Here is a 57,132-nt window from a genome sequence, read left to right as displayed (position 1 = left end):
CTTCGAGGGTGTGGTCGGTATTCATGTCGATACCGAAGCGCATGCGCAGTACCTTGGCTTCACGGGCAGTGAGGCCGGACAGTACTTCGCGAGTCGCTTCTTTAAGGCTCTCAACGGTTGCAACATCGATTGGCGACTGCATGGTCGAGTCTTCGATGAAGTCACCCAAATGGGAGTCTTCGTCATCACCGATCGGGGTTTCCATGGAGATCGGCTCTTTAGCGATCTTCAATACCTTGCGGATCTTGTCCTCAGGCATTTCCATGCGTTCGCCCAGCTCTTCCGGGGTCGGTTCGCGACCCATTTCCTGCAGCATCTGCCGGGAAATGCGGTTGAGCTTGTTGATCGTCTCGATCATGTGCACCGGAATACGGATGGTGCGGGCCTGGTCGGCGATCGAGCGAGTGATCGCCTGACGAATCCACCAGGTGGCATAAGTCGAGAACTTGTAGCCGCGACGGTATTCGAACTTGTCTACCGCTTTCATCAAGCCGATGTTGCCTTCCTGGATCAGATCGAGGAACTGCAGGCCACGGTTGGTGTACTTCTTGGCGATCGAGATCACCAGACGCAAGTTGGCTTCAACCATCTCTTTCTTCGCGCGGCGGGCCTTGGCCTCACCGATCGACATGCGACGGTTGATGTCCTTGATCTCGGCGATGGTCAAACCGGTTTCGGTTTCCAGCGCGGTCAGCTTCTGCTGGCAACGGACGATGTCCGGCTGCAGGCGGCCAATGGCTTCAGCGTATTTGCTTTTGCCTTTGGCCAGGGCGTCACTCCAGCTTTCGTCGACTTCGTTGCCCGGGAACTGGCGCAGGAAGTCTGCACGCGGCATGCGTGCATCACGAACGCAGAGCTGCATGATTGCACGCTCTTGCTGACGCAGGCGATCCAGGGCGCTGCGAACACGCTCGACCAGGGCTTCGAATTGCTTCGGTACCAGTTTGATCGGCATGAACAGGTCGGCCAGGGCCAGCAACTCGGCAATCGCTGCCTTGTTGTGACGACCGTGCTTTTTCAGCGCCTTGCGGGTGATTTCCATCTGATCGGCCACGGCGCCAAAACGCTGGGCGGCGATGATCGGATCCGGACCGCTTTCGGCTTCTTCCTCGTCATCCGAGGCTTCACCGTCTTCGTCGTCGGTGTCGTCATCCGCCTTGACGGCTTTCGCGTCAATCGGTGGCGGCACTTCTGCCGCAGGCGGCGCGATGCCGTCGTCCGGGTCGATATAACCGCTCAGGACGTCGGACAGGCGGCCACCTTCGGTGGTGACGCGGGTGTACTCGGAGAGAATATGATCAACCGTGCCAGGGAAGTGCGCGATGGCGCTCATCACCTCACGGATGCCCTCTTCAATACGCTTGGCGATTTCAATTTCGCCTTCACGCGTGAGGAGCTCCACCGTACCCATTTCGCGCATGTACATGCGCACCGGGTCGGTAGTGCGACCAATGTCGGTCTCGACCGCAGCCAACGCTGCAGCGGCCTCTTCGGCTGCGGCTTCGTCGGTATCGGCGTCGGCCAGCATAAGGGAATCCTTATCTGGCGCAACCTCGAATACGTTGATCCCCATGTCATTGATCATGCGGATGATGTCTTCCACCTGTTCCGGATCTGAAATATCCTCCGGCAGGTGGTCGTTGACCTCCGCGTAAGTCAGGTAGCCCTGCTCACGACCAAGTGTGATCAACTCTTTGATACGAGACTGCTGTTGCGCTTTTCCGGACATAACACCCTATCCACTGAAGGTCTTGGCGGGCAAAAAACAAGCCGAGGATTATACCTGAGCTATGACCTCACGCGCCAGTTGAGGTCGGGTTTGATGCGGAAACATTGCGACTTAAAAGGTCGCGCAGTTGGTTTTTCTCTTCGGTGCTCAATTCACTTTGACGTGCTTTTCGAAGAAGTTGTTCCAGGTTTCGCTCGCGTTGGCGGGCTGACAAGCTAGTAATGGTGTCGAAAAACTGTTGTTCAAGGTTGTCTCCATCAATCAGCCATTCCTTTTCCGCCAGGGCCTTGAGCAAGCGGCCCTGCTCTGTGCCGTGCCAGCGGGCAATCAGCTGAATTGAGTTTAGCTTGGGATTCTTCTGCACGGCTTCGAGCAGCGCCACCAGCAATTGTGTGTTGGTGTGATCCTCGGCGGCGAAGTGCCCGGCATCCTCGACTTTCTCGGCCAGTTGCGGGTGATGCAGCAGCGTGCGCAAGGCGGCGAGGGTCGGCGGTTCTACGGCGGCGGGCACCCGTGGCGCGCGAGGTTGATCGCGATCACCGCCCCGTTTGCCATTCTTGTCCCACGGTTTCTTGTCCCATTTCTTGCCTCCTGCACCGGGCTTCTTTGGCGTCCATTCCTGCTGCGGCACATACATGTCCTGTGCCTGCGGCTGATGATAGTCGCTGTAGTCGGGCATTGCGTCGTAATCGATGCCCGGGTCGTAGGCCGGCGGTGCTTCCTGCGGGGCGCTTTGTGCCAGCTGGCTCACCGCTTCGCCGCTCAAGCCGGTGATTTCGCTCAGGCGCTGGCGCATCAGGGTGCGCAGGTTGGCGCCCGGGACTTTGTCGATCAGTGGTGCGGCGAGGGTGGCCATGTGTGCCTTGCCCTCGAGCGAGCGCGGGTCGGCTTCTTCCGTCAATTGCTGAAAGAAGTAATCGGCCAGGGGCTGTGCATGCTGGTTGATCCGTGCGCGGAAGGCATCTGTGCCTTCGGAGCGGACCAGGGTGTCCGGATCTTCGCCCTCGGGCAGGAACAGAAAACGTGCACGACGACCGTCCTGCAGACTCGAAAGTGTTGCCTCCAGTGCCCGCCATGCCGCATTGCGACCGGCCTGATCGCCGTCGAAGCAGAACAGCACGCTGGGCACGACGCGAAACAGCCGCTTGAGGTGCTCTTCGCTGGTGGCGGTACCCAGGGTCGCGACGGCATTGCGCAGGCCTTGCTGGGCCAGGGCAATGACGTCCATGTAGCCCTCGACGACGATGATCTCGTCGAGGTTGCGGTTGGTCTTGCGCGCTTCGTACAGGCCGTAGAGCTCCTGCCCTTTATGGAATACCGGGGTTTCCGGGGAGTTCAGGTACTTCGGCTTGTCGTCGCCCAATACCCGGCCGCCAAAGGCAATGACGCGCCCGCGGCTGTCGCGGATCGGGAACATCACCCGGTCGCGGAAGCGGTCGTAACGTTTGCCGCTTTCGGCGTTTTCGATCAGCAGGCCGGCATCGATCATGGCTTTTTGTTGCAGGGTATCGCTGCTCAAATGCTTGAACAGGTTGTCCCAGCCGGGCGGTGCAAAGCCCAGGCCGAAGTCCCGGGCGATTTCGCCGGTCAGCCCGCGACCTTTCAGGTAGTCCACGGCAGCCTTGCGTGATGGATGGCTCTTCAAGGCCTGGCGATAAAAGTCGGCGGCGGCGCTGAGCAACGGATACAGCGGCGAATCGGTCGGCTGCCGCGGCTTGTGCGGCCGCCCGCTTTCTTCGCGGGGGATTTCCATGCCGGCGGCTTTGGCCAGTTCTTCGACCGCCTGGACGAAATCCAGGTTGTCGTGGTCCATGATGAAGCCGAGGGCGTTGCCGCCAGCGCCGCAGCCGAAGCAGTAATAGAATTGTTTGTCGGGGCTGACGCTGAACGACGGAGTCTTTTCCTTATGGAACGGGCAGCAGGCGGTGTGGTTCTTGCCGGCCTTTTTCAATTGCAGGCGCGAGCTGACCACATCGACGATGTCGGTGCGGTTCAGAAGGTCGTCAATGAAGCTCTGGGGAATTAGCCCGGCCATGGCGTTCTCGTCATCTGCGCTGAAAGGAGCCCGAAACGTACGGCGACCGAACGCGGGCATTGATTGAAGCGCGCAAAGTGTGCGGCTCGACCAGTGTCGTCTGCGTAATCGCTGTCGGGAAGTGTATCTGCCGAAAATCCACTGACGTTAATGCCAATCAGTATTCGGCTGTTTGAATGTGTTGCGCTGAATCCGCTGCGGCCAAACACAGGCCTCGGATAGCTCATCATTCGGCACGCAAGCAGGTGCCTTGGGCTGATCGTCGTGAGAGGAATCAGTGGGTGTGCTCGTCAGTAGCCTTGAAAGGCTCGTCAGAAAAGACGTGCACTGCTGGCAAAAGAGCCAGGTCTGACGCGGTGAAGCAGATTTGTCTCGGTCGCGTCTGCGGCTTTGACAGTGAAGCATCAAGCGTTTTACGCAAATGCCATAAGCCCGGCTGAGGGCCGGGCTTGGCAGAAGCTTGCTACGGTCGTCTGTGTATTAGTACAGACGAACGGCGCGGCGCTGTTCGCGCTGAACTTTCTTGGCGTGACGCTTAACAGCAGCAGCTGCTTTGCGCTTACGCTCAGAAGTTGGCTTCTCGTAAAATTCGCGGCTACGAACTTCAGCCAGTACACCGGCTTTTTCGCAGGAGCGCTTGAAACGACGCAGAGCTACGTCGAAGGGTTCGTTCTCTTTTACTTTGACGGCTGGCATCCAGAGCTACCTTCATTCATTACCGGGGTCAACATCCTCGCGGCAAAAGAGCACTTGAAGACGTCGGTTTTTAAGGGTTGCGGATGTTAACCCCTCATCGCTCGGAATGCAAAGCCTCTGATCGAAAACCGCTGGTCGGGGCATCCCGCGACGACTATTATGCGCGCCTTCGAATTCAGCCTAAACAAGGCGCAAACCCATGCTAGTACTGGGATTAGAAACCTCCTGCGACGAAACCGGCGTCGCATTATATGACAGTGAGCGCGGGCTGTTGGCCGATGCGCTTTTCAGTCAGATCGACCTGCACCGCGCCTATGGTGGCGTGGTGCCGGAGCTGGCCTCGCGCGATCACGTCAAACGCATGCTGCCCTTGATTCGTCAGGTGTTGGCCGAGGCCGACTGCGTGCCGACCGAGATCGACGCCATCGCCTATACCGCGGGTCCTGGCCTGGTCGGTGCCTTGCTGGTGGGGGCTTCCTGCGCCCAGGCGCTGGCCTTTGCCTGGGGTATTCCGGCCCTCGGTGTACACCACATGGAAGGCCACTTGCTGGCACCGATGCTGGAGTCGCAACCGCCGGAATTCCCGTTCGTCGCTTTGTTGGTCTCCGGTGGTCATACGCAACTGGTTCAGGTCGACGGAATTGGTCAGTACACGCTCTTGGGCGAGACCCTGGATGATGCTGCCGGCGAAGCTTTCGACAAGACGGCCAAGATGATGGGGCTCAATTATCCGGGCGGACCGGAGATCGCTCGCCTTGCAGAGCAAGGAGTTGCGGGGCGTTTCGTCTTCCCGCGTCCGATGTGCGACCGACCGGGCCTGGATTTCAGCTTCAGTGGCCTGAAAACCTTTGCGTTGAATACCTGGCAACACTGCGTCAGTGCCGGGGACGACGGCGAGCAAGCCCAATGCGACATCGCACTGGCGTTCCAGCAGGCCGTGGTGGAGACTTTGACCATCAAATGCAAGCGTGCCCTTAAAGCCGCCGGCATGAAGCGCCTGGTGATCGCCGGGGGCGTCAGTGCCAACAAGGCGTTGCGCGCTTCTCTGGAGAAAATGCTCGGCGATATGAAGGGCGATGTGTTTTATGCCCGTCCGCAGTTCTGTACCGATAACGGCGCGATGATTGCCTTTGCCGGCTGCCAGCGCTTGCAGGCCGGTCAGCAGGAAAGCCTGGCGATCAGCGTGCAGGCACGCTGGCCGATGGAGCAGTTGTCGGCGTTGTGATGAGCGGCGCTCATGTCCGGCCGCTAGAAATGCCGTTCGCGCCCGGCAAACAGGTCGCGTAGATTGCTGCGATGGCGCCAGACGATCAGTCCGGTGAGCGTGCTCATGGGCAGCAGGGCCGCCGGTTCTTGCCAGGCCAGCAAAGGCAGGGTCAGCGGCGTGGCAATCAGGGCGGCCAGGGAGCTGGTGCGGGTCAGGTAGAACGTCAAGAGCCAGGCGCAAACCGCCAGAAGGGCGGCGGGCGGGTACAGCCCCAGCAGCATGCCGGCAGCGGTGGCGACACCCTTGCCGCCGCGAAAACGGAAGTACAGCGGAAACAGATGGCCGATGACGGCATAGACGCCGATCCAGGCTTGCTCCTGCTGCGAAAGACCCGCAAGGCGCGCTATCAGTACCGGCAGCAGGCCTTTGCAAAGGTCGCCGAGCAGGGTCAGGATGGCGAGTTTCTTGCCGGCCAGGCGCAACATGTTGGTGGCGCCGGCATTGCCCGAGCCACTCATTCGCGGATCGGGGTTACCGGTCAGGCGGCTGAGCAAAATGGCAAAGGACAGAGAGCCGAGCAGGTAGGCGAGGATCGCCAATAACCAAAACATGCTAACTATTCCGGGCGAGGAAGCCCTGATTCTAACGGCGCATTGCGCCCTTGTCGTGTAGCGGAGAGAAGTGCTTGGACAGAGTGTTTATCGAGGGCCTGGAAGTCGACACGGTGATTGGTGCCTACGACTGGGAACGAGGCATCCGACAGTGCTTGCGTCTTGACCTGAGCTTCGCCTGGGACAATCGCCCGGCCGCAGCCGGTGATGACCTGACCCTGGCGCTCGACTACGCCAGTGTTTCCTCGCGCATCCAGGCGTTTGCCGAGCAGGCGCAATACCAGCTGGTCGAGACCTTTGCCGAGCGTCTGGTTGAAGTGCTGATGAGTGAATTCAGGATCACCTGGATGCGCCTGAAGCTGACCAAGCCCGGCGCGGTCCCGGCTGCCACCGGTGGTGTGGGCGTGGAGATCGAGCGCGGATGTCGCTGACTCAGGTGTACCTCGGGCTCGGTAGCAATATCGAGCGTGAAACCCATTTGCGGGCGGGGCTCGATGCATTGGCGGCATTCCTTGTCGATATCCGCTGTTCGGCAGTGTTCGAAAGCCAGCCGGTGGGCATCAAGAGCGGGCCGTTCTTCAATTTCGTGGTGTCGGCGTATACCGATCTGCCGCTGATGGAGCTTGATCGTCGATTGAAGTTCATTGAGGCGGATAACGGTCGTTACGCACCGGATCGCCGAGGTTTGCCGCTGGATATCGACGTCTTGTTGTTCGGCGACCTGGTGGGCAACTTCGATGGCCTGATCTTGCCCCGGGCAGAAATCCTGAAAAATGCGTTCGTTCTGTGGCCGTTGTCGTTGATCGCGCCGGATCGCGTGCACCCTGGTGTCGGTAAAAGTTTCGCCAGATTGTGGGCCGAATCGCAGATTGATCAGGCACTGGCGCCAGTGGCGTTTGAGTGGCGTGGCGAGCAATTGACCCCGTCCAGTTTCCTTTAAAGCAAAAGATAGCAGCCTTCGGCAGCTCCAATTACAGGGAGACGCATATTCCTGTGTAGGAGCTGCCGAAGGCTGCGATCTTTTGATCTTGCTTAGGCTTGTTCCTTGTAGGCCTTCAACGCCTTGAGTCGCTCACGCTTGATCGCCTCACCCAACTCTGGTCCCTTGAAACCCTTCTCCAGCAACGGCTGAACCGCAACGGTTCGCGCCGCAGTCGCCGCCCCGCGCAGATAATCCGCCTGTGGATAACTTCTCTGCTCCAGTCCTTCGCGTCCGCGCGCATCCATTTCGCATGCCGCGATGAACTCCTCGAACCGCTGTGGTCGGCGGTAAACGTCGAAACTTTGCAACAATTCCAGCAATGTCGATGGCTTCAACTCCAGGGCGCGATGCCCATGGGTGTGGTACTCGCCTACCAGCATTGCCAGTTCCTGACAGTCTCTCGGCGCCTTGAAGCGTTCGTTGACCGCTTTGATCAGCTTCAGGCCCTTGAACTCGTGGGCAATGTGCTGTGGCCATTCCTGCTCTGGCGTCAGGCCCTTGCCCAGGTCGTGCAGCAGGCAGGCCCAGCGCACGGTCAGTGGTTGTTTGTGCAGTGCTGCTTGCTGCAACACACTCAAGGTATGTACGCCCGTATCGATTTCCGGGTGATGGGCCGGGGGCTGCGGGACGCCGAACAGTGCGTCGACCTCCGGCATCAGCACCTTGAGTGCGCCACATGCGCGCAACACCTCGATAAACACCTGTGGCTGATTTTCCATCAGGGCGCGGGAGATTTCCTTCCAGCTGCGCTCGGGAGTCAGCGCCTCAAGCTCGCCTGACTCGCTGAGTTGACGCATCAGTTCCAGGGTTTCCGGGGCGACGGTAAAACCCAGCGCGGCATATCGTGCGGCAAAGCGGGCAACGCGCAGGACCCTGAGCGGATCCTCGGCGAACGCCGGAGAAACATGGCGCAGCAGGCGCGCTTCGAGATCGCGCTGGCCGTGGTAGGGGTCGGTCAGGTTCTGCTGATCGTCTTCGGCCATGGCGTTGATGGTCAGGTCGCGACGGATCAGGTCTTCTTCAAGGGTGACTTCAGGACTGGCGTGAAAAGTGAACCCGCCGTAACCGCGCCCGCTTTTGCGCTCGGTGCGGGCGAGGGCGTATTCCTCACCGCTGTTTGGATGAAGGAACACCGGGAAATCCGCGCCCACCGGGCGAAAGCCCTTGGCGAGCATTTCTTCGGTGGTGGCGCCAACCACGACCCAGTCGATATCGGTGACCGGTTTGCCCAGCAGGCGATCACGTACCGCACCACCGACTTTATAAATACGCATAAAAAACCTCCGTTAGCTCGACAGGATAACCCTTGCATCGAGCTTTCGGAGGCGCAAAGCGGATCAAAGATGGATGACAGCCAGGTCCAGTCGACCGTAATCACCCTCGCTGTGCTCGTTGCGGGGTGGCACATGGTGGGTTTTCATCACGGTGTCCCCTTGCAGGGTTTCCAGGTGAATGTCGAAACCCCAAAGGCGGTGCAGGTGTTTGAGCACTTCTTCGGTCGAGTCGCCCAGCGGTTTGCGGTCGTGTTGCTGGTGGCGCAGGGTCAGGGAGCGGTCGCCACGCCGGTCGATGCTGTAGATCTGCACGTTAGGCTCGCGATTGCCCAGGTTGTACTGCGCGGCCAGGGTTTCGCGGATGATGCGGTAGCCACCTTCGTCGTGAATGGCGGGCACCAGCAGGTCGTCCTTCTGGTCGTCATCGAGAATGCTGAACAGCTTCAGGTCACGGATCACCTTGGGTGAGAGGTACTGCAGGATGAAGCTCTCATCCTTGAAGCTGCTCATGGCGAACTTGATGGCTGCCAGCCAGTCGGTACCGGCGATGTCAGGGAACCAGCGGCGATCTTCTTCCGTGGGCTCTTCGCACATGCGACGGATGTCGCGGTACATGGCAAACCCCAGGGCGTAAGGGTTGATGCCGCTGTAGTAGGGGCTGTCGAAGCCAGGCTGGAACACCACGCTGGTGTGGGACGTCAGGAACTCCATCATGAAGCCGTCGGTGACCAGGCCCTCGTCGTACAGATCGTTCATCAGGGTGTAGTGCCAGAAGGTGGCCCAACCTTCGTTCATCACCTGGGTCTGGCGCTGTGGATAAAAATACTGGGCGATCTTGCGCACGATGCGCACGATTTCCCGCTGCCAGGGTTCCAGCAGCGGCGCATGTTTTTCGATGAAATACAGGATGTTTTCCTGAGGTTCGGCGGGGAAGCGCGCATTGTCCTTGTCGCTGTACTTGTCCGCGCCCTTGGGAATGGTGCGCCACAGATCGTTGATCTGTTTCTGCAAGTGCTCCTCCCGGTCCTTTTGCCGGCGGCGTTCTTCTTCCGCGGAAATCGGATAAGGGCGTTTGTAGCGGTCGACGCCATAGTTCATCAGCGCATGGCAGGAGTCGAGCAGATCCTCGACCGCGTCGATGCCGTGGCGTTCCTCGCATTGCATGATGTACTGCTTGGCAAACACCAGGTAATCGATGATCGAGCTGGCGTCGGTCCAGGTGCGGAACAGGTAATTGCCTTTGAAAAAGCTGTTGTGCCCGTAGCAGGCATGGGCCACCACCAGCGCCTGCATGCAGATGGTGTTTTCTTCCATCAGGTAGGCGATGCACGGGTCGGAGTTGATCACGATCTCGTACGCCAGGCCCATCTGGCCGCGGGTGTAGGATTTTTCAGTGCTGAGGAAGTGCTTGCCGTAGGACCAGTGGTGATAACCCAGAGGCATGCCGACGGAGGCGTAGGCATCCATCATCTGCTCGGCGGTGATCACTTCGATCTGGTTCGGGTACGTATCGAGGGCGTAACCCGCCGCAATGCGACTGATTTCGCGGTCGTACGCCTGGATCAGCTCGAACGTCCATTCGGAGCCGGTGGAAATGGGTTGGCGCTTCTGCTCTTTGGCGGTCATGTCACTAACCTGCGCTGGAAGAGTTCACGGAAGACCGGATAGATATCCCCGGCCGAGACCAGTTGTTGCTGGGCAAACGTGTCGGAAAAGGCTTCGGCGATGCGCTCGTATTCGAACCAAAGGGCCTGGTGTTCGCGCGGGGTGATCTCAACGTAAGTGTAGTACTGCACGAATGGCATGATCTGGTTGATCAGGATGTCGCGGCAGATGGGAGAGTCGTCGTTCCAGTTGTCGCCATCGGAGGCCTGGGCGGCGTAGATGTTCCACTCGTTACTCGGGTAGCGCTCGGCCATGATCTCCTGCATCAGTTTCAGGGCGCTGGAGACTATGGTGCCGCCGGTTTCCCGGGAGTAGAAAAACTCTTCTTCATCCACTTCGCGGGCACTGGTGTGGTGGCGGATGAACACGACGTCGATCTTGTCGTAGTTACGCTTGAGAAACAGGTACAGCAGGATGAAGAAGCGCTTGGCGATGTCCTTGGTCGCCTGGGTCATCGAGCCGGACACGTCCATCAGGCAGAACATCACGGCCTTGGAGCTGGGGTTGGGTTGTTTGATGAGCAGGTTGTACTTGAGGTCGAACGTGTCGAGAAACGGCACGCGGTGAATGCGCGCGCTGAGTTTTTCGATTTCAGCTTCGATTTCCTGAATATCGCCGAAGTTGTCTGGCTCTTCCTGCTTGAGTCGCAGAAGTTCTTCCTTGGCCTCACGCAGTTTTGCCCGGCTGCTGCCGGACAGGGCGATCCGCCGGGCGTGGGCTGAGCGCAGGGTGCGGATGATGTTGATCCGCGACGGGTTGCCCTCGTTGCTGATCCCTGCCCTCACGGTCTTGAAGGTGTCGGTGCCGGTCAGGTTGCGTTTGACCAGGTTGGGCAGTTCGAGATCCTCGAACATGAATTCGAGGAACTCTTCCTGGGTGATCTGGAAGACGAATTCGTCCATCCCTTCGCCGGAATTGCCAGCCTTGCCGGGGCCTCGGCCGCCACCGCCTCCCGGTGGACGGGCGATATGTTCGCCACTGGTGAACTCCTTGTTGCCCGGGTGCACGACCGTCTGCTTGCCACCGCGACCGTGGTGAAGCACCGGCTCGTCGATGTCGCGGCCGGGAATGCTGATTTGTTCGCCGTGTTCCATATCGGTAATGGAGCGCCGGCTGACCGCCTCTTCGACAGCCTTTTTAATGTGATCACGGTAGCGCCGCAGAAACCGCTGGCGGTTCACCGTGCTCTTGTTCTTGCCATTGAGACGTCGGTCGATCACATAGCTCATAGGGAGCCCTCCGGGCAGCTACAAGATACAAGCTTCAAGCTACAAGCTCGAAGCTTTCAAAGCAAACAGGAGCCACCAACAGCCTCAAGCGCCCGTACGGTGTGCTTGAGGCTTGTAGCTTGCCGCTTGCAGCTGCCTTACTGCGATTTTCTGACCCGCAGGTACCACTCGGACAGCAGTCGTACCTGTTTGTCGGTGTAGCCCCGCTCGACCATTCGTGTGACGAAGTCGTTGTGTTTTTGCTGGTCCTCCTTGCTGGCCTTGGCGTTGAAGCTGATGACCGGTAGCAGGTCCTCGGTGTTGGAGAACATTTTCTTCTCGATGACCACCCGCAGTTTTTCGTAGCTGAGCCAGGTCGGGTTCTTGCCGTTGTTGTTGGCCCGGGCACGCAGGACGAAGTTGACGATTTCGTTGCGGAAATCCTTCGGATTGCTGATGCCGGCCGGTTTTTCGATTTTCTCCAGTTCTTCGTTCAGGGCTACGCGGTTGAGGATTTCACCGGTTTCCGGGTCGCGGTATTCCTGGTCCTGGATCCAGAAGTCGGCGTACAACACGTAGCGATCGAAGATGTTCTGGCCGTACTCGCTGTAGGATTCGAGGTAGGCAGTCTGGATCTCCTTGCCGATGAATTCGATGTAGCGCGGTGCCAGGTACTCCTTCAGGAAGCGCAGATAGCGTTCGCGGGTCTCGGCCTGGAATTGTTCCTGTTCGATCTGTTGTTCCAGCACATAGAGCAGATGTACCGGGTTGGCGGCAATTTCGTGCGGATCGAAGTTGAACACCTTCGACAGGATCTTGAACGCGAAGCGGGTCGACAGACCGTTCATGCCTTCGTCGACACCGGCGTTGTCGCGGTATTCCTGAATCGACTTGGCTTTAGGATCGGTGTCCTTGAGGTTCTCGCCGTCGTACACGCGCATCTTCGAATAGATGTTGGAGTTTTCCGGCTCTTTGAGGCGCGAGAGCACGGTGAACTGGGCCAGCATCTTCAGGGTGTCCGGCGCGCAATGCGCCTTGGCCAGCGAACTGTTGAACAGCAGCTTGTCGTAGATCTTCACTTCGTCGCTGACCCGCAGGCAGTACGGCACTTTGACGATGTAGATCCGGTCGATGAAGGCTTCGTTGTTCTTGTTGTTGCGGAAGGTGTGCCACTCCGATTCGTTGGAGTGCGCCAGCAGGATCCCGGTGAACGGAATCGCGCCAAGGCCTTCGGTACTGTTGTAGTTGCCTTCCTGGGTGGCAGTCAGCAACGGGTGCAGCACCTTGATCGGTGCCTTGAACATTTCGACGAATTCCATCAGGCCCTGGTTGGCCCGGCACAGGGCGCCCGAGTAGCTGTAGGCGTCGGCGTCGTTCTGCGGGAACTCCTCCAGTTTGCGGATATCGACCTTGCCCACCAGTGCCGAAATGTCCTGGTTGTTTTCGTCACCAGGCTCGGTCTTGGCCACGGCAATCTGGTTGAGGATCGACGGGTAGAGTTTCACCACGCGGAACTGGCTGATGTCGCCACCGAATTCGGCCAGGCGCTTGGTCGCCCATGGCGACATGATGGTGTTGAGGTAGCGCCGTGGAATGCCAAAGTCTTCCTCGAGGATCGCTCCATCTTCAGTGGAGTTGAACAGACCCAGGGGCGACTCGAATACCGGCGAGCCCTTGATCGCGTAGAAGGGCACTTTTTCCATCAGCTGCTTGAGCTTCTCGGCCAGGGACGATTTACCGCCACCGACAGGGCCGAGCAGGTACAGGATTTGTTTCTTCTCTTCCAGGCCTTGAGCGGCGTGACGGAAATACGACACGATCTGGTCGATGCATTCTTCCATCCCGTGGAAGTCTTCAAAGGCCGGATAGCGGCGGATGACCTTGTTGGAGAAGATGCGCGAAAGCCTCGAGTTGGTCGAGGTGTCGAGCAGTTCCGGTTCACCGATGGCCAGCAGTAGACGCTCGGCGGCGGAAACGTAGGCGCTGCGGTCTTTTTTGCACAGTTCAAGATACTCTTGCAGTGAGAGTTCTTCCTGGCGTGTGGACTCGAAGCGTTGTTGGAAGTGGCTAAAGATACTCATGACGTCACCTCGCTCGATACGTGGAGCCGACGCCGGATCACTCAGTCGATGCTGGCAGCAACCGAACAGGCGATTGCTGTTTACCCCCCAGAACTCTCCCGGAGCTGACGACTCCGAAAGCTACTCCCGATGACCCGTGCGCCGGTGTACCGGCTCTCCCCTGTTTTGGATGGCCTGGGCTTAAGGATAGTTGGGAATTCGGGAGGTAAAGGCGAGATACGTAATTAGTTGTGGCAGACCGTTCGTCTGCCACCGCGCTAGCCCGCGGGAGCCGGGGCCTGCAACGTTACAAAAAAATTATTCGGAAGTGCCTTGCGCCGTTTCCGTAGGATAGGTCGTACGCCACAACTCGAATCCACCATCCATGCTGTAGACGTCGGAGAAGCCCTGGCTGATCAGGTAGGCGGCCGCACCCTGGCTGGAATTACCGTGATAACAGACCACCACGGTCGGCGCGTCGAGGTCGGCGCCCTGGATGAAAGCGTGCAGGGAGTGATTGTCCAGATGCTTCGAGCCTGCGATATGCAGGGCGGCAAAAGTGGCCGGGTCGCGGACGTCGACCACCACTGCGCCTTTTTCGCGCAGGGCCTGGGCCTGTTCCGGGGGGATACGTTTGAATTCGCTCATGGCGGGCTCCTGTGGCTCGGCAGAATGGGCAGTCTAGCGCGGTGCGCTGGCTGGCGATGTTTGGGGAATGGATGAGGCGACTGGCGGCACGGCATGGCCGTGTTCGTCGCATTTGCAGGACAGGCGCTCAAAGCTGTCGACGTTCATCAGGGTCAGGGCTCCGCCCCAGACGCAGCCAGTGTCGAGGGCCGAGATGCCAGGCTCATTGATATTGCCTTCCAGTGCTGCCCAGTGACCGAAGATGATCTTCAGGCCCTTGGTCTTGCGTTCCTTGTGCTGGAACCAGGGTTTGTAGCCTGGTGGTGCGGTACCGAGGCCTTCCTTGCTCTTGAGGTCGAGTTTGCCTTCGGCGGTGCAAAAACGCATGCGGGTGAAATAATTGGTGATCACCCGCAGGCGCGTCACGCCTTTGAGGTCATTGTCCCATTTCGCCGGATCGTTGCCGTACATGCCATCGAGGTAGGGCGGCAGCAGGTTGTCGTCACGCAAGGCGGTCTCGACTTCGGCAGCACACTTCAAGGCTTTGCGCAGCGACCACTGGGGTGGAATGCCGGCATGGACCAGTGCCATGTTGCGTTGTTCGTCGTAGTGCATGAGCTTTTGCTGGCGCAGCCATTCGAGCAGCTCGGCGCTATCCGGCGCTTCAATGATCTCGTGCAGGGTGTCGGCCTTCTTCAGGCGTTCGATGTTGCGTCCGGCTGCCAGCAGGTGCAGGTCGTGGTTGCCGAGCACGCACACCAGCGATTCGCGGATGCTATAGAGGAAGCGCAGGGTTTCCAGCGACTGTGGGCCGCGGTTGACCAGGTCGCCCACCAGCCACAGGCGATCGCGTTGAGGGTCGAACGCCACTTGTTTGAGCAGGCATTGCAGGGCCTGAAGGCAGCCTTGCAGGTCGCCGACAGCGTAGGTTGCCATCAGTGCAGGGCTCCGGGCACCGCCAGGCGGAAGGGCGCGATGATGGCATCGAAATGTTTGCCGTCGTCGGAAAGCATCTGGTAGGTGCCTTGCATGGTGCCGACCTTGGTGGTCATCACGGTGCCGCTGCTGTAGGTGTGGCTCTTGCCCGGGTCGATCAGCGGTTGCTGGCCGACCACGCCTGCGCCGCGGACTTCTTCGACATGTCCGTCACCATCGGTGATGACCCAGTGCCGTGAAAGCAGTTTGGCGGGCATTTCGCCATTGTTTTGCACGGTGATGGTGTAGGCGAAGGCAAAGCGGTTGTGCTCGGGTTGCGATTGTTCTGCCAGATAGCGGGTGACGACGCTGACGTCGACCTGATAACGAGGATCGGACATGCAAGGGGCCTTAAAAACGAAGCGGGACGCGGGGCGTAGCTGATGGAGTTCAGTCTAGGCCAAGTATCGGGTAGTAGACCAGAGTGGCGTCCTACCCGATAGCGCTCATCGCCTGTCAGTCAGTGGCAGGCTTTTGTGGCGCTTGCTCGCTGAGCTTGTCAGCCAGGCGCACGAAGGCCGCCAGGTCGAGCTGCTCGGGACGCAGGCTGCCATCGACGCCGGCGGCTTCGATTTCGGCATTGCTCAGCAGCAGCTTGAGGGTGTTGCGCAGGGTTTTGCGGCGCTGGTTGAACGCTTCGCGCACGACGCGCTCGAGCAGGCGGTGATCCTTGGCCGGGTGCGGCAGTACTGCGTGGGGCACCAGGCGCACGATGGCCGAGTCGACTTTCGGTGGCGGGTTGAACGCGCCCGGGCCGACGTTGAACAGGTGCTCGACCCGGCAATGGTACTGAACCATGATCGACAGACGGCCCCAGTCACCACCACCCGGGCCGGCAGCCAGGCGCTCGACCACTTCCTTTTGCAGCATGAAGTGCATGTCGCGGATCAGGTGCGAGTTGTGCAGGAGGTGAAAAATCAGCGGCGTGGAGATGTTGTACGGCAGGTTGCCGACCACTCGCAGGCTGCCTGGCGCGGCATTCAGGCTGTTGAAATCGAACTTCAGCGCATCGCCCTGATGCAGGTTGAAGTTGCTCTTGCCGGCAAACTGCTGGTTGAGGATCGGGATCAGGTCCTTGTCCAGTTCCACCACGTCGAGTTGCGCGCCGCTGCTGAGCAGGCCTTGGGTCAGTGCGCCCTGGCCCGGGCCGATTTCCAGCAGGCGGTCTTCTGCCTTGGCATGAATGGAGCGCAGGATGCGGTCGATAACGCCGGCATCGTGCAGGAAGTTCTGGCCAAAGCGTTTGCGCGCCTTGTGTTGGTAGTGCTCGGTCATAAACGGGTCTCGGCCATCTGGTAGGCGGTTTCCAAGGCGACTTGCAGGCTGCCGGTGTCGATCTTGCCGCTACCGGCCAGATCCAGGGCGGTGCCATGGTCGACCGAGGTGCGGATGATCGGCAAGCCGAGGGTCACGTTGACTGCCGCGCCGAAGCCTTTGTACTTCAGCACCGGCAGGCCCTGGTCGTGGTACATCGCCAGCACCGCATCGCAGTGCTCCAGATATTTGGGGGTAAACAGAGTGTCGGCGGGCAGGGGGCCGCGAAGGTCCATGCCCTCGCCGCGCAGGCGCTCTAATGTGGGTTCGATGATATCGATTTCTTCATGGCCCAGGTGGCCGCCTTCACCGGCATGCGGGTTGAGTCCGCAGACCAGGATGCGCGGCCGGGCGATGCCGAACTTGTTTTGCAGGTCGGCGTGCAGGATTCGCGTGACGCGCTCCAGACGCTCCGACGTGATGGCATCGGCAATCTCGCGAAGGGGCAGGTGAGTGGTCACCAGGGCTACGCGCAAACCACGAGTGGCCAGCATCATCACCACTTGCGCGGTGTGGGTCAGGTCGGCAAGGAATTCCGTGTGCCCGGAAAAGGCGATGCCGGATTCGTTGATGACGCCTTTGTGCACCGGCGCGGTGATCATGCCGGCAAAATCCCCACTCAGGCAGCCCTGGCCGGCCCGGGTCAGGGTTTCCAGGACGAACGCAGCGTTGGCCTTGTCCAGTTGTCCGGCGGTGACCTTGGCGCTGAGCGGTGTGTCCCAGACATACAGGCTGTTGGCTGGCGCGGGTACATTCGGCCAGTTGTCCGGGGTGACCGGCAGCAAGTCGACCGCCACGCCCAGTTGCGCGGCCCGCTCGATGAGCAGGTCGCGGCTGGTAATGGCAATCAGGGGATGGGGCTGGGCTTGCGAGGCAAGCAGCAGGCACAGGTCAGGACCTATGCCGGCTGGTTCACCGGGTGTCAGCGCGAAACGTTGGAGTTTCACTGCGCTGCCTGGTCGGCGCCAGGGAGTTTGATTTCCACGTACGCTTCGTCACGGATCTGACGCAGCCAGGTTTGCAACTCTTCGTCGTATTTACGGTTACGCAGAACGGTCATGGCTTGCTGCTCGCGAGCCTGGCTGGTGCTGTCGGTGGCGCGACGGCCCAGGACTTCCAGGACATGCCAGCCGTATTGAGTCTGGAACGGCTTGGACAGCTGACCTTGCGGGGTCTTGGCCATCACTTCGCGGAACTCGGGCACCAGCGCGTTCGGGTCGATCCAGTTAAGGTCGCCGCCGTTGAGGGCGGAACCCGGGTCTTCCGAGTAGTTTTTCGCCAGCTCGGCGAAGTCTTCGCCAGCCTCGATACGGCTGTAGAGCGATTCGGCCAGGGCCTTGGTTTTCGCTTCGTCTCGGATCGGGCTCGGCTTGACCAGGATGTGACGCACATGCACTTCATCGCGCATCTGGGTCTCGCCGCCACGCTTGTCGAGGATCTTCAGGATGATGAAGCCGCCCGGGGTACGCATTGGCTGGGTGACATCACCCACCGGCATGGTGCTCAGCAGGCGATCGAACGGCGGAGGCAATTGAGCGGCTTTACGCCAGCCCATGTCACCACCTTCCAGAGCGGTTTCGCTGGCGGATTTGGCGATTGCCAACTGACTGAAGTCAGCGCCTTGCTTGAGTTGCTGGTAGATCGCATCGGCCTGTTTGGCGGCACTCTGAATCGCTTCAGAGTTGGCGCTTTCCGGCGTAGGAATCAGGATGTTGGCCAGGTGGAACTCTTCGGACAGCTGCATTTTGCCCAGGTCAGACGCCAGGAAGTTCTTCACTTCCTGCTCGGAGACCTGAATGCGTTCGGCGACCCGGCGCTGGCGCACGCGGCTGATGACCATTTCGCGGCGAATCTGCTCACGTGCGTCTTCATAGGACAGACCGTCGCGAGTCAGGGCTGCGCGGAACTGCTCGATTGACATGTTGTTGCGCTGGGCAATGGTGCCCACGGCCTGGTTCAGCTCTTCATCGGTAATGCGGATGCCGGAACGCTCGCCGATCTGCAATTGCAGGTTTTCGACGATCAGGCGCTCAAGTACCTGTTGCTCCAGCACGCTGGCCGGCGGCACGGCAGAACCACGCTTGGCAATGGTTTGCTGAACTTCATGAACGCGTCGGTCCAGTTGGCTCTGCATGACCACGTCGTTGTCGACGATGGCCACCACTTTATCGATGGACTGCACGGCGGCACTGGCCGCCGTACTCAGAAACAGCGCGCCCAGCATCAGCGGGCGCAGACAATCAGAAAGCTTGGTCTTCACGTTCACGATAACCTTGAATGCCTTTGTCGAGGAAGCTCTCTGCCTTGGCGCCGGTGAGGCCGCCGAGTCCCTTCAGAACAATTTGGAGGAAGACGCCATGGTCGCCTTTTTCGTTTTCCGGTGCTTGCTGGCTGAACTCGTCGTAATCAACGAAGTAACGGTTGATCAGGCGCAGTTTCCAGCAGCAGCTGTCGTACTCGAAACCACCGAAGGCTTCCAGGGTACGGTTGCGGTTGTAGTCATACTGCCAGCGGCTGATAGCGCTCCATTGCGGCACGATCGGCCAGATCACCGAGAAGTCGTGCTGTTCGATCTTGTAGTAATCCTTCACGTAGCCAGGCTGTCCTGGGGTGCCGTAGTCGCCGCCGAACTGCCATTGACCGGTGTTCTGGTTGTAGATCACCTGGTCGTTACGATAGCGATAGCCGAGGTTGACGATCTTGTTCGGGTTGTCCTCTGGCTGGTAGTGGAACATCGCGCTGCCCGAGCGAGGGCTGCGGCTGTCCGGGTCCCAGTTGTAGTCGGCCGTGGTGCGCCAGTCGCGGTTCCAGCGATATTCGTATTCCAGCGCATAGGGGGAAACGTTGGCCTGGGCGTCGGCACGGTCTTTGAAGTTTATGCCTGGCAACTGTACTTCACGGTCCTTGAAGTACAGTGCCTGGCCGACGCTGATTCGTTGACGTTCGAAGCCGTTGTCTTCGATCCAGCGGCTGGTCAAGCCCAGGGACAGTTTGTTCTCGTCGCCGACACGGTCGGATCCGGAGAAGCGGTTGTCACGGAACAGCGACGCAAAGTTGAAGGTGTATTCGCTGGTGTCGAATACAGGAATGTCTTCCTGGTCGACCTCAGGCACGTACAGGTAGAACAGACGCGGCTCTAGAGTCTGGCGGTAGTTCTTGCCGAAATACTGGGTATTACGATCGAAGTACAGGCCGCTGTCGATGCTGGCGATCGGCACGCCGCGGTTCTGGTTGCTGTCGAAGTTGCCATTGAAATTTTTAGTCCCGGCGGCAGCTGCGGCCTGATCTTGCTGCGCGATCTGACTTTTGCCAAGACCGTCCAGATCCAGTTGGTACTGGGTGTACTGGTACTTGAGTTTCGGTGTCAGGAAGCCGTACGTCGTATTCATCGGCAGGCTCATGGCGGGCGCAAGATTCAGGCGGTCGCCATTGGCGCGTGCCAGACCTACAACGTTTGTATCAATACGGGGAGAGCCGACGCCATCTTCGTCAAAGTAGGTCCCGTTCCGCAGATCCCGGTCAAACCGTACGAGTTCGGTGCTGTACGTGAAATCCAGGCCTTCCGGATGATAAGGCAGCATACCGTCGAGGGTGAGCTGCGGCAGGCGGTCATACGGCGTAATGTTCGATACGCTTGCCAGTTGGTATGCCTGGGCGTTTGCGCGAGCGGTATAGCTGTCGCCGCGATAGGTCACGGAACCCTGCTGGTTCACATAGTCGTTGCTTTTCACGCCAATCTGGTCGGTCTGCAGATCCTGGAAGTAATACGGATCGCTGATCTTGGTGTAGTCGACTTGCGTGAGTACTCGTGAATCGAGGCCACCCTTGTGCTGCCAGTTGTACATGTAGCGGGTTTTTTCGGCGTCGGACTGCTTGTCGCGTTCGTCGCTTTCGTCGTTGAGGTACGCCGCACCGAACTGGCCTTCGCTGGACTTGGTCAGGTAGCGGAATTCGCCTTCCATCAACAGGCCGTGCTTTTCCATATAGCGCGGGTACAACGTGGCATCGTAGTTCGGCGCCAGGTTGAAGTAGTACGGGGTGACCAGCATGAAGCCGGTATCGCTGCCGGTGCCGATGGTCGGCGGCAGGAAGCCGGACTGGCGACGGTCGTCGATCGGGAAATAGATGTACGGCGTGTACAGGACCGGAATGTCCTTGACCCGCAGCGTCACGTTGGTCGCCGTACCGAAACCGGTGGCCGGGTTCAGGGTGATGTTGTTGCCCTTGAGCTGCCAGGCGTTGCTGTTCGGTTCGCACGTGGTGTACGTACCGTCCTTGAGGCGGATGATAGCGTTCTCGGCACGTTTGGCGTACAGCGCATTACCGCGGATGCGTGATTTGTGCATCACGTATTCGGCGTTGTCGACCTTGGCTTCACCGGTGTCGAGCTGCACGTCGGCGTGGTCGCCGACGATCAGGGCGCCGTTGTCGCGAATGCGCACGTTGCCATTGAGGTCGCCACGGTTCTCGGCCTGGTACAGGTTGGCTTCGTCGGCTTCGACCTGCATGCTGCCCTGACGCATGACGACGTCGCCGGCCAGGGTCGCGACCTGCTCATCCTGCTTATAGCGGGAGGCTTTTGCGCCGATAAAGGTAGGTGCGTCACTTTTATCCGTCTTGTCATTCATGCCAGGACGAATCGGTTCGATATAGGAACCAGAGCAATAAGGACCGGTTTCAGCCAATTGTGCGGCGGTGAGCTGCTCGCGGGGAACCCAGTCGAGGTGACTGTAGTCTTCGCTACGCGACTTCAGGCCACGGCCTTTGGATTCGGTGACGAGCACCGGCTTGGCGCCAGTGTCTTCACTGGAGCCGTTCTCGGCCGAGGCTTCGCCGGTGGCGGAAACTGCGCTGCCGTCATGAACGGGACGCGGTGGTAATGCAGCCGCCGGCGTCTTTGGCGCGCAGTCCCAGGAACCCGAAGCAGAGACTGAGCAGTCAAACTGTTCCGCGGCGACCACGTAGGAAGTGGCAAGGGGTTGCAGCGCCAGCAAACTGCCGGTAACCAACAACGGAAATTTTTTACGAAACGCGGGGGATTTCAATGCCATCTTATTAGTCCGGGCTTCCTGCGTGCCATCTGCCCGCGGTGTGGGCCGCACGCCTCTCGATGGTCTGAAAAAGATGCTGGATAATAAAGCATGACCCGCTTGACGGCTAGCGCCGTCGGAGACCCTTGCAATGCCTGATCAAGATGTACGCTTGCAACACCTGAAAGTTTGGCTCGATGAACAATTGACGACCCTTTTTGCCGAGCAGGGCTGGGGCGTCGTACCCCCGGCCACATTGACTGCGGCCAGCAGCGACGCGAGTTTCCGGCGGTATTTCCGCTGGGAAGGCGATGGCAGAAGTTTCATCGTGATGGACGCGCCACCGCCCCAGGAAAACTGCAAACCCTTCGTGGATATCGCCTTTTTGCTGGCGAAATCCGGAATAAATGTGCCGAAAATTTATGCCGAAGACCTGGAGCGCGGGTTTCTTTTGCTCAATGACCTGGGCAACAAGACCTATCTGGATGTCATCGACAGCGAAAACGCCGACGATTTGTTCAAGGATGCCCTGCAGGCGTTGCTGGCTTTCCAGCAGTTGCCGATGGTTGCACCGCTGCCGAGCTATGACGTGGCATTACTGCGTCGCGAACTGGAACTGTTCCCCGAGTGGTACGTGAAGCGCGAATTGGGCATCGAATTCGACGCGGCGCAGCAAGTGCTCTGGCAGCAGGTCAGCGATCTGTTGATCGACAGCGCCCTGGCACAGCCAAAAGTCCTGGTGCATCGCGACTACATGCCGCGCAACCTGATGCTCAGCGAGCCCAACCCCGGCGTGCTGGATTTCCAGGATGCGGTATATGGCCCGGTGACCTACGACGTGACCTGCCTGTTCAAGGACGCTTTCCTCAGTTGGCCCCAGGAGCGCGTACACGGCTGGCTGGAAAGCTACTGGCGGCAGGCGGGGGCGCTCGGTATTCCGGTTCAGCCCGAGTTCGAGGACTTTCTGCGGGCCAGCGACTTGATGGGCGTGCAACGTCACCTGAAAGTCATCGGTATTTTCGCGCGCATCTGCCATCGCGACGGCAAACCGCGTTATCTGGGCGATGTTCCGCGCTTCTTTGCCTATATAGATGCCGTGATCGCTCGCCGCCCCGAACTGGCCGAACTGGATGTGCTGCTGGCCAGCCTGCGTGCCGGAGTGAAAGCATGAAGGCAATGATTCTGGCCGCGGGCAAAGGCGAGCGCATGCGCCCGCTGACCCTGACCACGCCAAAACCGCTGGTGCGTGCCGGCGGCGTGCCGCTGATCGAGTATCACCTGCGGGCGCTGGCTGCCGCGGGGTTCACCGACATCGTGATCAATCACGCCTGGCTCGGTCAGCAGATCGAAGACTATCTGGGCGATGGTTCGCGCTATGGCGTGAGCATTCAGTACTCGGCGGAGGGTGAACCCCTGGAAACCGGCGGCGGGATTTTCCGCGCCTTGCCGTTATTGGGAGATGAAGCCTTTGTGGTGGTCAACGGCGATATCTGGACCGATTACGACTTCAGTGTGTTGCACCAACCCATCAACGGCCTGGCGCACCTGGTGCTGGCCAGCAACCCGCCGCATCATCCGGCCGGGGACTTCAGCCTGGTCGGAAGCCAGGTGCACGACGGTCAACCGCCGGCTCCTACCCTGACCTACAGCGGCATCGCCGTGTTGCACCCGCAGTTGTTCGACGGTTGCACCGCCGGAGCCTTCAAGCTCGCGCCGCTGTTGCGCAAAGCCATGGCTGACGGGCAGGTGACCGGCGAGCAGTTGCGGGGGCACTGGGTCGATGTCGGTACTCACGAGCGTCTGGCCGAAGTTGAAACATTGATAGAAGCGAGCCGCTGACATGCTGTGGCCAGGGACTCTGATCGGAGCCGGAGCGGGCTTTGCCATAGCCAGTATTCCGGGGGCCATGCTCGGCGCGTTGTTGGGGCAGGCGCTGGACCGGCGCTTGCACCTGCAGAGCTGGGGGCATTTGCGGGAAAAACTGGGCGGCCGCCCGGTGCTGCGCAACGATGAGTTGCTGTTTGTCCTGCTGGGACGCCTGGCCAAGTGCGACGGCCAGGTGATGGCCGGGCACATCGAACAGGCCCAGGCGGAAATGCGCTCGCTGGACATGTCCGGGCCGGCTCAGCGCCGTGCAATCGCCGCGTTCAACCGTGGCAAGTCGGGTCGTGACCGGCTACGCGGTTATCTGCGTCGCCTGAGTGCCCAGCCCCATGCGGCGGAAGGCGTGTTACGCGCCTGCTGGCGAATGGTATGGGCCGATGGTCGTGCCGGCAGCGGTGAGCGTGAGTTGATCCGCCAGTGGGGGCAGTGGCTGGGCTGGACGCCGCATCAGGTACAGGCGTTGGCCCACGATTATGAGCCGCAGAAGCGGCCATTGGGCAACAGCGTGCCAAGCTATCAGGACGCCTTGAAGTTGTTGGGGGTGTCGGCCACCACTGAACCGGCGCAGATCAAGCGTGCTTACCGGCGCCTGCTCAGTCGCCATCATCCGGACAAGATCGCCGGCAGTGGCGCAACGGCGACGCAGGTTCGTGAGGCCACCGAGCGAACGCGTGAACTGCATAGCGCCTATACGCTGATTCGGGAGCGGCGGGATTTTCGCTAGCCGAACAGCTTTGTGTTGCCTGTAATGGCCCCTTCGCGAGCAAGCCCGCTCCCACAGGTTTGATGTCGTCCGCCATTTCGTGACCGGCATAAAACCTGTGGGAGCGGGCTTGCTCGCGAATGAAGCGCCTCGGTTTGTCAGTCTGTCGCAGGCTGCGGATTCAACCAACCCCGCACCCGCCGGAACAATTGCTCCTGTTCGGCCTTGCTATCGGGCAAGGCCTTGAGCGCGACCTGGCTGAATGTCGAGGACTTCAAACGTTTGCTGGCCTGCAGGCGTTCCAGCGCGGCGTTGCGGTCCAGCGCTTTGTCTTTGTAGTAAAAATCGGCGGTCGGCAGTTTCAGGGTTGGAGTCAGTTCCACCAACTCGGGCGTCGCTGCCAGCGGTGTGCGGGTGGCGACCATGACCAGTTTCTCGACTTGCGATGGCTGCTTCTCGCTCAGGTAGCGCGCCGCCCAATAGGCACCAGTGCCATGCCCCAGCACCACGATGCTGCGGGCGCTTTGTTGTTCGGCAAACGCGATCGCGGCGTCGATCCGGGCGAAGATGCGCTCGGCATCTGCTTTGGATTGTTCTTCGGTGGTTTCGGCGATGGCCTTGTCGGCCACATCGGCCTCGCCACCGGCCACCTGTTCGATCGGGGCTGCGGTGGTCGAGTCCTTGCTGTCGGCTTCGGGGGCTTTGGGAGCCGGAGTTGCCTCCACGATTCGGGGCGCAATGGCATCGCTTTGCAGGTCCGGCAAGGTGATACTCAGGCTGCTCCACCCGGCGTCCGGCAATTTGCGCCGCAACGGACCGACCGCTTGCGGCCAGTCAACGGTTTCGCCGGCGCCCGGGATGATAATCACCGCGCCTTTGGGCTCGGCGGTATTGGCCGGTTTCCACAGGGCCAGAAACGTGTCGGTGCCCGCTTGCAGTTGTTGCTGTTCCTGAGCCGGGATTTTTCGCTCAGGTGCAGTCGCTTCTTCCTGACTACGTTCAGGCAGCAGCTGACGTTCGAGTGGCTTTTCTTCGGTGGTTTTTTCCTTGGCGGCGGGCGCCGGGTCGGCCGCCTCGACGGAAAAAGCGCAAGGCAGGATCAACGACAGGCACAATGCTGGCAGTGCCAGGCGGTAGACAGGGGGCATCGGATATTCCAGGCCAGAAGTTGTTCCGGCAGCCTAATGGGTTGGTCAGTATTTGTCAGTGTGTGAGAGTTCAATGATGCGTTTTCGCTGCCTGTGGGTTATCGGCTGTTTGTGGTTTCCCTTGATGGGTTGGGCGGCAGTCGTGCCCCCGGCGCACGTTGCCCAACTGACCCCGAAACAACAGCACTGGCTGACGCAGCAGGGCGAGTTGCGGGTCGGACTGGTGTTGCAGGCACCCTATGCGCAATACGATCGCCGCTTGCAGCGCCTGTCCGGAGTGAATGTCGACTTGATGAAGCGCCTGGCAAAGACCCTCAATGTCGAGCTGAGCTGGCGCAACTTTTCCGACCTTGAACAACTGGAAGCTGCCGCACGCGAAGGCGAAATCGATATCGCCCCGGGATTGACCCAGACACCTGGCGGGCTGCGCCTCTGGCAATTCTCCGACCCCTACATGCGGGTGCCGCAACTGGTGGTCAGCGACCAGAAAAGCGCCGGGGCGATCGAACTGGAAAAGCTCGACAGCCAGACCCGCGTCGCCGTGCGCATGCCCAGCGCCATTGCCGATTACCTGCGCAGCAACTATCCGCACCTGAATCTGCAAGGCGTCCCGATGGAGCGCCAGGCATTGCAGTTACTGACAGGCCAGCAGGCGGCTTATGCTGTGGTCGATGAAGCGCAGTTGGGGCGCCTGTCCGTCGAACCGGAGTTTGCCGGGTTGGTGGTAGTCGGGGATGTCGGCCTGCCACAGCTGTTGCGGGTAGCCACGCGTCGCGACAAACCGGAACTGGCGGGTATTGTCGAAAGCGCATTGCGGGCGATCCCGGCCAAGGATCTGGAGCAACTGCACAATCAATGGCTGCAGCCCAAGTATCCACGCCTCACCGAGTCGCCGGGGTTCTGGCAAAACCTCTGCCTGTTGCTGACTGTGCTGACGTTGAGTTGCGTGGCCATCGTGTTCTGGCAGCGTCGCCAGCAGCACAGCCTGGAGCAACGCCTGATGGCTGCGCAGGAAGACATTGCCTTGCGTGCCGCCAGCGAAGAGGCGTTGCGGCTGACCCAGTTTTCCATCGATCAAAGCACCGTCGGCATCCTCTGGGTCAACTGGGACAGCCACGTGCGCTACGCCAATCGTGCGGCGGAAAGCATGCTCGGCTATCCACCCGGCGCGATCATCGATCGGCCCTTGATCGATTTCGAACCCGGCCTGCACATGGATCGTTGGCTCAATCTGTGGAAGCGCGCCCGGGCCAGTGAAGAGGGCCCGCAAAGCTTCGAAACCAACTGCGTGCGCGCCGACGGCAGCATCCTGCCGGCCGATGTTTCGTTGAGTTTTCTGCGTTTTCGCGATGGCGAATACCTGGTGGTTTACCTCAACGACGTCACCGAGCGGCGCCGCGCCCTGGCGGCCTTGCAGGAAAGCGAGGCGCGGCTGCAGGGCATCGCCGCCAACGTTCCGGGGCTGGTTTTCCGCCTGGAGCGGGCACCGGTGACTGGCCAGATCGACTTTGCCTATATCAGCGAAGGCAGCGAAAGCCTGGTGGGTTATTCACCGGCGACGCTGGCGCATCGTGACAAAGGCCTGCGCAGCCTGGTGCATCCGGATGACAAGGCCAGTTATCACCAGACCCAGGACCATGCGCTGGATACCGACAGCGACTGGTCGTGGCAAGGGCGAATCCTCACGCGTCAGGGTGAGCAACGCTGGGCGGAAATCAAGGCCATCACCCGCCGACTGGAAGACGGCGCCTATGTCTGGGACGGCATCGTCTGGGACATCAGCGAGAGCAAGCGCATCGAGCTTGAGCTGGCCAGCTCCCGGGAACAACTGCGTGAGCTGTCCGCGCACCTGGAAAGCGTGCGCGAAGAAGAAAAAGCGCGCATCGCCCGGGAAGTTCACGATGAACTGGGGCAGATGCTGACTGTGCTCAAGCTGGAAACCTCCATGTGCGAACTGGCTTACGCGCAACTTGATCCGGGTCTTAACGAGCGCCTGGGCAGCATGAAACGCCTGATCGCCCAGCTCTTCCAGTTGGTTCGCGACGTGGCGACTGCATTGCGCCCGCCGATTCTCGATGCCGGCATTGCCTCGGCCATCGAATGGCAGGCCCGTCGATTCGAGGCGCGTACGCAGATTCCATGTCTGGTGCAGGTGCCGGACAATCTGCCGGTGCTCAGCGATGCCAAGGCCATAGGCCTGTTCCGGATCCTTCAGGAAGCACTGACCAATGTCATGCGCCATGCCCAGGCGCATACTGTTGAACTGACACTGGCGCTTGAAGGTGACGAGTTGTGCCTGACGGTCGCCGATGATGGCGTAGGATTTGTAGCTGCGCCTGGCAGGCCAACGTCCTTCGGGATCGTCGGAATGCGTGAGCGGGTGTTGATCATGGGGGGTGAGTTATCCCTTGAGAGTGAGCCGGGTGAAGGCACGACGCTGAGTGTGCGCGTTCCGCTGGATGCAGCCTGAACAGGTTGTGTTGACTGTACCGACGCCTTCGCGGGCAAGCCCGCTCCCACAATGTTTTGTGTAGATGCCCAAATCCAATGTGGGAGCGGGCTTGCTCGCGAATGATCTTGAATCTGGAGAAGAACGTGATCCGTGTACTGGTAGCCGAAGACCACACCATTGTCCGCGAAGGCATCAAACAGCTGATTGGCCTGGCCAAGGACTTGCTGGTGGTGGGGGAGGCGAGCAATGGCGAGCAGTTGCTCGACACCTTGCGTCATGTGCCCTGCGAAGTGGTGTTGCTGGACATTTCCATGCCGGGCGTCAATGGCCTGGAGGCCATTCCGCGGATTCGCGCCCTGAACAATCCGCCGGCGATCCTGGTGTTGTCGATGCACGACGAAGCACAAATGGCTGCCCGGGCGCTGAAGGTCGGGGCCGCCGGTTATGCAACCAAGGACAGCGATCCGGCACTGTTGCTGACGGCCATTCGCAAAGTGGCGTCAGGCGGGCGTTATATCGACCCGGAACTGGCCGACCGCATGGTCTTCGAGGTCGGCCTGACCGACTCGAGGCCATTGCATTCGTTGCTCTCCGAGCGCGAATTTTCCGTGTTCGAACGCCTGGCCCAGGGCGCCAACGTCAACGACATTGCCCAGCAACTGGCACTGAGCAGCAAGACCATCAGCACCCATAAGGCGCGGCTGATGCAGAAGCTCAACATCACCTCGCTGGCGGAGCTGGTGAAGTACGCGATGGAGCACAAGCTGCTCTAAAGAACAGCGCTGTCCAATGTGGGAGCGGGCTTGCTCGCGAAAGCGGTGGATCAGGCCCAAATATGTCAACTGACACACTGCTTTCGCGAGCAAGCCCGCTCCCACAGAGATGTGTTGGCATGTCCATTTGCGACATCCTGCAAACCCGCTTTTGCCTTTACTTGCGGCTTGCAGCTGACCGCCGGTCACTGCGTTTGCCAAAACGCGCCATCCTTGTAGGGCAATCCCTACCCCCAGCCTTCCATCCGGCTGAGGCGAATCTCTCTTGCCCCCCGATTTGCGTGGTCTTCAGCGTCCACTAGGCTTAACCCCACAGCAGTCATCAATAACAAAGGTGTGGGTATGAGCCAGGTCGATTCAAGCGCAGGGGCCAATGATGTTCTGGTCAGCTTTCGTGGAGTGCAGAAGAGCTACGACGGCGAGAACCTGATCGTCAAAGACCTCAACCTGGACATTCGCAAAGGCGAATTCCTCACGTTGCTCGGGCCGTCCGGCTCCGGCAAGACCACCAGCCTGATGATGCTCGCCGGCTTCGAAACGCCGACCGCGGGCGAAATCCTGTTGGCCGGGCGCGCCATCAACAACGTGCCACCGCACAAGCGCGATATCGGCATGGTGTTTCAGAACTACGCCTTGTTCCCGCACATGACGGTGGCCGAGAACCTGGCGTTCCCGCTGACCGTGCGCGGCATGAACAAGAGCGACGTCAGTGCCCGGGTCAAGCGCGTGCTGAGCATGGTCCAGCTCGACAGCTTCGCCCAGCGTTACCCGGCGCAGCTCTCCGGTGGTCAGCAACAGCGTGTGGCCTTGGCCCGGGCGCTGGTGTTCGAGCCGCAACTGGTGCTGATGGACGAACCCCTCGGTGCACTCGACAAACAACTGCGTGAACACATGCAGATGGAAATCAAGCACCTGCACCAGCGCCTGGGCGTCACCGTGGTTTACGTGACCCATGACCAGGGCGAAGCCCTGACCATGTCCGACCGTGTGGCGGTGTTCCATCAGGGCGAAATCCAGCAGATCGCGCCGCCGCGCACCCTCTACGAAGAGCCGAAAAACACCTTCGTCGCCAACTTCATCGGCGAGAACAACCGTCTCAATGGCCGCCTGCACAGCCAAACCGGCGACCGTTGCATTGTGGAACTCGGGCGCGGTGAGAAGGTGGAAGCCCTGGCGGTCAACGTTGGCCAGACCGGCGAGCCGGTGACCCTGTCCATTCGTCCGGAACGAGTGAGTCTCAACGGCTCCAGCGACCAATGCGTCAACCGCTTCTCCGGGCGGGTCGAGGAATTCATCTATCTGGGCGACCACGTCCGGGTGCGCATGGAAGTCTGCGGCAAGACCGACTTCTTCGTGAAACAACCGATTGCCGAGCTTGATCCATCGCTCGCCGTCGGCGACGTGGTACCGCTTGGCTGGCAGGTCGAGCACGTTCGTGCACTCGATCCCCTTCTAGAGGCGAACTGATCGCCCCGGCAATACCAACACCAACCCTGCACGTGGAGAGAACAATAAATGTTGAGATCCCTGAAATTCACCGCTTTGGCACTGGGCATGATGGGCGCGGCACACGCAATGGCGGCCGGCCCTGACCTGACCGTGGTGTCCTTTGGCGGGGCGAACAAGGCGGCTCAGGTCAAAGCCTTCTACGCACCGTGGGAAGCGGCAGGCAACGGCAAGATCGTGGCCGGCGAGTACAACGGCGAAATGGCCAAGGTCAAGGCCATGGTCGACACCAAGAGCGTGTCCTGGGATCTGGTAGAGGTTGAGTCGCCGGAACTGTCCCGTGGTTGCGACGAAGACATGTTCGAACAGCTTGATCCGAAGTTGTTCGGCAACACCGAAGACTACGTCAAGGGCGCCATCCAGCCGTGCGGCGTGGGTTTCTTCGTGTGGTCGACCGTGCTGGCCTACAACGCCGACAAGCTGAAATCCGCGCCGACCAGTTGGGTGGATTTCTGGGACACCAAGCAGTTCCCGGGCAAGCGTGGCCTGCGTAAAGGCGCCAAGTACACCCTGGAATTCGCTCTGATGGCCGACGGCGTTGCGCCGAAGGACGTCTACAAAGTGCTGGCCGGCAAAGACGGTCAAGACCGCGCGTTCAAGAAGCTCGATGAACTCAAGCCGAACATCCAGTGGTGGGAAGCCGGTGCACAACCGCCGCAATACCTTGCTTCCGGTGACGTGGTCATGAGTTCGGCCTACAACGGCCGGATCGCTGCCGTGCAGAAAGAAAGCAACCTGAAAGTCGTGTGGAACGGTGGCATCTACGACTTCGACGCATGGGCCATTCCAAAAGGTCTGGATGCCAAGCGTGCTGAAGCAGCTAAGAAGTTCATCGCCTTCTCGGTGATGCCACAGCAGCAGAAGACCTACTCGGAAAACATCGCCTACGGCCCGGCCAACACCCAAGCCGTGCCGTTGCTGGCCAAGGATGTCCTGAAGGACATGCCGACCACCCCGGAAAACATCGCCAACCAGGTGCAGATCGACGTCAGCTTCTGGGCTGACAACGGCGAGCAACTGGAACAGCGGTTCAACGCCTGGGCTGCCAAGTAAGACCGCACCGCGGGCTTACGCTGTAGGAGCGAGCTTACTCGCGAAGACGTCAGTACATTCAACATCGTTGTCGACTGACACTTCGCTTTCGCGAGCAAGCCCGCTCCCACATTTGAACAGAGTGTTTTAAACGATCGAGGTGGTTCTCCGCCTCTGTACGATCAAAGATTCCCGGAGTACGTCATGGCTATCGCCGTTCCCCTGAACGAGGGCACCAGCCCCACCTTGAAGCAGCGGCTCAAGCACGCCGAGCGGGTCAACCGCTGGAAGGCCCAGGCGTTGATCGCGCCGCTGGTGCTGTTTCTGTTGCTGGTGTTCCTGGTGCCAATCGTGGCGCTGCTCTACAAAAGTGTTGGCAACCCGGAAGTGGTCGGCGGCATGCCGCGAACCGTGACCGCCATCGCCAGCTGGGACGGCCGCGGCCTGCCCGCTGAACCGGTTTACAAAGCGGCGGCCGAAGACCTCGCCGAAGCCCGCAAGAACCAGACCCTGGGCGATCTGTCCAAGCGCCTGAACATGGAGCTGGCCGGCTACCGCAGCCTGCTGACCAAAACTGCCCGCGCCTTGCCGCTCGCCACCGAGCCGGCCTCTTATAAAGAAGCGCTGGAAGGTCTCGATGAACGCTGGGGCGACCCGGCCTACTGGCAAGCGGTGCGCCGCAACACCAGCAGCATCACCCCGTATTACCTGCTGGCGGCTGTCGATCATCGCATCGACGACCTCGGCGAAATCGCCCCGGCCACCCCGGACCAGGCGATCTACCTCGACATCTTCGCACGCACCTTCTGGATGGGCTTGGTCATCACCGTGATCTGCCTGGTGCTGGCGTACCCACTGGCTTACCTGCTGGCCAATCTGCCGTCGCGCCAGAGCAACCTGCTGATGATTCTGGTGCTGTTGCCGTTCTGGACCTCGATCCTGGTACGGGTCGCGGCGTGGATCGTGTTGCTGCAGTCGGGCGGCCTGATCAACAGCGGCCTGATGGCCATGGGCATCATCGACAAGCCGATCGAACTGGTGTTCAACCGCGTCGGTGTCTACATCTCCATGGTGCACATCCTGCTGCCGTTCATGATCCTGCCGATCTACAGCGTGATGAAAGGCATCTCGCCGACTTACATGCGCGCCGCGATTTCCCTCGGCTGCCATCCGTTCGCCAGTTTCTGGCGGGTGTACTTCCCGCAGACCTATGCCGGTGTCGGCGCCGGTTGCCTGTTGGTGTTCATCCTTGCCATCGGTTACTACATCACCCCGGCCTTGCTGGGCAGCCCGAACGATCAGATGGTCAGCTACTTCGTCGCCTTCTACACCAACACCAGCATCAACTGGGGCATGGCGACCGCACTCGGTGGGCTGCTGCTGCTCGCAACGGTCGTGCTTTATCTGATTTACAGCTGGCTGGTGGGCGCGAGCCGCCTGCGCCTGAGCTAAGGGGAGAACGAAATGCTGAGTCCTTACATGTCGCCCATCGAACGGGTGTGGTTCTACAGCTTGCGGATTCTCTGCGGCTTGATTCTGTTGTTCCTGATCCTGCCGGTGCTGGTGATCATTCCGCTGTCGTTCAACTCCGGCAGTTTCCTGGTGTACCCGCTGCAAGGTTTCTCGCTGCAGTGGTACCACGATTTCTTCGCCTCGGCGGAGTGGATGCGTGCCCTGAAGAACAGCATCATCGTCGCCCCGGCGGCCACGGTGCTGGCCATGGTTTTCGGTACGTTGGCGGCCATCGGCCTGACCCGCGGCGACTTCCCCGGCAAGGCGCTGGTGATGGCGCTGGTGATTTCGCCGATGGTGGTGCCGGTGGTGATCATCGGTGTGGCCAGTTACCTGTTCTTCGCTCCGCTGGGGCTGGGTAACAGCTTCTTCTCGCTGATCGTGGTGCATGCGGTGTTGGGTGTGCCGTTTGTGATCATTACCGTGTCGGCGACCTTGCAGGGGTTCAACCACAATCTGGTGCGGGCTGCGGCGAGCCTGGGTGCTTCGCCGCTGACCACGTTCCGCCGGGTGACTTTGCCGCTGATTGCGCCGGGCGTGATCTCGGGGGCGCTGTTCGCCTTCGCGACGTCGTTCGATGAGGTGGTGGTGACGCTGTTCCTCGCCGGCCCTGAACAAGCGACCCTGCCTCGGCAGATGTTCAGCGGCATCCGCGAAAACCTCAGCCCGACCATCGCCGCCGCCGCGACGCTGCTGATTGCCTTCTCGGTGATCCTGTTGCTGACCCTGGAATGGCTGCGTGGGCGTAGCGAGAAACTGCGTACTGCGCAGGTTTAACGACTCACCCCGATCAACTGTGGGAGCGAGCCTGCTCGCGATGGTCGTCAACGATAACGCTGGAAGCCTGGCACCCAGCGGCGTTTTCAAGTCCATCGCGAGCAAGCTCGCTCCTACATGGGTTCTCCAGTGTCTGTTCGAACATTCACCGCCTGAATACCAGACAAACCCCAATCCCCAGCTACTATTGTGCCCAGCTCCCCTACCTATAAGAGGCTGCGCACATGAGTCTTTCCTCTTTCAAAATTGCTCACAAACTGATCACCGGCGCAGGTGCCATCGAGCAGTTGTCCGCCGAGCTGGCGCGTCTGGACATTGATAATCCGCTGATCGTCACCGATGCCACCCTGGTCAAGTCCGGTACGGTAGAACTGGCGCTGGCGCAGTTGGGCGAGCGCAGCTACGAGATTTTCGACCGGGTACTGCCGGACCCGGAAATCGCCATCGTTGAAGATTGCATGCAGGTGTATCGCGAGGGCGGGCATGACGGCCTGATCGGCCTGGGCGGCGGCAGTGCCATCGACATTGCCAAGAGCGTGGCGGCCTATGCCGGATACCACGGTGCGCTGGAGGATCTGTTCGGTATCGATCAGGTCCCGCGCAAAGGCCCGCCGTTGATCGCGATTCCGACCACGGCCGGCACCGGTTCGGAAGTGACCAATGTCGCCATCCTTTCCGACAAGGTCGCGCAACTGAAAAAGGGCATCGTCAGCGACTACCTGTTGCCGGACGTGGCGCTGGTCAGTCCGCAAATGACCCTGACCTGTCCGCGCAGCGTCACGGCGGCCAGTGGCGTCGATGCGCTGGTGCATGCCATCGAGTCCTATCTGTCGGTCAATGCCTCGCCGATTACCGATGCCCTGGCGATTGGCGCCATCAAGTTGATCGCCAAGGCCTTGCCCAAGGCCTACGCCAACCCGTCGAACCTGCAAGCCCGGGAAGACATGGCCACCGCCAGCCTGATGGCCGGCATGGCGTTCGGCAATGCCGGGGTCGGCGCGGTGCATGCGCTGGCGTATCCGCTGGGCGGACGTTTCAACATTGCCCATGGCGTGAGTAATGCCCTGCTACTGCCCTATGTCATGACCTGGAACAAGATGGCCTGCATCGAACGGATGCAGGATATCGCTGAGGCCATGGGCGTGAAGATCGCTCATCTGAGTGTCAACGAAGCGGCTGACAAAGCCGTGCAAGCCATGACCGAGCTGTGTGCCGCCGTGGAAATTCCCCAGGGGCTGCGCAGTTTCGGTGTACCCGAGGACGCCATCGCGTCCATGGCCGTGGAAGCGGCGGGGATCGAGCGCCTGATGCGCAATAACCCGCGCAAGTTGAGTGCCGTCGATATCGAGAAGATCTATCGCGCGGCGTACTAGGGGCGCTGCCGTCGATGGATGATGGCAGGGTCCAATCATCGCGCTCACGGTGCGCGCGTCAAAGCATGAGGTATACAATGCGCGCCATCGTGATTCTGCTCAGAAAAGGTGCGTCATGCAGCCCTTCGTAATTGCTCCGTCGATTCTCTCCGCCGACTTCGCCCGCCTGGGTGAAGAAGTGGACAACGTCCTGGCCGCCGGCGCCGACTTCGTGCACTTCGATGTCATGGACAATCACTACGTACCGAATCTGACCATCGGCCCGATGGTCTGCTCGGCACTGCGCAAGTACGGCGTGACCGCGCCGATCGACGCGCACCTGATGGTCAGCCCGGTGGACCGCATCGTTGGCGACTTCATCGAAGCCGGTGCGACCTACATCACCTTCCACCCGGAAGCCACCCAGCACGTCGACCGCTCCCTGCAACTGATCCGCGAAGGCGGTTGCAAGTCGGGCCTGGTGTTCAACCCGGCGACCCCGCTGGATGTGCTCAAGTACGTGATGGACAAGGTCGACATGATCCTGCTGATGAGCGTCAACCCGGGCTTCGGCGGGCAGAAGTTCATCCCCGGCACCCTCGACAAACTGCGTGAAGCGCGGGCCTTGATCGATGCCTCGGGCCGTGACATTCGCCTGGAAATCGACGGCGGCGTGAACGTCAACAACATTCGCGAAATCGCTGCGGCTGGCGCTGACACCTTCGTCGCCGGTTCGGCCATCTTCAACGCGCCGAACTATCAGGAAGTCATCGACAAGATGCGCTCCGAACTGGCGCTGGCTCGCCCATGAGTGGCTTTGAGCAGCTGTTCCCGGGGCAATTGCCACGGCTGGTGATGTTCGATCTGGACGGCACGTTGATCGATTCGGTCCCGGACCTGGCAGTGGCTGTGGACAAGATGCTGCTCAATCTCGGTCGCCAACCCGCCGGCCTGGAAGCGGTGCGCGAATGGGTCGGCAATGGCGCGCCGGTGCTGGTACGTCGTGCGCTGGCCGGCGGCATCGATCATTCGGCGGTCGATAACGCCGAGGCCGAACGGGCGCTGGAGTATTTCATGCAGGCCTATGGCGAGAGCCATGAGCTGACGGTGGTCTACCCCGGCGTGCGCGATACCCTCAAATGGCTGCAAAAGCAGGGTGTCGAGATGGCGCTGATCACCAACAAGCCGGAGCGTTTCGTCGCGCCGCTGCTGGATCAGATGAAGATCGGCCGTTATTTCCGCTGGATCATCGGCGGCGACACCCTGCCACAGAAAAAACCCGATCCGGCCGCGCTGTTTTTCGTAATGAAAATGGCCAACATTCCGGCTTCGCAGTCGTTGTTCGTCGGCGATTCACGCAGCGATGTGCTGGCGGCGAAAGCGGCGGGGGTCAAGTGTGTGGCCCTGAGCTACGGCTATAACCATGGGCGGCCGATCGCCGAAGAATCGCCGGCGCTGGTGATCGACGACCTGCGCAAACTAATTCCCGGTTGCCTGGATCCGGCCGCTGAGATAACGTTGGCCGACGCTGTCAAACCCCCTTCTGGAAACGCCATCGTGGTGGTCACTCGCAAACTCTGGATGAAAGTCATCAAGGCCCTGGCCCGCTGGCGTTGGCGCGCCTGACTTGATCCTGGCCGGTTTCCGGCGCGTTTGCATACCTGACCGTTCGACCCTCAAGCCACGAGGCACCTCATGATCCGCGAAGAATTCCTGCGTTTGGCCGCTGCCGGCTACAACCGCATTCCGCTTGCCTGCGAAACCCTGGCCGACTTCGACACGCCGCTGTCGATCTACCTGAAGCTGGCCGACGAGCCCAATTCCTACTTGCTGGAGTCCGTACAGGGCGGTGAGAAGTGGGGCCGTTACTCGATCATCGGCCTGCCGTGCCGCACCGTGCTACGGGTTCACGACCATCACGTCAGCGTGACCGTCGACGGCGTCGAGACCGAAAGCCACGACGTGGAAGACCCGCTGGCCTTCGTCGAAACCTTCAAGGCCCGCTACAACGTGCCAACCATCGCCGGCCTGCCGCGTTTCAACGGCGGCCTGGTGGGCTACTTCGGTTATGACTGCGTGCGTTACGTGGAGAAGCGTCTGGGCAAGTGCCCGAACCCGGATCCGCTGGGTGTGCCGGACATTCTGCTGATGGTCTCCGACGCCGTCGTGGTGTTCGACAACCTCGCCGGCAAGATGCACGCCATCGTGCTGGCCGACCCGGCGCAGGAAGATGCCTTCGAGCAAGGCCGCGCGCGTCTGGAAGAGCTGCTGGAAAAACTGCGCCAGCCGATCACCCCGCGCCGTGGCCTGGACTTCAGCCAGCAACAATCGGCCGACCCGGTATTCCGCTCCAGCTTCACCCAGGACGATTACGAAAAAGCGGTCGATACCATCAAGGAATACATCCTGGCCGGTGACTGCATGCAGGTCGTGCCGTCCCAGCGCATGTCGATCGACTTCAAGGCCGCGCCGATCGATCTGTACCGCGCGCTGCGCTGCTTCAACCCGACGCCTTACATGTACTTCTTCAACTTTGGCGACTTCCACGTCGTCGGCAGTTCGCCGGAAGTGCTGGTGCGGGTCGAAGACAACCTGATTACTGTACGGCCGATTGCCGGCACCCGCCCACGCGGTGCCAATGAAGAAGCTGACCTGGCGCTGGAAAAAGACCTGCTGTCGGACGACAAGGAAATCGCCGAACACTTGATGCTGATCGACCTCGGTCGCAACGACACTGGGCGCGTCTCGGAAATCGGCTCGGTGAAGCTCACCGAGAAAATGGTCATCGAGCGTTATTCCAACGTGATGCACATCGTGTCCAACGTTACCGGGCAACTCAAGGCCGGGCTGACGGCAATGGATGCGCTGCGGGCAATTCTGCCGGCGGGCACCTTGTCTGGCGCGCCGAAGATTCGCGCGATGGAAATCATCGACGAACTGGAGCCGGTCAAGCGTGGTGTCTACGGCGGTGCGGTCGGTTACTTCGCCTGGAACGGCAACATGGACACCGCGATTGCGATCCGCACGGCGGTGATCAAGAACGGCGAGCTGCACGTGCAGGCCGGTGGTGGCATCGTCGCCGACTCGGTACCGGCATTGGAATGGGAAGAAACCCTGAACAAGCGCCGCGCAATGTTCCGCGCCGTGGCCTTGGCCGAACAAACCCCGAACACCTGATTTCACGCAAAGCCCTGTGGGAGCGAGCTTGCTCGCGATGGGGCCATCACTACCACATTGATGTTGTCTGACCCACCGCAATCGCGAGCAAGCTCGCTCCTACGGGGGGGGGCACCATCAATAAAAAAACGCGGCGCCTGTAAGGGCGCCGCGTTTTTTATTGCCGGTCCATCAGAAGTCCAGCGCAACACCTACGTTGATGCCTTGTTGGGTGAAGTCGTCGTCCCTGCGAATGTTGTAGCTGGCGCGCAATGCCAGGTCGCGGGTGAGGTTATGGCTCACCCCCAGGTTCACACGCTGCAAGTGGCTTTGCGGGGTGTAGCCTTCCAGCGTGAACTGGTTGTTCGGCAGGCTGTTGAGGTTGATGCCCACATCCTGGGTATCGTCGTTGTACTCACGCTCGATTGCCGCCTCGCCGAACACCTGGGTTTGCGGGGTGATCTGGTATTTACCCTGCAGGCCAGCACCCAGGCGTCGGGAGATCACTTCCTGATCGGCAAAGGTCAGCGCCGTGGAATCGTTGCCGTCCTCCGAGTAGCCGTCGACTTTCGCCTTGGAGAAATCAGCGCTGATAAACGGCGACACGTGCCAAGGGCTGCTGGCATGTTGTGCAATGTCGTAACCCAGGCGAGCGCTGAAGGCTTCGATGTAGCCGCTGGTATCGCCTTTTTCACTGCGTTCGTTGGCACCCAGCTGGAACTTGCGCTTGAGGCTGTCGTAATCCAGATGGCCGGCCGTCAACGCCACGTCCGCCCAGACACGGTTTTGCTGGTATTGGGCGAATGCCGTGCCCAGGTAAGCGTTGAGCTTGTAGTCGGAGTCGTTGCTGCCGGCTTCGAGTTTCTGGTTATAGAAACCCGCCGCCAGGCCGACGCGCCAGGCATCATCGATGCGGTAGCTGCCCCCGATGTTCAGGTTGGCTCCGTTGCCGTCGGCACTGACCGCGCTGTCCTGACTGTCAAAGTCCTGATGCTGTCCGCCGCCAGAAACAATGGCTCGCCATTGGCCGACGCCCTGCCAGTTTTGCCAATCGGCCAGCCACTGGTTGCGCAATTCATCCTGATGCGCGCGCACGGTGCCTTGGGCCATTTCCGGCAGTAATGTCAGCTCCCAGGGTGCTGCCAACAGGGAGTACGCGTAGTCGGCAATCAGGCGCTGCCCGGCTTCTGTGGGGTGCACGGAGTCGTTGTAGATCAGCTTGGTCGGGTCCGGCGTGGCGCTGTTGATGCCGTAACGGGCATTCTCGGTACAACCGTTGCCGCTGAAGCAGGTAGTGATGAGGTTCTGGTCGGTGGCCAGGCCAAACTGCGCCGGGTTGGCGAACGTCTCTTTGAGCAGTACCGGAATGTTGAGCGGGATGACTTCGGCATTGATGTTCTGCAGTCGGCTTACCAGTTCATTATTGAACTGGGCGCTGAGTTGGGACGTGAACGCTTGCAGCGGGGTGCCATTGAACGCCGGGGTGAAGCCGATATCGGGCAGCAACCAGACCATGACGTATTTGGCGCCGGCGGTTTGCAGTGTCTGCACGCTGTCGGCCAGTCGATCGGCTGCAGCGCTGGCCTGGGGCAGGCTGGTGACGCGACCTTGCAGGAAGTCGTTACCACCACCCGACAGATAATACAGTGCGTTCGGGTCGGCCCGGAAGTTGTTCGACGGCAGGTAGCCGGCGCGGGTGCGTTCGCCGGTGGCGGAAACGCTGGTGATCGAATCCAGGATCTGATCCGTGCGGTAACCGCCGACGGCCCAGTTGTTGCCATCAGGCTGGCCGTTGTTGGCACGCACCGCCGAAGATGATGACGCAGTCTGGTCCGCCGAGAACCCCAGCTTTCCACCCAGTATCTGCGTGGAGTTGAGCGAGCGGACTTCGCCGCTGCCATCCAGATACACCGGTCCTGTCCGGTTGGTAAAGCGCTGTGTCGCCCCGGCAGGCCCGCCAGTGTCGGCAAAGGTCCCGGCGTCGTTGAGGCTGTCCCCGAAGACCACGAAGTTTGTATAAGGATTGGGTGCGGCGTTCGCCTGGGCGCATGCCATCGCGAGCAAGCATCCTGCGAGCGGTACAAACAACGACTGTTTGATCATGAGCAAGTCCGTTTATTTATTGTTGTAGTGAACGAAACGACAGTACCAAAAACTTTCGGCCTTTTGCCATCTGTCGCGAAGCCTTTAAGAGTTTCGCGGGCAGTAGCCCCGGCGATATTGCACGCTCTGCCCAGCTAAGTTACTGTGCCGGGACGTACGAACGAGACCTTCCCCGTGTTGATCATCAGCAAACTCCTGGATCAAGTCATCAAGGCACACGCCCGCTGGCGTTGGCGCGCCTGAATTCTTTTGCCGGCCTCGCCGGACCTGTACCGCTTCGCCTTCTTTACCTGTTTGAAATGCCGCTTTGCTGGCGCTCCTCCAGCACCTGACAAAGCGCAGCGCTCTGCGGGTCAATCATTCGAAGGCCATCTTTAAAGTCAGTGAATTCAAGAGGTTCTTAACGTCATGTTGCTGATGATCGATAACTACGACTCCTTTACCTACAACGTTGTGCAGTACCTGGGCGAGCTCGGCTCCCAGGTCAAAGTCGTGCGCAACGATGAACTGACCATCGCTGAAATCGAAGCCCTCAATCCTGAGCGCATCGTTGTGTCCCCCGGTCCTTGCACCCCGACCGAAGCCGGCATCTCGATTGAAGCGATCAAGCATTTCGCCGGCAAACTGCCGATTCTTGGCGTCTGCCTGGGTCACCAATCCATCGGCCAGGCCTTTGGCGGCGATGTAGTGCGCGCCCGCCAAGTGATGCACGGTAAGACTAGCCCGGTATTTCACGAGGACAAGGGTGTATTCGCAGGCCTGAACCGTCCGCTGACGGTGACCCGCTATCATTCATTGATCGTCAAGCGCGAAACCCTGCCCGATTGCCTGGAGCTGACGGCCTGGACGCAGCTTGAAGATGGCTCGGTCGACGAGATCATGGGCCTGCGTCACAAGACCCTCAACATCGAGGGCGTGCAGTTCCACCCTGAGTCGATCCTCACCGAGCAGGGCCACGAACTGTTCGCCAACTTCCTCAAACAAACCGGCGGCACGCGCTAAGGACTAAACATGAACATCAAGACAGCCCTGGGCCGTATCGTCGATCACCTCGACCTCAGCACCGATGAAATGCGCGACGTGATGCGCGAAATCATGACCGGGCAATGCACGGACGCACAGATTGGTGCGTTCATGATGGCCATGCGCATGAAGAGCGAAAGCATCGACGAAATCGTCGGCGCGGTGTCGGTGATGCGCGAACTGGCGGACAAGGTCGAACTCAAGACCCTCGACGGTGTGGTCGATGTGGTGGGCACTGGAGGCGACGGTGCCAATATCTTCAACGTGTCGACCGCTTCCGCTTTCGTGGTTGCCGCTGCTGGCTGCACCGTGGCCAAGCATGGCAACCGTGCGGTGTCGGGCAAGAGCGGTAGCGCCGATCTGCTGGAGGCGGCCGGCATCTACCTGAACCTGACGCCGGTGCAAGTGGCGCGCTGCATTGACAACGTTGGTATTGGCTTTATGTTTGCCCAGACTCATCACTCTGCGATGAAATACGCCGCCAGCCCGCGTCGTGAACTGGGCTTGCGCACTTTGTTCAACATGCTCGGCCCGCTTACGAATCCGGCCGGTGTGAAGCATCAGGTGGTGGGCGTATTCACCCAGGCCTTGTGCCGGCCGCTGGCGGAAGTGTTGCAGCGTCTGGGCAGCAAGCATGTGCTGGTGGTGCATTCGAAGGATGGCCTGGACGAATTCAGCCTGGCCGCTCCGACGTTTGTCGCAGAGCTTAAGGATGACCAGATCACCGAGTATTGGGTCGAACCGGAAGACCTGGGCATGAAGAGCCAGAGCCTGCACGGCCTGGCCGTGGAAAGCCCGGCGGCGTCTCTGGAGTTGATTCGCGATGCCCTGGGCAAGCGCAAGACAGAGAACGGTCAGAAAGCGGCCGAAATGATCATGCTCAATGCTGGTGCCGCCCTGTATGCGGCCGACCATGCCAGCAGCCTGAAAGAAGGCGTTGCCTTGGCACACGATGCGCTGCACACCGGCCTCGCTCGAGAAAAGCTAGAGGAATTGGGTGCATTTACCGCGGTATTCAAAGTGGAGAATGAAGGATGAGTGTACCGACGGTTCTGGAAAAGATTCTGGCGCGCAAAGTTGAGGAAGTGGCCGAGCGCAGCGCTCGCGTCAGCCTCGCCGAGCTGGAAAGCCTGGCCAGGACGGCCGATGCACCTCGTGGTTTTGCCAAGGCATTGCTGGCTCAGGCCAAGCAGAAGCAACCGGCAGTCATTGCCGAAATCAAGAAAGCCTCGCCGAGCAAAGGCGTGATCCGCGAGAACTTCGTGCCCGCCGATATCGCACGCAGTTACGAGAAGGGCGGTGCGACCTGCCTGTCGGTACTCACCGACATCGACTACTTCCAGGGCGCCGATGCGTACCTGCAGCAGGCCCGCGCAGCGTGCCAGCTACCGGTGATCCGCAAGGACTTCATGATCGATCCCTACCAGATCGTCGAAGCCCGTGCCCTGGGTGCCGATTGCGTGCTGTTGATCGTGTCCGCGCTGGATGACGTGAAAATGGCCGAACTGGCAGCCGTGGCCAAAAGCGTCAACCTCGACGTACTGGTGGAAGTCCACGACGGCGATGAGTTGGAGCGGGCCTTGAAAACCCTCGATACTCCGCTGGTTGGCGTGAACAACCGCAACCTGCATACCTTCGATGTCAGCCTGGAAACCACCCTTGACCTGTTGCCGCGTATTCCGCGTGATCGACTGGTCATCACCGAGAGCGGCATTCTCAACCGCGCCGATGTCGAACTGATGGAAATCAGCGACGTCTACGCGTTCCTGGTCGGCGAAGCGTTCATGCGCGCCGAAAGCCCGGGTACCGAGTTGCAGCGACTGTTCTTCCCCGAGCGCGGCGTTCCAGTCAGCGGCTCGACCCTCGACTAAACACATCTTCACAGGCAAACCGCTACCACTGTGGGAGCGGGCTTGCCCGCGAAGAGGCCCGCAAATCCCCTAGAGACCTCAGGTCTGTCGGAGCCTTCCATGTCGCTGCCAACCTCCCTGACCATTGAAGCCGGCCTGCAAGCCGAACAGGATCTTTTGGCCTCGGTGTGCGCCGGCGACGCGGAGTTCGGCCTGCTGTTCTGGCAACCGAGCGATCAGGCATTGGTGATGCCGCGCCGCTTGAATCGCTTGCCAGGCTTCGAAGTCGCCTGTGAAGTGTCAGCGGCGGCAGGTTGGCCGGTGCTGCTGCGCGATACCGGCGGCGAACCGGTTCCACAATCCGCCACAACGATCAATATCGCCCTGGTATACGCGCCACCGCGCAGCGAAGGTGATTTGAACCGCATCGAAACCGGTTACCGGCGCCTGTGCGACCCCATCTGCCAGTTGCTGGATGAATTGGGTGGCTCGTCGTCCCTTGGCGAAATCGACGGTGCGTTCTGCGATGGCCGCTTCAACGTCAACCTCGACGGGCGCAAAATGGTTGGTACCGCCCAGCGCTGGCGCCAGAGCCAGGGTGGTCAGCGTCCGGTGGGCCTGGTGCACGGTGCGATGCTGATGGATAACGACCGGGCGTCAATGGTCGCCGCGGTCAATCGCTTCAACGAGGCCTGTGGTCTGGAGCAACGAGTACGCGCCGAAAGCCACATCGCATTGCATGAGAGGTTCACGGCACCCGATGCGTTGGCGCGCCTCGACGAACTCTACCGGTTGATGTTGGCACAGATGTTCAGCGGCTAGGTTTTCGAGTTTATCGCGTACCGAAGACCACCATGGTCTTGCCTTTGACGTCCACCAGGTTGCGATCTTCCAGATCCTTGAGCACGCGACCGACCATCTCCCGGGAACAGCCGACAATCCGCCCGATTTCCTGACGGGTCACCTTGATTTGCATGCCATCGGGGTGGGTCATGGCGTCTGGCTGCTTGCACAGCTCCAGCAGGCAGCGGGCAACGCGGCCGGTCACGTCAAAAAATGCCAGGTCACCAACCTTGCGCGTGGTGTTGCGCAGGCGCTGTGCGATTTGTCCGCTGAGGACGTAAAGAATGTCCGGATCCTGCTGAGACAACTCGCGGAATTTTGCGTAGCTGATTTCCGCAACTTCGCATTCGACCTTGGCCCGCACCCAGGCACTGCGCTCCTGCTCCAGGCCGGCTTGCTCAAACAGGCCCAACTCACCAAAAAAGTCCCCGGCGTTCAGGTAGGAAATGATCATTTCCCGCCCGTCGTCATCCTCGATCAGGATGGTGACTGAGCCTTTGATGATGAAGAACAGCGTTTCCGAGCGGTCACCGGCACAAATGATGTTGCTCTTGGCCTGATAGCGGCGGCGCTGGCAATGCATCAACAGCTTGTCGAGGTTCTTGAGCTTGGGGTTGGGGGCAATAGCAACCATGGTTGTATCCCGAAATGACTGCACGGTATGGTTTTTATAAATAGCGAACGCTGGAGTGAGGCTGGCCATGCGCCATTGAATTGGCGTCAGCTTACCAGACACCTCCTGAAATATTCGAGCATTTACCTACAAGGCAGTGGGATATGTCCTAGGACGGCGGGCGCTGTCAATCTCGGGGGCTGTGCTAAGCTGGCGACCCTTTTTTATACAGTGGAGTCTTGGCGATGAAGGCACGCATCCAATGGGCTGGCGAAGCCATGTTCCTCGGCGAATCCGGTAGCGGTCATGTCGTGGTCATGGACGGTCCGCCCGATGCCGGCGGACGTAACCTGGGTGTCCGGCCGATGGAAATGCTGCTGCTGGGTGTCGGCGGTTGCAGCAATTTCGACGTGGTCAGCATCCTCAAGAAGTCCCGCCAGGCCGTCGAGAGCTGCGAAGCCTTCCTCGAAGCCGAGCGCGCGACGGAAGATCCAAAGGTTTTCACCAAGATCCACATGCACTTCGTGGTCAAGGGCCGCGGGCTGAAAGAAGCCCAGGTCAAGCGCGCCATCGAATTGTCTGCCGAGAAGTATTGCTCGGCCTCGATCATGCTCGGCGCGGCTGGCGTGGCAATTACCCACGACTACGAGATCATCGAGCTCGGTTGAATCGACATTCAACTATCATAAAAGCAGTGCAGACTCTGGCGATCCCAAGCTGACGTCTGCATAATGCGCCACTTTTTTCAGGGTAGTGGCCCGTCAGCCGACAGGCCTCGCACCCGAACAGACAACCAAAATCGCCATCGCGAAGAGGTGTTAACCGTCCTACGCAGGTGCGTTGTTCGCATCTGACGGGCATGCTTGATCACGCGGCCGGGCCGCAAACACATAGAGAGTTTTTAACGGTGAAAAGCAAACTCAAGCTCCACGGGTTCAATAACCTGACAAAGACCTTGAGCTTCAACATCTATGACATCTGCTACGCGGAAACCCCGCAAGACCAGCAGGCTTACGTCGAGTACATCAATAAAGAGTACAACGCGAAACGCCTGACGCAGATCCTCACGGAAGTTGTCGATATCATTGGTGCCAACATCCTGAACATCGCCAGTCAGGACTACGAGCCGCAGGGCGCCAGCGTCACGATCCTGATCTCCGAAGAGCCGGTAACCCCGACCGACAGTCAGATCGAAGAGTCTCCGGGCCCGCTGCCCGAAATCATTCTGGCCCACCTCGACAAGAGCCACATCACGGTGCACACCTACCCGGAAATCCATCCGGTCAGCGGTATTGCAACCTTCCGTGTGGACATCGACGTGTCGACTTGCGGGGTCATTTCACCGCTTAAAGCGCTCAACTTCCTGATTCACCAGTTCGATTCGGACATCGTGACCGTGGACTACCGTGTGCGCGGCTTCACCCGTGACGTTGAAGGCAAAAAGCACTTCATCGACCACGAGATCAACTCGATCCAGAACTACCTCTCCGATGACACTCGCGACGCATACCAGATGACCGACGTGAACGTGTACCAGGAAAACCTGTTCCACACCAAAATGCTGCTGAAGAACTTCGAACTGGATAACTACCTGTTCGGTGATGCCACCAGCAACCTGTCCTCTGAGCAACGTGCCCAGGTGACCGAGCGGGTGAAACACGAAATGCTCGAAATCTTCTACGCGCGCAACATGGCGTAAGGTTCTCGAACACAAAAAAGGCGACTACCTCACGGCAGTCGCCTTTTTTATTGCCGAAGCGCGGCCCCCTGTGGGAGCGGGCTTGCCCGCGAAGAGGCCCTCACAGGCGACCGGGATATCAGATCCGATAAGTACTCTTGGTCATCACCTTGGCCATCAGACTCATCCCGAACTTCACCGGCGCCGGAAAGCGGAACCCGCCAGCCTCCAGCGCGCTTTCGGCATGCTGTTCTTCATCGATACGCATCTGCTCAAGAATCGCCCGGGATTTTTCATCCTCGGCCGGCAATTGCTCCAGGTGTTCGTTCAGGTGTTTGCACACCTGGTCTTCCGTTGCCGCCACGAAGCCCAGGCTGACTTTGTCGCTGATCAGGCCGGCCACGGCGCCAATTCCGAACGACATGCCATAAAACAGCGGATTGAGGATGCTGGTGTGGCTGCCCAGTTGATGGATGCGTTGTTCGCACCAGACCAGATGATCGATTTCTTCTTCGGCGGCGTGTTCCATGGCAGCACGCACCTGCGGCAGTCTGGCGGTCAGCGCCTGCCCCTGATACAACGCCTGGGCGCAGACTTCGCCGGTATGGTTGATGCGCATCAGGCCGGCAACGTGGCGCGTGTCTTCGTCGCTCATTTTTGCATCGGGCTGCACGATGGCCGGCGACGGACGGTACGGCTGGCCGCTGAAGGGCAGCAGGGTGCGCATCGCGGCATCGGCTTGCAGCAGAAGGCGGTCGATGGGCGAGTAGTGACGTTGGGTAGTCATGCTGACCTCCGGGGGAATTTCGGCGGCCAGTTTAACCCAATCGGCCGGGGATGGTTTGCGCTGGGTCATTGTGATGCTAAGGCTGTGACAGTGTTGTGATGCCTTTTGTGGGAGCGGGCTTGCTCGCGAAGTCGGAGTGTCAGTCAACAAAGATGTTGAAAGTGAGGCCCTCTTCGCGAGCAAGTCGGATCGCCGCACCGCCGCTCCCACAAGGGGGGGGCAGCAATCAGCCCGGCGGCCAGTGCATCTGGCGCTGGCCAAGCACGTGCATATGAATGTGGTAGACGGTTTGCCCGCCTTCTTCATTGCAGTTCATGACGACGCGGAAGCCTTTTTCGCAGCCCAGTTCCAGGGCCAGGCGCTGGGCGGTGAACAGAATGTGTCCGGCCAGTGTCTTGTCGTCCTCCGTCAGATCGTTCAGGGTGCGAACCGGCTTCTTCGGGATCACCAGGAAATGTACCGGTGCCTGTGGGGAAATGTCGTGGAAGGCCAGTACCTGGTCGTCCTCGTAAATGATCTTCGCCGGGATTTCCCGGTTGATGATCTTGGTGAACAGAGTATCCACAGCTGTTTTCTCCGTTGTTTGGGCTGGTCTGAGTGTACTCATGGCGTATGCCAGCGCCCAGCCTTTTACTTTGAGTTGGATCAGCGCGGGCAGTAAGCCTTGTTGACCATGCCGGCGATTGTGCGAGTCAGCCAGCGTGAGCCGAGCCTCGGCAGGAAAGCGAACCAGCGGTTGCGCCGCCCCGGAATAATGATCGCCTGATTCTTTTCCAGGGCGCGCACGGTGTAGAGCGCCACTTCCTCGGGGCTCATCAACAGTTTGCTGTTGGTCAGTTTGTCGCTGTCGAGTTGCGCGGTACGGAAGAACGCTGTGCGGGTCGGCCCGGGGCAGAGCACCGAAACCTTGATCGCGCACTTTTTCAGCTCGACGCGCAACCCCTCGGAAAAGTGCAGCACATACGCCTTGCTGGCGTAATAGGTGCTCATCCACGGTCCCGGTTGAAACGCTGCCACCGAGGCCACATTCAGAATCTGCCCGCCACCTTGCAGGGCCATGCTGTTGCCGATGGCATGGCACAGGCGGGTGAGGGCGAGGATGTTCACTTCGATCAGGTCTTGCTCGGTCATCCAGTCCTGGGCCAGAAACGGGCCGCATGTACCGATACCGGCGCAATTGACCAACAGATCGATTTGCCGGTCGCCTTCCTCCAGCTCCAGCAGGAATCCGGACAGGCGCAACGGTTCGCCCAGGTCACAGGCACGGAACAACACTTCCACGCCGAACCTTTGGGTCAATTCAATCGCAATGCTTTCCAGCTGATCACGTTGTCGGGCCACCAGAATCAGGCTGCGGCCGCGCCGGGCCAACGCTTCGGCCATTGCCAGGCCGATGCCGCTGGAGGCGCCAGTGATCAGAGCGTAACGGGTCATGCAGTTCTCCATCGCAACAGCTCCGCGCCGCGACGCAGGTGTCACGGGCCAGGAGCGCTGTTCATTCTTTCGCAGAGTCTACAGGGGGCTGGGCCTCTTCGGCTGCATCGTCGGCGGAAATTGGCACCGGTTCGACCTCGACGTCGATTTCATCGGTGGTGACCGAACTGCTGTCGTAGCTGCTCTGGGCGGCGTTTTCGTATTCTTCCTGTATCGCCGAGAGACCACCGCCCAGGGAGCCGACCAGGATCAGTGCGATGACGACCAGCCACAGCGAAGACAATACTTTGACCGCGGTACTGTTCGGCGGAGGCGGTGGACCGTAGCGGTTGGCCAGTTCGTTGCCCGGTACGACCATGATCACGAACGGAAAGAAACTGCCCACAAACGGTACCAGGTTCAGCAGCCACAGCCAGCCGGACCAGCCGACATCGTGCAAACGTTGAACGGTGATCTGGATGCTGACGAAGGCAAATCCGACAAACAGGATAAGGGCCAGCAAGCCACCCAGGATCAGGCCGGCGGTTGAATCCGCACCGATGAGGGCCAGGGCGACCAATGCAAAAACCCCGCAAACAGCCGAGAGCACCAGTGTCAGCACCAGTGTCCAGGCAAGAAAACGCAAGCGACCGATACGGCCATCGAAACTGAATGGCTGGAGCGTGGCGAATTCCGCCACCGCTTCGCCGACGGGCGCGCGAGGCGCAGCGTAAGGAGACTGCGGTTCTGCCAAGGCCGCCTGGCTGCTGGCCGGGGTATGGTCATGCACGTCGGCGAGATTCAACTCGATCGGTGTTTCGGCTTCGATGCGCGCGTCGATACCGGTCTTGCTCAGCGCCTGGAGATAGGTTTGGGCATCGGCCTGCGTCAGGTTGCGTTTGAGCGCTACCGGGCGCCCGGCGAACAAGCGCTCGATGGCTGTGACATCGCTTTTGAACAAATCGGCGAGATTGAGCTTTGCCGTGGTGATGTCGACACCGGGCAGCAAGGCACCTTCGAATACGATCTTGAAACGATTTTCGCCCATGTGCGAAGCATCCTTGTCGCGAGAGGTTGAAAGAAGGTTGTGTCCGAGTGAGTGTAAGGCCAGCCGGGAGGGGCTGGCCAAGATTTGCTGTCAGCGCGGCCAGCGTTTTGGCAGCTGGGCGGCATGCTCCAGGGCTTGGCGGTACTCGGCGTCGAGACGTGCAATCAACTGCTCGACACTCGGCAAGTCCTCGATTTCTCCCACGCCCTGGCCTGCAGACCAAACGGTTTTCCAGGCTTTGGCTTCATCGCTCACGGGTTTGAGCTTGGAACCGAAGTTGATCTCGCCCTTGCCCTGCAACGCGGCCATGTCGAAACCGGCGGCTTCCAGACTCTGGCGCATGAAACTCGCGGGGACACCTGACACGGCTGGAGTATGGATGATGTCTGCAGCTTTGGATGTCAGCAGCATTTCTTTGTAGGCCTCGGGCGCGTGACTTTCGGTCGTGCCGATAAACCGAGTGCCAAAGTAGGCCAGATCCGCGCCGAGCAATTGCGCGGCAAGAATTTCATGTCCGTGGTTCAAGCAGCCGGCCAGCAACAGGGTCTTGTCGAAGAACTGGCGGATTTCGGCAATCAGCGAGAACGGGCTCCAGGTCCCGGCGTGTCCACCGGCCCCGGCAGCCACGGCGATCAATCCATCCACGCCGGCTTCGGCCGCTTTCTCGGCATGACGACGTGTCGTCACGTCATGGAACACCAGGCCGCCGTAGCTGTGCACCGCATCGACCAGTTCTTTCACGGCGCCGAGGCTGGTGATCACGATCGGCACTTTGTGCTCTACACAGATCTCCAGGTCCGCCTGTAAGCGTGGATTGCTGTTATGCACGATCAGGTTCACGGCATAAGGCGCGGGGTTTTCCATGGTCGCCAGTCCGGCTTCGATCTCTTCCAGCCAGGCCTTGAAACCGCTGCTTTCGCGCTGGTTCAGCGCCGGGAAGCTGCCGACCACACCCTGACGACAGCAGGCGAGTACCAATTGCGGATTGGAAATCAGGAACATCGGCGCAGCCACCACGGGCAGACGCAAACGTTGTTCGAGCAGAGCGGGCAGCGACATTGGAAGTACCCCGGTGAGTGGTGTCTATTGGATTTAGAACGGCCGAACGACGACCAGAATTACGACTGCCAGCAATATCAGAACCGGAACCTCATTGAACCAGCGATAAAAGACATGGCTGCGGGTGTTTTCGCCACGGGCAAAACGTTTTACCTGGGCGCCGCACATGTGGTGATAGCCGATCAGGATCACCACCAGGGTCAGTTTGGCGTGTATCCAGCCACCCTGGCTGAAGATGCCTGGATTGAGGTAGATGAGCCAGCCGCCGAAGATCAACGTGGCGATCATTGCCGGACCCATGATGCCCCGGTACAGCTTGCGCTCCATTACGCTGAAGCGTTCCTTGCTGATCGTGTCTTCACTTTGTGCGTGATAGACGAACAGTCTTGGCAGGTAGAACAGGCCGGCAAACCAGCACACGACGCTGACGATATGAAACGCTTTGAGCCACAGATAGAGCATTTTTAGTTATTCCAGGTTCACGGTAGTCTGAATAGTAGAGAAAGAGTCCCGTCTCGGACATAACTGTTCAATTTTGACGGTGTCTTTTGCCGCCATACTGCGTTGCCGCTCCTCGCCATAGCGGGCTATGACTCGTCGCGGCGCCTTGTCTGGCAACAAAATCCACTCGCCAAAACTTGAACGTATGCCCGAGACGGGACTCGTGAGCGTCCGCACGTCACCTTGACGGTTGTCGCAGGGGCGCGCGGCCCCTATTATCGACGGCTTTCCAGTGGGTTCGTTGAGGGCAGGTTTATGGTCAAGGTCGGTATCGTCGGCGGCACGGGTTACACCGGTGTCGAACTGCTGCGTCTGTTGGCGCAACATCCGCAAGCTGAGGTGGTTGTCATCACTTCCCGATCCGAGGCTGGCCTGGCCGTAGCCGACATGTACCCGAACCTGCGAGGCCATTACGACGGCCTGGCGTTCAGCGTTCCGGATATCAAGACCCTGGGTGCCTGCGATGTGGTGTTCTTCGCCACGCCGCACGGTGTTGCCCATGCCCTGGCGGGCGAACTGCTGGCGGCCGGGACCAAGGTCATCGACCTGTCGGCTGACTTCCGTCTGCAAGACGCCGATGAATGGGCCAAGTGGTACGGCCAGCCGCACGGCGCACCGGAACTGCTGGACGAGGCGGTCTACGGTTTGCCGGAAGTCAATCGCGAGCAGATCAAGAAAGCGCGCCTGATTGCCGTGCCGGGCTGCTACCCGACTGCAACGCAATTGGGTTTCCTGCCACTGCTCGAAGCCGGCCTGGCCGATGCTGCGCATCTGATTGCTGACTGCAAATCCGGCGTCAGCGGTGCCGGTCGTGGTGCTTCCGTAGGTTCGCTGTACTCCGAGACGTCGGAAAGCATGAAGGCCTATGCGGTCAAAGGTCACCGTCATCTGCCGGAAATTCGCCAGGGGTTGCGTCGTGCCGCGGGCAAGGACGTCGGACTGACCTTCGTTCCGCACCTGACGCCGATGATTCGCGGCATTCACTCGACGCTCTACGCCACTGTTGTTGATCGCTCGGTGGATCTGCAGGCGTTGTTTGAAAAGCGTTATGCCAACGAACCGTTCGTCGATGTCATGCCGGCCGGCAGCCATCCGGAGACGCGTAGCGTGCGGGGTGCCAACGTCTGCCGTATTGCCGTGCATCGCCCTCAGGACGGTGATCTGGTGGTGGTGCTGTCGGTGATCGACAACCTGGTCAAAGGGGCGTCGGGGCAGGCCGTGCAGAACATGAACATTCTGTTCGGGCTGGATGAGCGTCTGGGTCTCTCCCACGCCGGCATGCTGCCTTGAGAGCAGCTACAAGCTTCAAGTTGTAAGCCGCAAGCTTGAAGCTCACAGCTTGAAGCTTGTCGCTGCTCCTAGAATAGTTGACCGCTTTTCTAGGAGAAGCGGATAATGCGCGTCATCACGCAATATGACGGCGTAACGCCGGGAGATAGTCAGCATGAGCGTCGAATCCTTCACCCCCACGGCTTTGCAATTCACCCACGGTGCCGCGCACAAGGTGAAGAGCCTGGTCGATGAAGAGGGGAATGATCGCTTGAAGCTGCGCGTATTCGTTACGGGCGGCGGTTGTTCAGGTTTTCAGTACGGTTTCACTTTCGATGAGGAAGTGGCCGATGACGACACCATCGTCGAACGCGAAGGCGTGAGCCTGGTGGTCGATCCGATGAGCTTCCAGTACCTGGCCGGTGCCGAGGTGGACTACCAGGAAGGTCTGGAAGGTTCGCGCTTCGTCATCAAGAACCCGAATGCGACCACCACCTGTGGCTGCGGTTCTTCGTTCTCGATCTGATCAGCGCACCTGTTTCACAGAACGCCGCACGGCCTCAGGGTCTTGCGGCGTTTTGCTGTGTGGAGGATTTATGCGGGGTAGATGGCGCCGAGTACGCGCAATCCACGGGCACCGGTAACGCTCGGACGATTGGCCGCGATGCCTTCGAGGCAGCAATGAGCCAGCCATGCGAAGGCCATGGCTTCGACCCAGTCGGGGTCTACACCGTAAGTCGCGGTGCTGCTGACACTGGCGTTGGGCAACAGGCTGGCCAGGCGGGTCATCAAGGCCGTGTTGTGGGCGCCGCCGCCGCAGACCAGCAGTTCCTGCGTGTCTGCCTGGGCGCTTTGCAGTGATTCGATGATGGTCAGTGCGGTCAGTTCAAGCAGGGTCGCCTGAACATCTTCGGCGCAGAAGGCTGGCAGCTGCGCCAGATGCTGCGTCAGCCATGTCAGGTTGAACACTTCCCGCCCGGTACTCTTCGGGCCTTTGGTCACAAAGAACGGGTCACTCAGCAGCGCATTCAACAGCACCGGTTGAATGTTGCCGCTGGCAGCCCATTGGCCGTCACGGTCAAAGTGGTCGCCGCGTTGCTGGTGGATCCAGGCGTCCAGCAGCACATTGCCCGGGCCGCAGTCGAAACCGGCGACCGGCTTGCCGGGCTCGATAAGGCTGAGATTGCTGAAGCCGCCTACGTTCAGTACTGCACGATTCCCGCCCCGTTCTTCAAACAAGGCTTCGTGAAAGGCGGGAACCAGCGGTGCACCTTGCCCCCCGGCAGCGACATCGCGGCTGCGGAAGTCGCTGACCACGGTGATGCCGGTCAGCTCCGTCAGCAGGGCCGGGTTGCCGATCTGCACGGTGAAGCCGCGTGCCGGTTCATGGCGGATGGTCTGGCCGTGGCTGCCAATGGCACGAATGTCGTCAGGCTTGAGTTGCTGTTGAGCGAGGAGGGTGTGAATCCCTTGCGCTGCCAGTTTTACCCAGTTCTGCTGGGCGATGGCGGAGCGGGCGATTTCGTCCGGGCCGCTGGCGCACAAGCCGAGCAGCTCGGCGCGCAGGGAGTCGGGCATCGGGATGTAGTGGGAGGCGATCAGCCTGATCGCCGGGGCTTGCTCGATCAGCGCGATATCCAGGCCATCAAGGCTGGTCCCGGACATCACACCTATATAGAGCGCCATGACTTAACGCTTGCTCGAAGCCAGCATCGTGGCTTTTTCCTGATCCATGCGCGCCATCAGGGGCTGGCTTTGGGCGAGGAAGCGTGCGCGTTCGGCCTTGGCAATCGGATCGGCCATTGGCAGTTTCTGGCCCAGCGGGTCGACGTGCACTCCATTGACCTGGAACTCGTAGTGCAGGTGCGGGCCAGTGGAGAGGCCTGTGGTGCCGATATAGCCAATCACCTGGCCCTGCTTCACCGTGCCGCCAGTCTTCACGCCTTTGGCAAAGCCTTGCATGTGGCCGTAGAGCGTGGTGTAGGTATTGCCGTGCTGGAGGACGACGGTATTGCCGTAGCCACCACGGCGACCGGCCAGCAAGACCTTGCCATCACCGGCTGCCTTGATCGGCGTGCCGCGCGGTGCTGCGTAGTCGACGCCTTTGTGGGCGCGGATCTTGTTCAGGATCGGGTGCTTGCGGCCCATGGAAAATTTCGAGCTGATGCGGGCGAAGTCCACCGGTGTGCGGATGAACGCTTTGCGCATGCTGTTGCCGTCAGCGGTGTAGTAGCTGCTGTTGCCTTGTTTGTTGGTATAGCGAACGGCGGTGTAGGTCTTGCCGCGGTTGGTAAAGCGCGCTGACAGGATCGGGCCATTGCCGACGGCCTTGCCGTTGACCACTTTTTGCTCGTAGATCACGTCGAATTCGTCGCCCTGGCGAATGTCCTGGGCGAAGTCCACGTCGTAGCCGAACACACTGGCCATGTCCATGGTCAGGCTGTGGGACAGGCCCGCTCGGGCTGCGGACTGCGACAGCGAACTGTTGATCACGCCATGAACATAAGCGGAGCGCACGGTCGGTTTCGCAGTGATGCGATTGAACGTGTAGCCCTTGTCGTTCCTGGTCAGGCTGATGCTTTCGACGTCGTTGAGCTTGCTGTGCAAGTTGGTCAACTGGCCATCAGGGCCCAGTTCGAATTCAAGTTTTTGGCCGCGCTTGAGCTGGCTGAACTGCTTGGCCTGCTTGTCGCTGGCCAGTATTTCATGCACCGATGTGGCTGGAAGCCCGACTTTCTCGAACAGCGTGGAGAGGGTATCGCCCTTGGCGACGATCACTTCCCTGTGGCTTGCCGGCTTCTTTTCTTCAACTTCAACGACCGGCGCCGGTTCGGCTTGAGCGGTTTCCTGAGTGTCCTCGGCGCTGTTGTCGATCTGCGCGAAGGGGGATGTTGCAGGTTCATTTGTGGCTTGAACGACGTCAGCAGCGTCTTGATCTTGTGTCAGTTGTTCAGCAGGACTTTCCAGTTCAAGACTCAGGGTCGTTTTTTTGGCTTCCACATCGCTGGAAGGGAATACCAGGAGCGCCAGGCTGAGAAGGGCGGCGATTCCACTTGCGGCGAGCAGGTGGGTCTTCGGGTAAAGCGGCGGCGCTTTAGACGATTCTTTGGTCATAAGTGGTTTTGACTTTGAAAAAGATGAATTGGAAAAGATGAATGACATGATGAAGATGAAATAACTGTATAAAATATAACCAAATCATCTCTGAAGCAAGTCCGTAGGTGCCCTGCCTGCGGATTGGCGTCCGTGCGCCGGGCAAACCTTGTATTTGACGCGCGATCTTGTATGGTTGGTTCCCTTTGAATCTGAGCCTTGCGGGTCTGTTATGAAGTCGGTTGAAGAGCAGCTAGCGCTGATCAAACGTGGTGCGGAAGAACTGTTGGTCGAGTCCGAGCTGATTGAAAAGCTCAAGCGTGGCCAGCCGCTACGTATTAAGGCGGGCTTCGATCCAACGGCTCCGGACCTGCACCTGGGTCACACCGTGCTTATTAATAAGCTGCGCCAGTTCCAGGAGCTGGGGCATCAGGTGATCTTCCTGATTGGTGACTTCACCGGGATGATCGGCGATCCGAGCGGCAAAAGTGCTACGCGTCCGCCGCTCACTCGCGAGCAGGTCCTCGAGAACGCCGAGACCTACAAGACTCAGGTCTTCAAGATTCTGGACCCGGCAAAAACCGAAGTGGCCTTCAACTCCACCTGGATGGATCAGATGGGGCCGGCCGACTTCATTCGCCTGACTTCGCAGTACACCGTGGCTCGGATGCTCGAACGCGATGACTTCGACAAGCGCTACACGACCAATCAGCCAATCGCCATTCACGAGTTCCTGTATCCGCTGGTTCAGGGTTACGACTCGGTAGCTCTGCGCGCAGATGTCGAGCTCGGCGGTACCGATCAGAAGTTCAACCTGCTGATGGGGCGTGAGCTGCAGCGTGGTTATGGCCAAGAGGCTCAGTGCATCTTGACCATGCCGCTGCTTGAAGGCCTGGATGGCGTGAAGAAGATGTCCAAGTCCTTGGGCAACTACGTCGGTATCCAGGAAGCGCCAGGTGTGATGTACAGCAAGCTGGTTTCCATTCCGGATGCGCTGATGTGGCGCTACTTCGAGTTGCTCAGCTTCCGCTCCATGGATGAGATCAATGCGTTCCGCGCTGATGTGGAGGCGGGCGCCAATCCGCGCGACATCAAGATCCAGCTGGCTGAAGAGATCGTTGCGCGCTTCCATGGTGAGGAGGCTGCGGCCAGTGCTCACCGTGCTGCCGGTAACCGTATGAAGGATGGCGAGCTGCCGGATGATCTGCCGGAAATCGAATTGACTGCTGCCGAAGATATGCCGATCGCTGCTGTCCTTAATAAGGCGGGGCTGGTTAAGAACTCGGCGGTGGCTCGAGATCTCCTGGGTTCCGGTGGTGTGCGTATAGATGGTGAGGTTGTCGATCGCACCTTTATATATGCACTGGGCGCGACCCATGTTTGCCAGGCCGGGAAGAAGGCATTTGCGCGTATTACGCTCAAATCCGAATAAAGCTGAAATAGGGGGTTGACGGCGAATTTTAGAAGCCTATAATTCGCCCCACTTCCGGCGCAGTCGAAACGGAAAACTCCTTGGTAAACAAAGAGTTACGCAGTTTTCGGCAGCGGGTTGCTTCAGGTCATCGAAGCGCCAGGGAAGTTGAAAAAGAGGTGTTGACAGCAGCGAGTAACGCTGTAGAATTCGCCTCCCGCTGACGAGAGATCGAAAGCGCAAGTGGTTGAAGTTGTTAAGGAATCCTTGAAAGCTTCTGAAAAAAAATCACTTGACAGCAAATGAGGCTGCTGTAGAATGCGCGCCTCGGTTGAGGCGAAAGATCTTAACCAACCGCTCTTTAACAACTGAATCAAGCAATTCGTGTGGGTGCTTGTGGAGTCAGACTGCTAGTCAACAGATTATCAGCATCACAAGTTACTCCGCGAGAAATCAAAGATGTAACCAACGATTGCTGAGCCAAGTTTAGGGTTTTCTCAAAACCCAAAGATGTTTGAACTGAAGAGTTTGATCATGGCTCAGATTGAACGCTGGCGGCAGGCCTAACACATGCAAGTCGAGCGGATGACAGGAGCTTGCTCTCTGATTCAGCGGCGGACGGGTGAGTAATGCCTAGGAATCTGCCTGGTAGTGGGGGACAACGTTTCGAAAGGAACGCTAATACCGCATACGTCCTACGGGAGAAAGCAGGGGACCTTCGGGCCTTGCGCTA

Annotated in this window: 51 protein-coding genes and 1 rRNA gene (1 of these 52 only partly in view); 26 read left to right on the top strand and 26 right to left on the bottom strand. The window is 59.8% G+C overall.

Annotated features, from left to right (window positions below):
- The 3 genes from rpoD to rpsU all read right to left on the bottom strand — a co-directional run.
- Nucleotides 1-1,729, bottom strand: partial view of an RNA polymerase sigma factor RpoD gene (gene rpoD, locus BSF40_RS03405; RefSeq protein ID WP_007980239.1) — the 5' portion only. Its footprint begins 119 nt before the window's first position; 1,729 of the gene's 1,848 nt are visible here — the first part of the coding sequence; its start codon is at nt 1,727-1,729; its stop codon lies off the left edge, out of view.
- 67 nt (nt 1,730-1,796) lie between these two features.
- On the bottom strand, nt 1,797-3,764 hold the full coding sequence (gene dnaG, locus BSF40_RS03400) for a DNA primase (RefSeq protein WP_007980233.1): 1,968 nt from the start codon (nt 3,762-3,764) through the stop codon (nt 1,797-1,799).
- Between the two features lie 480 nt (nt 3,765-4,244).
- Nucleotides 4,245-4,460 carry a 30S ribosomal protein S21 gene (rpsU, locus tag BSF40_RS03395; RefSeq protein WP_002551877.1) on the bottom strand — a complete coding sequence of 72 codons (216 nt, stop codon included), beginning with the start codon at nt 4,458-4,460 and terminating at the stop codon, nt 4,245-4,247.
- Between the two features lie 199 nt (nt 4,461-4,659).
- Between rpsU and tsaD the strand changes: the two genes are divergently transcribed.
- Nucleotides 4,660-5,685, top strand: a complete 1,026-nt coding sequence (gene tsaD / locus BSF40_RS03390) for a tRNA (adenosine(37)-N6)-threonylcarbamoyltransferase complex transferase subunit TsaD (RefSeq protein WP_095964091.1) — start codon at nt 4,660-4,662, stop codon at nt 5,683-5,685.
- Between the two features lie 23 nt (nt 5,686-5,708).
- Here the strand turns inward: tsaD and plsY are convergent, their stop codons facing one another.
- A complete protein-coding gene (plsY, locus tag BSF40_RS03385) occupies nt 5,709-6,278 on the bottom strand; it encodes a glycerol-3-phosphate 1-O-acyltransferase PlsY (RefSeq protein WP_015097072.1) in 570 nt (189 codons plus the stop codon).
- Between the two features lie 74 nt (nt 6,279-6,352).
- Between plsY and folB the strand changes: the two genes are divergently transcribed.
- Nucleotides 6,353-6,709 carry a dihydroneopterin aldolase gene (gene folB / locus BSF40_RS03380; protein WP_095964090.1) on the top strand — a complete coding sequence of 119 codons (357 nt, stop codon included), beginning with the start codon at nt 6,353-6,355 and terminating at the stop codon, nt 6,707-6,709.
- Nucleotides 6,700-7,218, top strand: a complete 519-nt coding sequence (gene folK, locus BSF40_RS03375) for a 2-amino-4-hydroxy-6-hydroxymethyldihydropteridine diphosphokinase (protein WP_095964089.1) — start codon at nt 6,700-6,702, stop codon at nt 7,216-7,218. Before folB ends, folK begins: the two co-directional genes overlap by 10 nt.
- Nucleotides 7,219-7,310: 92 nt before the next feature.
- Here folK and BSF40_RS03370 read toward each other — a convergent pair whose 3' ends face one another.
- The 11 genes from BSF40_RS03370 to BSF40_RS03320 all read right to left on the bottom strand — a co-directional run bounded on the left by BSF40_RS03370 (nt 7,311) and on the right by BSF40_RS03320 (nt 21,434).
- A complete protein-coding gene (locus BSF40_RS03370) occupies nt 7,311-8,534 on the bottom strand; it encodes a multifunctional CCA addition/repair protein (protein ID WP_095964088.1) in 1,224 nt (407 codons plus the stop codon).
- A 63-nt stretch (nt 8,535-8,597) separates the two neighbouring features.
- A complete protein-coding gene (locus BSF40_RS03365; RefSeq protein ID WP_007980219.1) occupies nt 8,598-10,160 on the bottom strand; it encodes a SpoVR family protein in 1,563 nt (520 codons plus the stop codon).
- Nucleotides 10,157-11,428 carry a YeaH/YhbH family protein gene (locus tag BSF40_RS03360; protein ID WP_007980218.1) on the bottom strand — a complete coding sequence of 424 codons (1,272 nt, stop codon included), beginning with the start codon at nt 11,426-11,428 and terminating at the stop codon, nt 10,157-10,159. The genes BSF40_RS03365 and BSF40_RS03360 overlap by 4 nt, the downstream gene beginning before the upstream one ends.
- Nucleotides 11,429-11,565: 137 nt before the next feature.
- The gene (locus tag BSF40_RS03355; protein ID WP_007980217.1) at nt 11,566-13,488 is read right to left on the bottom strand and encodes a PrkA family serine protein kinase; all 1,923 of its coding nucleotides are present in this window, start codon (nt 13,486-13,488) and stop codon (nt 11,566-11,568) included.
- Between the two features lie 297 nt (nt 13,489-13,785).
- Nucleotides 13,786-14,115 carry a thiosulfate sulfurtransferase GlpE gene (gene glpE, locus BSF40_RS03350; RefSeq protein ID WP_095964087.1) on the bottom strand — a complete coding sequence of 110 codons (330 nt, stop codon included), beginning with the start codon at nt 14,113-14,115 and terminating at the stop codon, nt 13,786-13,788.
- Between the two features lie 33 nt (nt 14,116-14,148).
- Nucleotides 14,149-15,030 (bottom strand): symmetrical bis(5'-nucleosyl)-tetraphosphatase, encoded by an 882-nt coding sequence (locus tag BSF40_RS03345; protein WP_007980215.1) that lies wholly within the window; start codon nt 15,028-15,030, stop codon nt 14,149-14,151.
- Complete coding sequence (gene apaG, locus BSF40_RS03340; RefSeq protein ID WP_095964086.1) at nt 15,030-15,410, bottom strand: Co2+/Mg2+ efflux protein ApaG; 381 nt, start codon at nt 15,408-15,410, stop codon at nt 15,030-15,032. Before apaG ends, BSF40_RS03345 begins: the two co-directional genes overlap by 1 nt.
- A 115-nt stretch (nt 15,411-15,525) precedes the next feature.
- The gene (rsmA, locus tag BSF40_RS03335; protein WP_095964085.1) at nt 15,526-16,344 is read right to left on the bottom strand and encodes a 16S rRNA (adenine(1518)-N(6)/adenine(1519)-N(6))-dimethyltransferase RsmA; all 819 of its coding nucleotides are present in this window, start codon (nt 16,342-16,344) and stop codon (nt 15,526-15,528) included.
- On the bottom strand, nt 16,341-17,330 hold the full coding sequence (pdxA, locus tag BSF40_RS03330; RefSeq protein WP_095964084.1) for a 4-hydroxythreonine-4-phosphate dehydrogenase PdxA: 990 nt from the start codon (nt 17,328-17,330) through the stop codon (nt 16,341-16,343). The genes rsmA and pdxA overlap by 4 nt, the downstream gene beginning before the upstream one ends.
- Nucleotides 17,327-18,649 (bottom strand): peptidylprolyl isomerase SurA, encoded by a 1,323-nt coding sequence (surA, locus tag BSF40_RS03325; protein ID WP_172435667.1) that lies wholly within the window; start codon nt 18,647-18,649, stop codon nt 17,327-17,329. Before surA ends, pdxA begins: the two co-directional genes overlap by 4 nt.
- On the bottom strand, nt 18,624-21,434 hold the full coding sequence (locus tag BSF40_RS03320; RefSeq protein ID WP_095964083.1) for an LPS-assembly protein LptD: 2,811 nt from the start codon (nt 21,432-21,434) through the stop codon (nt 18,624-18,626). Before BSF40_RS03320 ends, surA begins: the two co-directional genes overlap by 26 nt.
- Before the next feature lie 130 nt (nt 21,435-21,564).
- Between BSF40_RS03320 and BSF40_RS03315 the strand changes: the two genes are divergently transcribed.
- From BSF40_RS03315 to BSF40_RS03305, 3 genes are read left to right on the top strand one after another with little or no spacing between them, the layout of a single operon-like run.
- Nucleotides 21,565-22,584, top strand: a complete 1,020-nt coding sequence (locus BSF40_RS03315) for an aminoglycoside phosphotransferase family protein (protein ID WP_095964082.1) — start codon at nt 21,565-21,567, stop codon at nt 22,582-22,584.
- A complete protein-coding gene (murU, locus tag BSF40_RS03310; RefSeq protein ID WP_095964081.1) occupies nt 22,581-23,252 on the top strand; it encodes an N-acetylmuramate alpha-1-phosphate uridylyltransferase MurU in 672 nt (223 codons plus the stop codon). The genes BSF40_RS03315 and murU overlap by 4 nt, the downstream gene beginning before the upstream one ends.
- Nucleotide 23,253: 1 nt before the next feature.
- On the top strand, nt 23,254-24,021 hold the full coding sequence (locus BSF40_RS03305) for a TerB family tellurite resistance protein (protein WP_095964080.1): 768 nt from the start codon (nt 23,254-23,256) through the stop codon (nt 24,019-24,021).
- Nucleotides 24,022-24,158: 137 nt separating this feature from the next.
- On the opposite strand, the gene BSF40_RS03300 is transcribed toward BSF40_RS03305, so the two are convergent.
- A complete protein-coding gene (locus BSF40_RS03300) occupies nt 24,159-25,148 on the bottom strand; it encodes an alpha/beta hydrolase family protein (protein WP_095964079.1) in 990 nt (329 codons plus the stop codon).
- A 73-nt stretch (nt 25,149-25,221) separates the two neighbouring features.
- On the opposite strand from BSF40_RS03300, the gene BSF40_RS03295 reads away from it, so the two are divergent.
- The 10 genes from BSF40_RS03295 to trpE all read left to right on the top strand — a co-directional run bounded on the left by BSF40_RS03295 (nt 25,222) and on the right by trpE (nt 37,729).
- Nucleotides 25,222-27,618: a PAS domain S-box protein gene (locus tag BSF40_RS03295; protein ID WP_095964078.1), complete on the top strand. Its 2,397-nt coding sequence runs from the start codon at nt 25,222-25,224 to the stop codon at nt 27,616-27,618.
- A gap of 101 nt (nt 27,619-27,719) precedes the next feature.
- A complete protein-coding gene (locus tag BSF40_RS03290) occupies nt 27,720-28,373 on the top strand; it encodes a response regulator transcription factor (RefSeq protein WP_007993216.1) in 654 nt (217 codons plus the stop codon).
- 342 nt (nt 28,374-28,715) lie between these two features.
- On the top strand, nt 28,716-29,840 hold the full coding sequence (locus BSF40_RS03285; RefSeq protein ID WP_095964077.1) for an ABC transporter ATP-binding protein: 1,125 nt from the start codon (nt 28,716-28,718) through the stop codon (nt 29,838-29,840).
- Nucleotides 29,841-29,888: 48 nt separating this feature from the next.
- Nucleotides 29,889-30,932 carry an ABC transporter substrate-binding protein gene (locus tag BSF40_RS03280; RefSeq protein WP_095964076.1) on the top strand — a complete coding sequence of 348 codons (1,044 nt, stop codon included), beginning with the start codon at nt 29,889-29,891 and terminating at the stop codon, nt 30,930-30,932.
- A gap of 183 nt (nt 30,933-31,115) precedes the next feature.
- Nucleotides 31,116-32,363 (top strand): ABC transporter permease, encoded by a 1,248-nt coding sequence (locus BSF40_RS03275; RefSeq protein ID WP_095964075.1) that lies wholly within the window; start codon nt 31,116-31,118, stop codon nt 32,361-32,363.
- A gap of 12 nt (nt 32,364-32,375) precedes the next feature.
- A complete protein-coding gene (locus tag BSF40_RS03270; protein WP_007980200.1) occupies nt 32,376-33,200 on the top strand; it encodes an ABC transporter permease in 825 nt (274 codons plus the stop codon).
- A gap of 224 nt (nt 33,201-33,424) precedes the next feature.
- Nucleotides 33,425-34,573 carry an iron-containing alcohol dehydrogenase gene (locus BSF40_RS03260; RefSeq protein ID WP_095964073.1) on the top strand — a complete coding sequence of 383 codons (1,149 nt, stop codon included), beginning with the start codon at nt 33,425-33,427 and terminating at the stop codon, nt 34,571-34,573.
- Nucleotides 34,574-34,688: 115 nt separating this feature from the next.
- On the top strand, nt 34,689-35,363 hold the full coding sequence (gene rpe, locus BSF40_RS03255; protein WP_007980198.1) for a ribulose-phosphate 3-epimerase: 675 nt from the start codon (nt 34,689-34,691) through the stop codon (nt 35,361-35,363).
- Nucleotides 35,360-36,178 carry a phosphoglycolate phosphatase gene (locus BSF40_RS03250; RefSeq protein WP_015097053.1) on the top strand — a complete coding sequence of 273 codons (819 nt, stop codon included), beginning with the start codon at nt 35,360-35,362 and terminating at the stop codon, nt 36,176-36,178. Before rpe ends, BSF40_RS03250 begins: the two co-directional genes overlap by 4 nt.
- A 69-nt stretch (nt 36,179-36,247) precedes the next feature.
- The gene (gene trpE, locus BSF40_RS03245) at nt 36,248-37,729 is read left to right on the top strand and encodes an anthranilate synthase component I (RefSeq protein ID WP_095964072.1); all 1,482 of its coding nucleotides are present in this window, start codon (nt 36,248-36,250) and stop codon (nt 37,727-37,729) included.
- A 171-nt stretch (nt 37,730-37,900) separates the two neighbouring features.
- On the opposite strand, the gene estP is transcribed toward trpE, so the two are convergent.
- Complete coding sequence (estP, locus tag BSF40_RS03240; RefSeq protein WP_095964071.1) at nt 37,901-39,811, bottom strand: esterase EstP; 1,911 nt, start codon at nt 39,809-39,811, stop codon at nt 37,901-37,903.
- A 408-nt stretch (nt 39,812-40,219) separates the two neighbouring features.
- Here estP and BSF40_RS03235 point away from each other — a divergent pair, with 408 nt between their 5' ends.
- From BSF40_RS03235 to BSF40_RS03220, 4 genes are all read left to right on the top strand, one after another.
- Entirely contained in the window at nt 40,220-40,813 is a 594-nt protein-coding gene (locus BSF40_RS03235; RefSeq protein WP_007980194.1) for an aminodeoxychorismate/anthranilate synthase component II, read from the top strand.
- Nucleotides 40,814-40,822: 9 nt separating this feature from the next.
- Entirely contained in the window at nt 40,823-41,872 is a 1,050-nt protein-coding gene (gene trpD / locus BSF40_RS03230; RefSeq protein WP_095964070.1) for an anthranilate phosphoribosyltransferase, read from the top strand.
- The gene (gene trpC / locus BSF40_RS03225; RefSeq protein WP_095964069.1) at nt 41,869-42,705 is read left to right on the top strand and encodes an indole-3-glycerol phosphate synthase TrpC; all 837 of its coding nucleotides are present in this window, start codon (nt 41,869-41,871) and stop codon (nt 42,703-42,705) included. The genes trpD and trpC overlap by 4 nt, the downstream gene beginning before the upstream one ends.
- 99 nt (nt 42,706-42,804) lie before the next feature.
- On the top strand, nt 42,805-43,506 hold the full coding sequence (locus BSF40_RS03220; protein WP_095964068.1) for a lipoate--protein ligase family protein: 702 nt from the start codon (nt 42,805-42,807) through the stop codon (nt 43,504-43,506).
- 10 nt (nt 43,507-43,516) lie between these two features.
- Here the strand turns inward: BSF40_RS03220 and crp are convergent, their stop codons facing one another.
- The gene (crp, locus tag BSF40_RS03215) at nt 43,517-44,161 is read right to left on the bottom strand and encodes a cAMP-activated global transcriptional regulator CRP (RefSeq protein WP_095964067.1); all 645 of its coding nucleotides are present in this window, start codon (nt 44,159-44,161) and stop codon (nt 43,517-43,519) included.
- A 224-nt stretch (nt 44,162-44,385) separates the two neighbouring features.
- Here crp and BSF40_RS03210 point away from each other — a divergent pair, with 224 nt between their 5' ends.
- Nucleotides 44,386-44,808 (top strand): OsmC family protein, encoded by a 423-nt coding sequence (locus BSF40_RS03210; protein ID WP_007941657.1) that lies wholly within the window; start codon nt 44,386-44,388, stop codon nt 44,806-44,808.
- A 239-nt stretch (nt 44,809-45,047) separates the two neighbouring features.
- Nucleotides 45,048-45,839, top strand: a complete 792-nt coding sequence (speD, locus tag BSF40_RS03205) for an adenosylmethionine decarboxylase (RefSeq protein ID WP_007980189.1) — start codon at nt 45,048-45,050, stop codon at nt 45,837-45,839.
- A 118-nt stretch (nt 45,840-45,957) separates the two neighbouring features.
- Here the strand turns inward: speD and coq7 are convergent, their stop codons facing one another.
- The 6 genes from coq7 to hemJ form a co-directional block, all read right to left on the bottom strand.
- Complete coding sequence (gene coq7 / locus BSF40_RS03200; protein ID WP_007980187.1) at nt 45,958-46,605, bottom strand: 2-polyprenyl-3-methyl-6-methoxy-1,4-benzoquinone monooxygenase; 648 nt, start codon at nt 46,603-46,605, stop codon at nt 45,958-45,960.
- Between the two features lie 226 nt (nt 46,606-46,831).
- Complete coding sequence (locus BSF40_RS03190; protein WP_095964066.1) at nt 46,832-47,170, bottom strand: histidine triad nucleotide-binding protein; 339 nt, start codon at nt 47,168-47,170, stop codon at nt 46,832-46,834.
- Between the two features lie 80 nt (nt 47,171-47,250).
- Nucleotides 47,251-48,039, bottom strand: coding sequence for an SDR family oxidoreductase (locus tag BSF40_RS03185; RefSeq protein WP_033048446.1), 789 nt, complete (start codon nt 48,037-48,039; stop codon nt 47,251-47,253).
- Nucleotides 48,040-48,100: 61 nt separating this feature from the next.
- Complete coding sequence (locus BSF40_RS03180; protein WP_095964065.1) at nt 48,101-49,066, bottom strand: DUF805 domain-containing protein; 966 nt, start codon at nt 49,064-49,066, stop codon at nt 48,101-48,103.
- A 90-nt stretch (nt 49,067-49,156) separates the two neighbouring features.
- The gene (locus BSF40_RS03175; RefSeq protein ID WP_015097043.1) at nt 49,157-50,125 is read right to left on the bottom strand and encodes a nitronate monooxygenase family protein; all 969 of its coding nucleotides are present in this window, start codon (nt 50,123-50,125) and stop codon (nt 49,157-49,159) included.
- Between the two features lie 33 nt (nt 50,126-50,158).
- Nucleotides 50,159-50,587, bottom strand: coding sequence for a protoporphyrinogen oxidase HemJ (hemJ, locus tag BSF40_RS03170; protein WP_015097042.1), 429 nt, complete (start codon nt 50,585-50,587; stop codon nt 50,159-50,161).
- A gap of 294 nt (nt 50,588-50,881) precedes the next feature.
- Here hemJ and argC point away from each other — a divergent pair, with 294 nt between their 5' ends.
- Nucleotides 50,882-51,916 (top strand): N-acetyl-gamma-glutamyl-phosphate reductase, encoded by a 1,035-nt coding sequence (gene argC, locus BSF40_RS03165; RefSeq protein WP_007980174.1) that lies wholly within the window; start codon nt 50,882-50,884, stop codon nt 51,914-51,916.
- 154 nt (nt 51,917-52,070) lie between these two features.
- The gene (gene erpA / locus BSF40_RS03160) at nt 52,071-52,421 is read left to right on the top strand and encodes an iron-sulfur cluster insertion protein ErpA (RefSeq protein ID WP_007906865.1); all 351 of its coding nucleotides are present in this window, start codon (nt 52,071-52,073) and stop codon (nt 52,419-52,421) included.
- 68 nt (nt 52,422-52,489) lie between these two features.
- Here erpA and BSF40_RS03155 read toward each other — a convergent pair whose 3' ends face one another.
- Nucleotides 52,490-53,581: an anhydro-N-acetylmuramic acid kinase gene (locus BSF40_RS03155; RefSeq protein WP_095964064.1), complete on the bottom strand. Its 1,092-nt coding sequence runs from the start codon at nt 53,579-53,581 to the stop codon at nt 52,490-52,492.
- A 3-nt stretch (nt 53,582-53,584) separates the two neighbouring features.
- Nucleotides 53,585-55,009: a peptidoglycan DD-metalloendopeptidase family protein gene (locus BSF40_RS03150; RefSeq protein WP_095964063.1), complete on the bottom strand. Its 1,425-nt coding sequence runs from the start codon at nt 55,007-55,009 to the stop codon at nt 53,585-53,587.
- Between the two features lie 211 nt (nt 55,010-55,220).
- Between BSF40_RS03150 and tyrS the strand changes: the two genes are divergently transcribed.
- Both tyrS and BSF40_RS03135 read left to right on the top strand, forming a co-directional pair.
- The gene (gene tyrS, locus BSF40_RS03145) at nt 55,221-56,420 is read left to right on the top strand and encodes a tyrosine--tRNA ligase (protein ID WP_095964062.1); all 1,200 of its coding nucleotides are present in this window, start codon (nt 55,221-55,223) and stop codon (nt 56,418-56,420) included.
- Between the two features lie 495 nt (nt 56,421-56,915).
- Nucleotides 56,916-57,132 (top strand): 16S ribosomal RNA (locus tag BSF40_RS03135); the annotation flags it as partial.

Origin of the sequence: Pseudomonas sp. ACN5 (assembly GCF_002303975.1) — a bacterium.
Classification (GTDB): Bacteria; Pseudomonadota; Gammaproteobacteria; order Pseudomonadales; family Pseudomonadaceae; genus Aquipseudomonas; species Aquipseudomonas laurylsulfatiphila.
The sequence above is the reverse complement of the archived record's forward strand: the minus strand, read 5'-3'. Positions and strand labels throughout refer to the sequence as shown.

Coding starts and splice junctions, on each gene's coding strand:
- dnaG (WP_007980233.1), bottom strand. CDS start 3,764: ATGGCCGGGCTAATTCCCCAGAGCTTCATTGACGACCTTCTGAACCGC.
- rpsU (WP_002551877.1), bottom strand. CDS start 4,460: ATGCCAGCCGTCAAAGTAAAAGAGAACGAACCCTTCGACGTAGCTCTG.
- tsaD (WP_095964091.1), top strand. CDS start 4,660: ATGCTAGTACTGGGATTAGAAACCTCCTGCGACGAAACCGGCGTCGCA.
- plsY (WP_015097072.1), bottom strand. CDS start 6,278: ATGTTTTGGTTATTGGCGATCCTCGCCTACCTGCTCGGCTCTCTGTCC.
- folK (WP_095964089.1), top strand. CDS start 6,700: ATGTCGCTGACTCAGGTGTACCTCGGGCTCGGTAGCAATATCGAGCGT.
- BSF40_RS03370 (WP_095964088.1), bottom strand. CDS start 8,534: ATGCGTATTTATAAAGTCGGTGGTGCGGTACGTGATCGCCTGCTGGGC.
- BSF40_RS03365 (WP_007980219.1), bottom strand. CDS start 10,160: ATGACCGCCAAAGAGCAGAAGCGCCAACCCATTTCCACCGGCTCCGAA.
- BSF40_RS03360 (WP_007980218.1), bottom strand. CDS start 11,428: ATGAGCTATGTGATCGACCGACGTCTCAATGGCAAGAACAAGAGCACG.
- BSF40_RS03355 (WP_007980217.1), bottom strand. CDS start 13,488: ATGAGTATCTTTAGCCACTTCCAACAACGCTTCGAGTCCACACGCCAG.
- glpE (WP_095964087.1), bottom strand. CDS start 14,115: ATGAGCGAATTCAAACGTATCCCCCCGGAACAGGCCCAGGCCCTGCGC.
- BSF40_RS03345 (WP_007980215.1), bottom strand. CDS start 15,030: ATGGCAACCTACGCTGTCGGCGACCTGCAAGGCTGCCTTCAGGCCCTG.
- apaG (WP_095964086.1), bottom strand. CDS start 15,410: ATGTCCGATCCTCGTTATCAGGTCGACGTCAGCGTCGTCACCCGCTAT.
- rsmA (WP_095964085.1), bottom strand. CDS start 16,344: ATGACCGAGCACTACCAACACAAGGCGCGCAAACGCTTTGGCCAGAAC.
- BSF40_RS03320 (WP_095964083.1), bottom strand. CDS start 21,434: ATGGCATTGAAATCCCCCGCGTTTCGTAAAAAATTTCCGTTGTTGGTT.
- BSF40_RS03315 (WP_095964082.1), top strand. CDS start 21,565: ATGCCTGATCAAGATGTACGCTTGCAACACCTGAAAGTTTGGCTCGAT.
- murU (WP_095964081.1), top strand. CDS start 22,581: ATGAAGGCAATGATTCTGGCCGCGGGCAAAGGCGAGCGCATGCGCCCG.
- BSF40_RS03305 (WP_095964080.1), top strand. CDS start 23,254: ATGCTGTGGCCAGGGACTCTGATCGGAGCCGGAGCGGGCTTTGCCATA.
- BSF40_RS03300 (WP_095964079.1), bottom strand. CDS start 25,148: ATGCCCCCTGTCTACCGCCTGGCACTGCCAGCATTGTGCCTGTCGTTG.
- BSF40_RS03295 (WP_095964078.1), top strand. CDS start 25,222: ATGATGCGTTTTCGCTGCCTGTGGGTTATCGGCTGTTTGTGGTTTCCC.
- BSF40_RS03290 (WP_007993216.1), top strand. CDS start 27,720: ATGATCTTGAATCTGGAGAAGAACGTGATCCGTGTACTGGTAGCCGAA.
- BSF40_RS03285 (WP_095964077.1), top strand. CDS start 28,716: ATGAGCCAGGTCGATTCAAGCGCAGGGGCCAATGATGTTCTGGTCAGC.
- BSF40_RS03280 (WP_095964076.1), top strand. CDS start 29,889: ATGTTGAGATCCCTGAAATTCACCGCTTTGGCACTGGGCATGATGGGC.
- BSF40_RS03275 (WP_095964075.1), top strand. CDS start 31,116: ATGGCTATCGCCGTTCCCCTGAACGAGGGCACCAGCCCCACCTTGAAG.
- BSF40_RS03270 (WP_007980200.1), top strand. CDS start 32,376: ATGCTGAGTCCTTACATGTCGCCCATCGAACGGGTGTGGTTCTACAGC.
- BSF40_RS03260 (WP_095964073.1), top strand. CDS start 33,425: ATGAGTCTTTCCTCTTTCAAAATTGCTCACAAACTGATCACCGGCGCA.
- rpe (WP_007980198.1), top strand. CDS start 34,689: ATGCAGCCCTTCGTAATTGCTCCGTCGATTCTCTCCGCCGACTTCGCC.
- BSF40_RS03250 (WP_015097053.1), top strand. CDS start 35,360: ATGAGTGGCTTTGAGCAGCTGTTCCCGGGGCAATTGCCACGGCTGGTG.
- trpE (WP_095964072.1), top strand. CDS start 36,248: ATGATCCGCGAAGAATTCCTGCGTTTGGCCGCTGCCGGCTACAACCGC.
- estP (WP_095964071.1), bottom strand. CDS start 39,811: ATGATCAAACAGTCGTTGTTTGTACCGCTCGCAGGATGCTTGCTCGCG.
- BSF40_RS03235 (WP_007980194.1), top strand. CDS start 40,220: ATGTTGCTGATGATCGATAACTACGACTCCTTTACCTACAACGTTGTG.
- trpD (WP_095964070.1), top strand. CDS start 40,823: ATGAACATCAAGACAGCCCTGGGCCGTATCGTCGATCACCTCGACCTC.
- trpC (WP_095964069.1), top strand. CDS start 41,869: ATGAGTGTACCGACGGTTCTGGAAAAGATTCTGGCGCGCAAAGTTGAG.
- BSF40_RS03220 (WP_095964068.1), top strand. CDS start 42,805: ATGTCGCTGCCAACCTCCCTGACCATTGAAGCCGGCCTGCAAGCCGAA.
- crp (WP_095964067.1), bottom strand. CDS start 44,161: ATGGTTGCTATTGCCCCCAACCCCAAGCTCAAGAACCTCGACAAGCTG.
- BSF40_RS03210 (WP_007941657.1), top strand. CDS start 44,386: ATGAAGGCACGCATCCAATGGGCTGGCGAAGCCATGTTCCTCGGCGAA.
- coq7 (WP_007980187.1), bottom strand. CDS start 46,605: ATGACTACCCAACGTCACTACTCGCCCATCGACCGCCTTCTGCTGCAA.
- BSF40_RS03185 (WP_033048446.1), bottom strand. CDS start 48,039: ATGACCCGTTACGCTCTGATCACTGGCGCCTCCAGCGGCATCGGCCTG.
- BSF40_RS03180 (WP_095964065.1), bottom strand. CDS start 49,066: ATGGGCGAAAATCGTTTCAAGATCGTATTCGAAGGTGCCTTGCTGCCC.
- BSF40_RS03175 (WP_015097043.1), bottom strand. CDS start 50,125: ATGTCGCTGCCCGCTCTGCTCGAACAACGTTTGCGTCTGCCCGTGGTG.
- hemJ (WP_015097042.1), bottom strand. CDS start 50,587: ATGCTCTATCTGTGGCTCAAAGCGTTTCATATCGTCAGCGTCGTGTGC.
- argC (WP_007980174.1), top strand. CDS start 50,882: ATGGTCAAGGTCGGTATCGTCGGCGGCACGGGTTACACCGGTGTCGAA.
- erpA (WP_007906865.1), top strand. CDS start 52,071: ATGAGCGTCGAATCCTTCACCCCCACGGCTTTGCAATTCACCCACGGT.
- BSF40_RS03155 (WP_095964064.1), bottom strand. CDS start 53,581: ATGGCGCTCTATATAGGTGTGATGTCCGGGACCAGCCTTGATGGCCTG.
- BSF40_RS03150 (WP_095964063.1), bottom strand. CDS start 55,009: ATGACCAAAGAATCGTCTAAAGCGCCGCCGCTTTACCCGAAGACCCAC.
- tyrS (WP_095964062.1), top strand. CDS start 55,221: ATGAAGTCGGTTGAAGAGCAGCTAGCGCTGATCAAACGTGGTGCGGAA.